A 55,268-nucleotide genomic window follows, 5' to 3' on the forward strand; every position below is an offset into this window, starting at 1 on the left:
AGGGCGTATCCGGTATTAGCACAAGTTTCCCTGTGTTATTCCGAACCAAAGGGTACGTTCCCACGTGTTACTCACCCGTCTGCCACTCCCGTCCGAAGACGAGCGTTCGACTTGCATGTGTTAAGCCTGCCGCCAGCGTTCGCTCTGAGCCAGGATCAAACTCTCAAGTTAAAGAGCTCGATCATAGCTGATCACGTTTGACAGAGGCTCACAACCAATCCAGACGTCGCCGCCCAGATCGTGTGAGCTCTCGAACCGTAAACAGCTTGTATCCACTCACGATCCAGCACAAAGCCAGATCCGCAAGGACACGCGCCGTCCACGCTTCTCTTCCTCAGATGAACTTGTCAAAGAGCGACACCCGCTTAAAGCCAGTGTCTTCATAGATCAAGACGGAAAAGCGCCTCAGCGAATGCTGGTGGGTTGCTTTCAACCGTCTCGGGAAGTCTGTCCGGGCGGCCCGCCTTTGCTCAGGCACCGCGTCGGGAGGCGTCGTATAGGGTGCCTCAAACCGGGTGTCAACTCGGTATTTCCGGGTCGCGACAGGGTCCCGGCTCCGGGCCGGATCATCCTCTCGCGAAGCGGGGAAGCGGCCGCGCCGATCCTGCCGTGAGGACCCGTCGCGTCGCTTCCTCTATCTGGTGGCACGCCCCGCGCGCCGCAAGAGGGAGAGCCGCTCGTCGGGTCGGCCCCCGTGACCGGACCTTCGACCGGAACCGGATGGGTGGCGCCGTGCCGCGGGGCGGCCGGTCGCATCGCTGCGGGCCCTGCCAGCGCCTACAGGCCGTGGATGCTCGATCCTGAAACCCTCTTCGTCGCCGCGACCGGTCTCCTCGGCGCGGCCGGCCTCATTCTCGGGGCCCTCCCCCGCCGGTCCTGGCACAAGCTGGCCGGTGCCCGCCCGCGGATCGTCACCGACGAGGATCGATCCGCGCCCGCCCCCCTCGCCCTCGCCTCCTCGACCTGAGCGAAGGCGATGAAGGGTTCGGCAGGTCGGGCTCGCCCTTCGGCAGGGCGGCCCCTGTTTCGGACGGCCTCCGTCTCCGCCTTCAAGAGGATGGTGCGATCCTGCACCGCCGAGGGGTGCCGGATCCAACCTCTGCTCCCAAGGGGCTTGGTGGCCGCGCGCGCCTGTGGCACACGGTCCCCATGACCGACATGACGACCAACACCCATCCCTACACGCTCGAGATCCTTCCGCCGAAGGCCGAGGGCGCTTCCTATCAATGGGCGATCCGCCGGAGCGGCAAGCTGATCCAGCGCTCGGACCGCGCGCTCGCGAGCGAAGCGAAGGCGCGCGAGAACGGAATGGCGCAGATCGAGAGGCTGCTCTCGGGCGCAGGCGACCGCTAGTCGTCGCGATCTCCGCATCCCCGCGCCGGGCGACATCCCGGCGCGGGAGAGTCGGCGGAAATCCGCCGGCCCCTCTTCCGCCGTGTCGCCTCGGGCCGCCGGCCCTCTGATGGCCCCTGCGCCGCTCGATGCGCGCGCGGCGGCATCCTCACGACATGATCGTCCTCGGACGAGGCGATCCGCAGCGCGGTCGCGATCCGGGTTACCTGCTTCGCCCGCCGGAGCGGGACGGAGCTCTTCGCGACGCGGTGCGCGCCGCCCGCCGCCCGAAATCCCGCCGATCAGAAATCCCCGGACCGACATCCGGATGAGCGGACGCGCGCGGCCCGTGCCGGACCCGTAGGCCGGCACGGGCCGCGCGGCTCCGCCGTGGCGGTGATCCCGCGCCAGGCGCGCCCTACTCGACCTTCAGGTTCGCCGCGCTCTCCTTACCGGAGCGCCGGTCGGCCTCGACCTCGTAGGAGACCTTCTGGCCTTCGGCGAGGGTGCGCAAACCGGCCCGCTCGACGGCCGAGATGTGGACGAACACGTCCTTGCCGCCGTTGTCGGGCTGGATGAAGCCGTACCCCTTCGTCTCGTTGAACCACTTCACAGTGCCAGTGCTCATGATGGATATCCTAGCCGTTCCAGGCGGCCTTATCTGGATCCCTTCGCCGCTCCGGCAAGTCGCGATGCGCGAACTCCGTCCGTGAGGGCACGCTCGGGACGCGGCGCCGGGATGCGGAAACGAGAAAGCCCTGCCAGATCCTGGCAGGGCTCCTCAATGCGCGGGCCCAGGTCTCGGGCGGGCCCAGGTCTCAAGCGGGCGCGGTCTCAGGCGGCGCGGCGACCCGCGGCGACCGAGGCGTTCTCGTTCCCGGGACGGACGGCGGTGCGGGTTCCGGCCGAGGCGCCGCCGGAGACGGCGGTGAGCTCGCCGGCGGAGGCGCCGTTGCTCGGGGTCAGGCGGTCGGCCACGAAGGCGACGAGGGCGACGTTGGCGGCGCCGGCGGCGACGACGGCGGTGAGGAGCAGGGTGATCATGGTGGACGTCCCGTGTTGTGTTTGCGTTGCAGCATTTATGGCACCGCACACAGCGTTTTGGCATGCCAGATGCCACACACCAGTCATTCACCCAGCGCATGAGAGGGGGCGTTTGCGGGCCGAGACCCGGCAAATTTGCAGTATGGTGCCGCCTCATCTGTCCGCCGCGCGATATTCTGCATGGACAGACGACGGGTATTCCGGGTAAGGCCTTCCCGCGGACCTGCTCGAATAGCTCAGCTTAAGCTTGAGCTCTCGGCCTCGTCTGCTTGCGCCGGCAAGATGTAGGGAATCGTTGCATGTATAGCGCCAGGAGCCGCGAAGTTGCCGAGCCATGGCTCGTGCTGCCGGAGCCCGCGCTCGATCGCTACCTGCTGCGCTCGCGCCGCCGCGCCGCCAACGACAACAGCCGCCTCCCCTACCGGATTCCCCGCACGGTGCTGTTCGGCACCTGCGCGGCGCTGATCAGCGTGCTCTCCCTCGCCGCCTCCCAGATCTGGTAGGTGCCGAGGCCCGTCGCCGGCCGGTTCGGTCGGGGTGGGCCGCCCGCAGGGCTCCACGACAGCGCGCCCTCCGCCGCAACGGAACCTTAGCATTCGTGGATGCGCGCGCGCCGTGGGCGTGCTCCATCGGTCGCCGGGCCCATCGATCCCACGGGGATGGCATGCAGACCTCCGCGCCTGCCTACAACGTCTTCCGTCGCAAGCGGCAGCCGGCTCTTCGCTGCGCCGTTCCCCTGGATCAGCCCGTGCCCTCGTTCGTGAGCGGCGAGACCTGGGATTTCGGCGGCACCGTCACGGGCGAGCAGCCGCCGCCCGGCTTCAAGCCGGAGGCTGCGGACGAGGCCGTGCGCCACACCGGCTATTACCTGGTCCACGCGGTCCAGGCGTAGCGGCGGGGCTTCGTCAGGGCGCGCGCTGCGTTGGCGGGGTGGATTGCGGGCATTCCGGAGGGCGCGGCCCCGTCGCCTGGCCCGGCGGATCGCAGGCCGCCACGGGCGGCTTCCCGGCCGCATCGTCCCGGGCGCTCCGCAGGAGGCCGAATCCCCAGAAGACGGCGACGCCGACGGCGACCGCCACGAACAGCGCGATCGCGATCCGGGGAAGCAGGCGGCTCATCACGGCGTCCTCGGCGTGGGAAAGGCTGGGCTCGGGCAATCGGGCAGAATGAGCTTGCCCACGGTGTTCTGCGGATCGCAGGCCGGGATCGCAGGCTTCCCGCCGTTCTCGGCCCGCCGCTTGTCCTGCGCGTCGGAGACCCAGAGGCCGATGCCGACCACGGCCACGATGGCGACGAGGGCGGTGGCCACGAGGGGAAGCCAGCGGGGCATGCGTTCAACCCTTCAGAATCGTGGCGATGACCTGCTTGGCCCGTTCGAGGTCGAGCTCGGCCTCCGCCACGGCAGCCTCGGCCTGCGCGAGGCGGTGGACGGCGTGGAGCAGGTGCGAGCCCTTCGTCATCCCGGCCAGCGCATCGACGGCCTCCTGGTCAACCTCGATCAGCGCGGACGGGTCCCCGAGGAGCAGGGCGACCCGGTGCTCGCAATGGCGGCCCTCGGTGCCGTCCGCGCAGGTGCAGGTGAACCGCACGCCGCGATGCGTCCGCGTCGCCTCCATTCGATGCACGGCGGTACCGTCGGCGGCGCGCACGGAGAACACCAGGGCTGACATCAAGGCTCCTACCTCTGCGCCGGTCGCCACGGGGCCCGGCCCTGGTCCGCCTCATGGCACGGCTGCGCGGGTCGGCGCCATCCCGCCTCGATCCGTGGCGCCCGCGCCGCGCGGCTCCGGGACACCTTCGGGAGTTGACTTGCTGCCGCACGGCTCCCCTGTCGGGAGCCAGCGTCGCGCAGCCGCCCCCGACCCAGAGTCCCGATGATCGTCCGTCCCCGCCCCGGTCTCCTCGCCATCCTCGTCACCCTGCACGGCTCGATCCTGCCGCAGGTGGCGCTGAAGATCCTGTTCGTCACCGGCATCGCGTGCCTCGTGGTCGCGGCCGAGCGCCACTGGCCGGACCTCCTGGCCCTCCATGCCGGCGTCGCGCCCTTCACCCTCGTGGGCTTGGCGCTCTCGATCTTCCTGAGCTTCCGCAACAACGCCTGCTACGAGCGCTGGTGGGAGGCCCGCAAGCAATGGGGCCTCCTGATCGTCGCCATGCGCGGCCTCGCGCGCACGATTCCGGCCCTCCTCCCCGGCGAGGCGCAGGAGGCGCGCCGCCGCCGCCTGCTGCGCCGCCTGTCGGGCTTCGCGCACGCCCTGCACGCCTCGCTGCGCGCGCAGGATCCCGGCGCGGCGGCGGCACCGTGGCTGCCCGCGGACGAGGCCCGCGCGGCGGCGGCGCATCCCGACCCGGCGGACGCCGCCCTCCGCCACCTCGCCGCCGATCTCGGCGAGGCCCTGCGGGCGGGCGAGATCAGCGACGTGCTCTACGGCGTCTTCGAGGCCAAGCTCGACGCACTCTCCCGGATCCAGGCCGCCTGCGAGCGGATCAAGGGCACCCCCCTGCCCTTCGCCTACACGCTCCTGATCTACCGGACCTCGTGGCTCTACTGCGCCCTCCTGCCCTTCGGCCTCGCGACCTCGCTCGGATGGGCGACGCCGCTGATCACCGCGCTCGTCGCCTACACGTTCTTCGGTCTCGACGCGCTGGGCGACGAGCTCGAGGAGCCGTTCGGCCTCGAGGCCAACGACCTGCCCCTGAACGCGCTCCTGCGGACCGTGGACGGGATCATCCTCGACGCCCTCGGCGAGCCCGCGCCGCCCGCCGTCCTGCCGGAGAGCTTCGTGCTGCAGTGATGCTGACGCTGACCCACCAATCTGGTCCGTGCTGAGCGCAAGTTTTTCGGGCTTCCTGAACCCTGAGTGTGACCGTTACGACCGACCACGGTGTCATCACGATCCTGGCCGGCAATGTCTCCGGGACGCTCGAGGTGCAGACCCTAGACGACCGGGTCCACGGCCCCGATCCGGACGTGACCGTGAAGCTGCTTGCCAGCAGCATCGGCACAGTCGATCCAGTCCGAGCGATCGGTCACGTCCTCGACGACGACCCCGCCCCGGCCCCGCAGAACCGCGCGTACTTCGGCAGCCTCAGCCACGACGTGCACAGCCCGGCTGGCGAGGTCTACGCCCTCTACGATGCAGTCCTGCAGCGCACTCCGGAAGCGGACGGCCAGCTGTCCTGGACGCAGGCGCGCGGTGAGGGCCTGCCTCTGCACGACCTTGCCGAGGCCCGACTCAAATCTGAGGAGGGTCAGAGCCACCTCGCGCAGGCAGATGACAGGAGCTTCGTCGAGGCGCGCTGGGACGGGAGGCGGAGCCGGCTGGGCTGCAGGCGTGGACCGACGCGCTCGCGCATAGCGTATCGCGCGCCGAGGTAGCGGTCGGGATCGTCCAGAGCCCGGAGGCGCACCAGCATCTCGCCAACCTGATCGAGCACGGCTGGCTACTGGCCACCTAGGAGGCGAAGTCTGACGCTGTGGCTCACGTCGGATGTCCGATGTGAGCCACGCTGAGGCCTTGGCAGAAGCCACATCGTATGCCCGCCTATCGGCAGATTAAGTTCTAAAGCCGACCAACTGCTTCCAGCCAAACCCGGCCGGCAGCTTTGCGCCCATTCCGGTCGTTTAGCCAGCCTCGGCCGCTTCTCTGAAGCGGCCCTTCGCGGACTAGGCATTAGCGAACCAAGCGGCCTCGGCTTTCACAAGCCACCACGCGGGTGAGACGCCAGCCACTGCAAAGCTTGGCAGAGCTCAAACGGGACCCTCGGCGGCCTTTCATGTCCTATGCTTAAGCCTAGTTCGGCGTCCGAACGACGACCACGTCTTGTTCCATCAAGGAGGGCGCGCAGGAACTGTTGGAATGGGAGGGTCGTTGCGTTTCTCAGCCGGCCCATCGCTGATCCAGCGCCGGTCGGCACCTTCGAGGTTCAAGCGCGCGGCGCCGGCAGGGCATGAGCGACAACGACGACCCCTTCACCAACGAGCAGTTGACCGAACTGGCTCTGATGCAGGCGGAGAATGCGGCGCAGACCGGAAAGGCGCTGGCCGCGACGGCGCATCAGGCCATCGCCGGATTGGTGATGAACGCGCTTCTCTTGCACGAGCTGGAGCGTCTCGGCCTCGTCGACCACGACGCCGTGATGGCGGAGGCAGTCCAGCGCGCCCGGTCGATCCAACCGCCGGATGTCGGGGCCAGCGTCGCCCAGGTCATCAAGACCCTCTTCGACGGTGAGGCGCCCACCGCCCCGCGCGCAGACCTTACCCTCATCAATGGCGGCCTGATGGATGCACAATCCTGACGCAGCAGCAACAAGGCGGATCGTCCGAGTGCAAGTGGCCTCGGCGCCCTGGTTGCAAGATGTCACGACGTACAATTGAGAAACGGGTCGCGCGCAAAGAATGAACTCCCCTGTTTCGTCCGATGTCCCATCCGATCAAGCACGAATTCATGCATCGGATCATCTGGCGCAGGGAGTACGTTGCCATGCTCGCCTCTGCCGGATCATGCACAAACGGCGGCCCGAACGAGTTGGCCGCGGACGAGAGTTCCGTCTGGGCTGAGAAGGCGCCGTCCGTCGGCTTCATCCATCCCGATGTCGTGCGGGCGATCCACGCCGTCCTGACCGAACTCGGCGCCGACCGCGACGGCCTCCTCGGTGAGGCGGGCCTCGATACTTGCCTCTTCGACAGGAGCAGCAAGCCCGTTCCGTTCACGGCCATCGGGCGCCTGATCGCGCTTGCGGCCGACCGCTCGCGCTGCCCCCATCTCGGATTGCTGGTCGGGCAGCGAACCACCCTGGCCTCGTTCGGCCTCCTCGGCGTGATGCTGCGCAACTGCGCCTCGGTGGGGGACGCCCTGCGGGCCCTGGAAGCTCATGCGTGCGTGCGAGACCGCGGGGCCATGGTCGGCCTCGGTGTCCACGACGATGTCGCCGTCCTCAGCTATGCCCCGCACGAGCCCGAGGCCGAGGGCGCGGCCCTGCATCTTGAGCGGGCGCTCGCCACGGTGACCAACATTCTGCGGGGGCTGTGCGGTCCCGATTGGGCGCCGCTGGAGGTTCTGCTGCCGCGCTCCGCGCCGCGCGACACGGCTCCTTACGGAGCCTTCTTCCGCGCGCCCGTCCGGTTCGACCAGGAAACGGCCGCCTTGGTGTTTGCGGCGGGACTTCTGGATCAGCGGATCGCAGGCGCGGACCCGGCAACGCGCCAAAGGGTTGAGGATCCCATCCGCCGGCTCGAGGCAGATCATCCCTCCACGCTGACGGACAAGCTTCGCGAATACCTCCAGACCGCCGTCACCCGGCAGCGCTGCAAAGCCGAGCGCGTGGCGCGCCTGAGACTGGTGAACCGCCGCACCTTGAGCCGCCGCCTGAGGGAAGAGGGCACGAGCTTCCGGCGACTGGCCAACGAGGCGCAGTTCCGCGTGGCCAAGCATCTTCTCGCCGACACCGGCATGGCCATCGGGCAGATCTCGGCGGCTCTCGACTTCTCCGAGCCTCCCGCGTTCACGCATGCTTTCCGCCGCTGGTCGGGTACGACGCCCAGCGCCTGGCGGCACGCGAACCGGCCGGAGATGAAGCGCGACGCGACCCACGAGGAAGCTCGCGTGCGCCGGAAGAGGGACACAGGATGCAGCAGCACGTTCCTGCCTGGGCCTGCGCCCTCCTGATGCTCTCTGGGGAGGCGAGCGCGCAGGGCGCCCGCACGCCTCTGCTGGACCGGGCGGATGCGCGCATGCAGATCGGCGCCGCCTCGCTGGTGCCGACGCTCCGCGGCCGCTGGCTCTATGCCGATCATAAGCTTGTCGTCGGTCGCGTGCAGGATGTGCGGGTCTCGGCCGACGGCACCACGCTCGTCGCCGTGGTGGCCCGCCGACGCTGGCTCGGCGGTGGGGAGATCGGCATGCCGGTTCCTCTTCTGCGGCAGGCGGACAACGACCTCACCGTGAGCGGCACACGCGAGACCATCCGGCAGATCCCGCTCCTCAGGCCGTGAGGCACCGGCATGAGACCGTTGTGGCTGAGAAGTCTAAAGCTTGGACAGCCACCCAGGAAAATTTGGCGCGTCGATGATCGGAGGTGACCGAATGAGTATCGCCAGTATCCTGGTCTCTCTGGACCTCGGAACGAAGGCTGCCGAACGCGTTCGCCTCGCCGCCGGTCTCGCAAGCCGTTTCGGAGCGACCCTCACGGGTATCGCCGCGCGTACAATTCCCACTCCCGGCCCAGGCGAGGACCTCAAGACGATACAGGCCGCCTACAAGGAGGAGCAGGCCAAGCTCGACGAGGATCTGAAACGGTGCCGGGAGGTCTTCGAGCGGAGTTGCGGCACGGAGATCCGGACGGCTTGGCATCAGGCAGAGGCCGACGCCACAAGCTTCCTGGTCCGCCGAGCGCTCGCCGCCGATCTCGTGATTGTCGGACGCGAGACGGACAACGATGCCGGATCCTTGGCCGCCCAGCCCGGCGCCCTGCTGATGGAAGTCGGCCGGCCGGTTCTGATTACGCCGGGCACCGATCACCTCAGGGCCGAACGGATCGTCGTCGCATGGAAGGACGCGCCCGAGGCGCGGCGCGCGGTTTCGGCCGCTCTGCCGCTAATCCGCCGCGCGAAGCAGGTCTTCGTCGTGAGCGCGGGTGAGGAGGCGCGCGGCACCGGTGCCGAGCAGGTCTGCGAGTTCCTCGGCCTTCACGGCGCGCAGGCGACCACGCATCTGCTGACCGCGACGAACCGTGAGGTCGCCGATGAGATCTTGCGGTTCACGACACGAGAAGATGCGGACCTTCTGGTCATGGGCGGGTACGGCCATTCTCGGTTGCGGGAATGGCTGTTCGGCGGCGTGACGCGGGACGTCCTGCAGACTTCGCCTATGTGCTGCCTGATGAGCCACTGATGGCGGAGGGCTCGGAAACCCTGGCCAACTGGCTGTCCATCCGCCGAAGACTGGGTAGAGCTCGTCCCGAGTCGATTGTCACATCGGCCGCATCTGATGTCCCCGTCGACCAAGTGTCCCCGATGATCAAGCGCACTATCGTCCTCGCTGTAGAGTGAGGCTCAGAACGGGGCGGATTTATCTTGTTGCGTAAGGGACAGCGGACGCTGCAGCATTCCTGAGCGGAGGAGGCACCTCGTCTTCGTGCGAAGCGCATTCTCTTCCCGCGGATCGGCGTCCACTTCGCTTCATGGCGCGCTCGCGCACCGGCCCGTGGCGCCTGCGCAGGGAGGCGTGAGCATGCGAATTGCGATGTTCAGCGCGAAGAACTACGAGCGCGCGCTTCTCAATGAACTCAATGCAGGTCACGGGCATGACCTCGTCTATTTCGATGCGCTGCTCGAACCCGAGACCGCCCCTCTCGCTGCCGGCTTTCCGGCGGTCAGTGTCTTCGTCAACGATACCGTCAATCGCGACGTCCTGAGAAGCCTCGCCCAGGGCGAGACGAAGCTCGTTGCGACGCGCTGCACCGGATTCAATCACATCGACCTGGAGGCCGCAGAGGAATTTGGCATTCGCGTCGTGCGAGTCGCCAACTACTCGCCGAACTCCGTGGCAGAGTTCGCGGTGGGCTTGCTCCTTGCGCTCAACCGCAAAATCCATCGGGCCTACAATCGAACGCGCGAGGGCAACTTCAAGCTCGACGGGCTCATGGGGTTCGATCTCGTCGGCCGTACGGTGGCGGTGATCGGCACCGGGCGGATCGGGACCATCTTCGCCCGCATCATGGCCGGCTTCGGCTGCACGGTGATCGGGTTCGACGTACATCGCTCGGCCGAGTTCGAGGCGATCGGAGGCCGCTACGTCGATGCGAAAGGCGTCGAAGAGGCGGACGTCATCTCCATGCATTGCCCGCTGACGCCCGAGACCTATCACATCGTCGACGCGCGGACGCTCGGGCGCGTGAAAACGGGCGCCATCCTGATCAATACGAGCCGCGGCGGATTGATCGACACCGACGCGGCGATCGATGCCTTGAAGTCCGGCCGGCTGGGCGGGATGGCCATCGACGTCTACGAGCAGGAAGCGGATCTGTTCTACAGAGATCTGTCGAGCGCCGTGATCCCGGACGACGTGATCCAGCGCCTCGTCTCGTTTCCGAACGTGATCGTGACGGGCCACCAAGCCTTCTTCACCCGCGAGGCCTTGGAGACGATCCTCGGCACGACGCTCGCGAGCATCTCGGAATTCGAATCGGGGCGTCCCCTCACCTATGAGATCGCCCCGCCTGGCCGCGCCCGAGAATGATCTATGCTGCGCCCGCGCTATATTCCGCCCGAAAACATCTTCCCGCCGAACCCCTGGGCGTTCGAGGCCGTCCGCTACGACGCGAGACTTGCGCGCGAACTGGCCGGACAGGCCGAGACGATGTTTGCCCTGTCGAACGGGTATCTGGGCATCCGCGGCGCGGTGGAGGAAGGCACACCGGTCCGGGAGGCGGGCACATATCTCAACGGCTTCTATGAACACCGGCCGATCTCCTACGGTGAGCATGCCTACGGCTTCCCGACCGTCGGCCAGAGCATCCTGAACTGCCCGAACGGCACGGCTCTGAAGCTCTTCGTCGAGGACGAGCCGTTCGTCGTGCCGCAGGCCGAAGTTCTGGATTACCGGCGCTCCCTCGATCTGAGAGCCGGCACCCTGAACCGGGAGGTCCGCTGGGTGTCCCCCACGGGCAAGCGCTTGCACATGCGGACGGTCCGGCTGGTCTCGCTCGCGCATCGGCATCTCGCCGCGATCGAGTTCGAGCTCATTGCGGAGGACGCGGATGTCGAGGTCGCGGTGTCGTCCGAGCTCAAGAACGATCAGCCGTTGAGCGCCGACACCACGGATCCTCGTCTCGCGGAGGGGTTTGTCGGCCGGGTTCTGCACCCCGCCGGGACGCGATCCGAGGGCCTGCGGGCGATACTGAGTTACCGAACCGGAAGCTCCGGCTTGAGCCTCGGCTGCGGCATGGACCACAGCGTCTTCACCGAATGCTCGATGCTCGCCGAGTTGAGCTGCGACGATGATTTTGCTGCCGCCGTCTTCCGTTGCAAACTTTCGCGGAACAAGCCCCTGCGCATCTGCAAGTACTTGAGCTATCACTATTCGGACGATCCAGACCCTGCGCAGATCCTGTTCCAGACCACCTCCACCCTCAACCGCGCGACGACGCATGGATTTCAGGCGATCCTTGAGCGCCAGAGGAGCGATGTCGAGCGCTTCTGGGCTCGGGCCGATGTCACGGTGGAGAGCGACAATCCGAGGACGCAGCAGACGATCCGGTGGAACCTCTTTCAGCTTCTGCAAGCCTCAGAGCGAGCGGAAGGGCATGGGATCGGCGCAAGGGGTCTGACCGGACGGACCTACGAGGGACACTACTTCTGGGACACGGAAATCTATGTCCTTCCGTTCCTGATCTATACGAATCCTCCGATCGCGCGCAGCGTCCTTAAATTTCGCTACGATATGCTGGACAAGGCGCGGGCGCGGGCGCGCGAACTGGGACACCGCGGAGCCACCTTCCCCTGGCGGACGATCAACGGTGAGGAGGCGTCAGCCTACTACGCGGCAGGAACCGCGCAGTACCACATCAATGCCGACATCGCCTACGCGCTGCGGAAATACGTCGAGGTCGCCGGCGATGAGGAGTTTCTCTGGAGCTACGGCGCAGAGATCCTGATCGAGACCGCGCGCCTCTGGTTCGATCTCGGCTTCTTCTCTGACGCCAAAGGTGGTCGCTTCTGCATCAACGGCGTCACCGGACCGGACGAATATACGGCGATCGTCAACAACAACTGCTTCACCAACCTGATGGCGCGGGAAAACCTGCGCTACGCCGTCCAGACGCTGCGCACTCTCGAACGACTGCACCCTGACCGGTTCGCTGCGCTGGTCGCTCGCACGGGTCTGGAACGTCCCGAACTCGGCCACTGGGAAGAGGCGGCCGAGCGGATGTATCTGCCCTACGATGAGCGCCTCGGAATCCATCCTCAGGATGACGACTTCCTCGACCTGGAACGTTGGGATTTCGCGTCGACATCGGAGGATGATTATCCCCTCCTGCTGCACTATCATCCTCTAAATCTCTACAGATCTCAGGTGATCAAGCAGGCAGACACCGTGATGGCCATGTTCCTGCTGAATGGCCATTTCACGCGGGACGAGAAGAGGCGGAATTTCGCGTATTACGATCCTCTGACGACGCACGACTCGTCCCTGTCGGTCTGCATTCAGAGCATCGTCGCGAACGAGATCGGACTCGAACAGAAAGCGATCGCGTATTTCGACTTCGCTGCGGCGATGGACATGTCCGATATCGGCGGCAACATGATGCACGGCGCTCACGTCGCCGCGATCGGCGGTACGTGGCTCGCCCTTGCTTACGGCTTCGCCGGACTGCGCGACAGCGAGGGCCGCATCTCGTTCAATCCCATCTTGCCGAAGGCGTGGTCGGCCCTGAAGCTCGTCCTGACCGTGAGAGGACAGACATTTCGGGTCGAGATCGACCACGCCTCGGCGACCTTTCGGCTTCTGAATGGCGAGCGTTTGGATTTCTCGCACGCGGGGGACGATTGCGTCCTGACCTCCGCCGAGCCGGTTCTGACCCGCCCGGTCGGGCCGGTGCGGTCGGACCCTCGCGGCTTCGGCGAGGCGAATTGACCTGCGGGCGGCCGGGCCCGGCGCAGGGAAGCGGAGCCTTCTTCCATGATGGCCTCAATCAGCGAACTCATCGGCACACAGCCGATTCTCGCGCTCTTCCTCGCCATCGGCCTCGGTTACGCGGTGGGACAGATCCGGTTCCTGGACTTCTCGCTCGGCGTGGGCGCGGTGCTCTTCGTCGGCCTGTTCATCGGTGCCATCGCACCCAAGGTGCAGATCGCGGGGCCGCTCGGGCTGGTCGGGCTGATCATGTTCCTCTACGCGATCGGCATTCTCTACGGCCGCCAGTTCTTCGAGGGCCTGTCGGGACCCGGGCGCATCTACAACCTGCTCGCGGCCATTGCTGTCATCGCCGGACTGCTGGTGGCGCTCGGCCTCGGCGCCGTCTTTCAGGTCAGTCTCGGCCACACGCTCGGCATTTTCGCCGGATCAATGGTCAGCACGGCGGCCTTGCAGGCCGCGATCGACACCATCGGAAACCGGGATCCCTCCATCGGCTACTCGGTCACCTATCCGTTCGGCGTGATCGGCCCCATCCTCTGCCTGTACTTCATGACGCGGCGCGTGAAGCCGGTCTTTCCGCCCCAGCCCATCCGCTTCCATATCGGCGAGGTTACGGTCGAGCGCCTGCCGGCCGCCGGCGCCACGCTCGGCGCGGTCATGGCCACTCTGCCCGAGGGCGTGCAGATCGCGGGCGTGCGACAGGAGCACCACAACCGGCTGCCCGATCCGGATCTCGAACTGCATCCCGGCGACGCTCTCCTGATCGCGGCCGATCGGGCGGTGGCCGTGGACGAGGTCGCCTCGGTTCTCGGCCACATCGACCGGGGCCGGCTCGCAAGGGATCGCGGCGACATCACCTATCAGCGCTTCTTCGTCTCGAAGCCGGCGCTGACCGGCGTGAAGCTCGCGGAGCTACCCCTCCCACCGGGCATCCCGATCCGCGTTCTGCACGTCCGCCGCTATGACATGGACGTGATGCCCACGCCGGACCTGATGCTGGAGCTGGGAGACCGGGTCGGAGTCCTCGTGGCACCCGACCACGTGGCCGAGGCGCGGGCGCATTTCGGCGATACGGTGAAGGCGGCCGCGGACTTCAGCTACGTCTCGGTCGGGCTCGGCATGGTGCTCGGCGTGCTTCTCGGCCTGATCCCGATCCCGGTACCGGGTGTGGGCACCGTCACCCTCGGCATCGGCGGCGGCCCGCTCATCGTCGCGCTGATCCTCGGCAGGCTTCGGCGCACCGGGCCGCTCAGCTGGGTCATGCCGTTGCCCGCCAACATCGTGCTGCGCAATCTCGGCCTGACGCTATTCCTGGCAACGGTCGGGATCAACTCGGGCCAGGCCTTCGTCACGACCGTCGCGCAGACCGGACCGTTGATGCTGCTGATCGGTGTGGCGATGTTGCTGACCACGGTGGCGATCGTTCTGCTCGCAGGCTTCTACCTGCTCAAAATCCCGTTCGACGATCTGCTCGGCGTCGCCTCTGGCGCCACGGGCAATCCCGCGATTCTGGCCTATTCCGCGCGCACGGCCCCAACCGACCGGCCGGACGTGTGCTACGCGATGATCTTTCCCTCGATGACCATCGTGAAGGTCTTCAGCGTGCAGGTGCTCGGCCTGCTCTCTCTCGCTGGCTGACCCTCGGAGATACGCCTCGAAACGGATGGTCAGCGCGTTCAGCTATGCATCGACATCCGCGAGGCCACGAGCGGCTTCCGACGACAGGTCGACACGCAGTGGCGACCGAGCTTCCAGGTTCCGCGTGAGGCCCGCGACGGTGACGTCCAACGCGTCGCCTTCAATCAGCGTCGCTTCCACTGCCTTGGCGGTCACGCTAAGCCCGACCGATCGGCCTCTCCACCGCACCTTGAAGGAGAGGCGTCTCCAAGAGGGCGGCAGCTTGGGGTCGAGCTCCAAGGTCTCGCCCACGAGGTTCAGGCCCGCAATGCCCAGGATCGCGGCCTGCCACAGCCCGCCAAGCCCGGCGATTCGGATGCCGCCGGCGCTGTTCGGATCGGGATCGAGGTCGAGGGAGGCCGTCTCCCGCATGTACCGGAGCGCCATGTCGGCGTCTCCGAGCCGAGCGGCCACGCGTGCATGCATCGCCGCGCTCAACGAGCTGCCATGGGCACAGCGCGGCTCGTAGTGGCGGAAGTTGATCATCGCCCGACGTTCGGGGACCGCCTCGGGCAATAAGGCTATCAGGGCCACCACGTCGGCCTGCTTGATGACCTGCGAGCCTTGCGTCTGCTCACGACCTATCACCACGTCGATCGGGAGCGCGTGATCGGCGTAATCCGCAACGTTCAGCTGCTTCAATGCGTGGAAGCCGGCGAACTGCTCGTAGAGTCCGGTCGTGGGGTCGAGGCCAGTGACGATCCGGGCGATCGCGTCCCGCCAGTCGTCGAGCTCGCGGTCGTCGAGGGCGAGCTTGTCCTGAAGCGCGCAGGCGTGATCGGGCCAGCGGTGCCGCAGCAGGTCCAGCGATTCCAGGGCACACGCGATGTTCCAGCGCGCCATCACGTTGGTGAAGGCATTGTCGTCCACATCCTCGTGGTACTCATCCGGCCCGATCACTTGGCGGATGTGGCGCCGGCCATCCGCCTCACCGACGGCTCGGGAGGCCCAGAAGCGGGCTGTTTCGAGGAGGATCTCGGCACCCGCATCGCGAAAGAACCCGTCGTCGCCGGTGGCGCGCCAGTACTGCCAGACCGCGTAGGCGACGTCGGCGCTGATGTGGTGCTCCATCTTGCCGGTCAGGATCTCGATCGGCTTCCCGTCGGGCCCCAGCACCGATTCCGGTGTGGTCTCGATGCCTGTGTCGGCCGATTCCCAGGGGTAGAGCGCACCTCGGTACCCGCAGAGCTCAGCTTTCGCGCGCGCCCCGGGCAGGGTGTGGTACCGGTACATCAGCAGCGCGCGCGCCGCGTCCGGCCAGACCGCCGTGTAGAACGGCAGGAGATAGGTCTCGGTGTCCCAGAAGACGTGGCCGAAATAGGCATCGCCGGTCAGGCCGCGCGCGCCGATCGACACCCGGTCGTCGTTCGGGTTCGCCGCGCTCGTCAGATGATACACGGCGAACCGCAGGGCACGCTGCAGGTCGTCGTCACCCTCGATGCAGATGCCGCTGGCGCTCCAATGCGCGTCCCAGGCGGCCTCGTGCCCCTCAAGGATGGCGCGCCAACCCGCGGAGGTGCTGCGCTCCAGCGCGGCCGCGGCTCGCGGCACCGGATCTTCCGCCGACCGGTCGGCCCGCGCGACGGCGACAAGGCGGGAGAATTCAGCAACTTCACCGGCCTTCGAGCGCCATCGGAAAATCCAACGCAGCGGGAACGGGCGCTCAGGCTCGAGCGAGGCATCGTCGATGCGCAGCGACGCGGCGCCGGCCATCGCGACGACCTTGCCGGTCCCCTCGGTTCGCCACGCGCCGAGGTCGTCCTCGAGACGCACCGGCTCCATGCCGAGGCCGGCAAGCCCGAAGCTCGCTTCGAAGCGCACTTCGACGCCGTCACGGTCCAGCACGATCCGCTGCAGCTGCAGCCCCATCGCTCGGTCAGCCAGCGACAGAAGGCGAAGCTCGTGGCCCGTCGCGGTGATGCCTGCCGGTGTCCGGTGCGTCCATTCGGAGAGCAGCACGCCGCGCCGCATATCGAGCCGACGCAGGCCGTGAAGCATCTCGCCCTCGCGTGCCACCAGCGGCTCTCCATCGAGGATGAGGCGGACCCGCGACCAGTCGGCGACAGGCACGAGCGCCGGCACGGGCGGCTCGGTGTTCGGGATGTCGAACAGCCCGGCCACGTAGCAGCGCGGCCACGAGGCCCATCGGATGTAGCTGAGCCAACTCGCCCAGGTCGGTCCTCGGCCCGTCGACCGCGACGCGCGCATGCCGAGGAACCCGTTGCCGAGAGCGAAGCGCGACTCGACGGCGCTTTCCGTGAGCACGCTGTAGCCTTCGTGGGCCAGAACCCAGCCGGGCTCCTCTGTCGGTTGAAGCGCCTCAAGCATTTGCGACAGGCTCCTCGACGGTCCGGGCGCGCAGAGTGCCCGTAGCCAGGGCGGCGATCTCGACGTGGTCGAGGCTTGTGACGACGAGGTCGGCACCGGCCTCGCGCAGCAGTGCCTCGTCGTTAAGCCGGGCGATTCCGAGTGCGGTCATCCCACCTGCGCGCGCCGCCCGGATCCCGGCAGGCGCGTCCTCCACCACGACGCACCGCGCCGGCGGCGTTTCCACGGCTTCGGCCGCCAGCAGGAAGAGCGCCGGATCCGGCTTGCCCTTCAGTACCTCCCGGCCGCTGAGGTCGGCGTCGAACAGCTGGAGGAGCGTCCGCCCGTCCGGAAGCTTCAGGCGGCTCAGCATCGCGGCGGCGTTCTTCGACGAAGAGGCCAGCGCCAGCCGCAGCCCAGCCGCCTTCAGCGCGGCGGAGAAGCGCAAGGCGTCCGGAAACACCTCGAAGCTGCCCTCCGCGATGAACCGGTCGATGAGGGCCTGCTTCCTGTCCGCGTATTCCGCGGCTCGGGCAGCGGCCTCCACCCCGCCGAGCCGCTCCAGAGCCGCCCGAGCACCCTCGAGGCGCCGCTTTCCGGCAACGTTGGCCTGATAGAAGGCGGTGGTGAAGCCTGCCGGATCGACGAATCCTGTCAGTGCCTCGCGCCACGCGCGCTCGTGCGGCGAATCCACGAGCACGCCGTCCACGTCGAAGATCGCCGCGAGGAGTGCCGGTCTCACCGCACCCGACGCCGGTCGTAGCGCCCCTCCTCACACATTGTCGCTCTCCGTCGAGTGGGGCGCGCGCGCCGGCGCCATCGGACTCCACGACCAGCCGGCCACCTCGGGCATGTCGTCGCCGTGTCGGCAGATGTACTCGCGGTGGTCGATCAGCTTGTCCCGGATCGCCTGCTTGGCGTAGGCCGCCCGAGCGGCCAGCCCCGGCACGCGGTCGATGACGTCGCTGACCAGATGGAACCGGTCGATGTCGTTCATCACGCACATGTCGAACGGCGTGCTCGTCGTGCCTTCCTCCTTGTAGCCGCGCACATGGAAGTTCTGGTGCCCGTGACGGCGGTAGATCAGCCGGTGGATGAGCCACGGGTACCCGTGGAACGCGAAGACGACCGGCTTGTCCGTCGTGAACAGGGCGTCGAAGTCTTGGTCCGACAGGCCGTGCGGGTGCTCCGTGCTCGGCTGCAGCTTCATCAGGTTCACGACGTTGATGACGCGCACCTTGAGATCCGGAGCGTGGCGGCGCAGGAGGTCGACGGCCGCGAGCGTCTCCAGGGTCGGCACATCCCCGCAGCAGGCCATCACGACGTCCGGCTCGCTGCCGAAATCGCTGCTCGCCCATTCCCAGATCCCGAGCCCGGCCGAGCAGTGCTTGACGGCCTGATCCATCGTGAGCCATTGGGGCGCCGGCTGCTTGCCCGCGACGATGACGTTGATGTAGTTCCGGCTCCGCAGGCAGTGGTCGGTCACCGAGAGCAGGCAGTTGGCATCGGGCGGCAAGTAGACGCGGACGATCTCAGCCTTCTTGTTCACGACATGATCGATAAATCCGGGGTCCTGATGGCTGAACCCGTTGTGGTCCTGGCGCCAGACGTGGCTCGACAGCAGGTAGTTCAGCGAACCGATCGGCCGACGCCACGGAATGTGGTTGCAGACCTTCAGCCACTTGGCGTGCTGATTGAACATCGAGTCGATGATGTGGATGAAGGCTTCGTAGCAGGAGAAGAAGCCGTGCCGGCCCGTCAGCAGGTAGCCCTCGAGCCAGCCCTGGCACTGATGTTCGCTCAGCATCTCCATCACGCGGCCGTCGGGCGCGAGATGATCGTCCCACGGCAGGGTCTCGGCCACCCAGGCGCGGTTCGTGACCTCGAGCGCGTCCTGCCAGCGGTTTGAGTTGTTCTCGTCCGGGCTGAACAGCCGGAAGTTTCTTGCCTCGGCGTTCAGCGCCATCACGTCGCGCAGAAAGCGTCCCATCACGCGCGTGGATTCCGCCACGGCCACGCCGGGAGTGGTCACGGTGACGGCGTAATCGCGGAAATCCGGCAGCCGGAGGTCGCGCAGCAGCGCGCCGCCGTTGGCGTGCGGGTTGGCGCTCATCCGGCGCTCGCCCTTCGGGGCGATCTCGGCGATCTCGGGACGCAGCCGGCCGGCCTCGTCGAAGAGTTCGCCGGGCCGGTAGGACTTCATCCAGTCTTCGAGCATCTGCACATGGGCCGGATTGTCGTGCATCTCGCCCATCGGCACCTGATGCGAGCGCCAGTAATCCTCGGTGCGTCTGCCGTCGATCTCGCTCGGGCAGGTCCAGCCCTTGGGCGTGCGTAGTACGATCATCGGCCAGAGCGGTCGGCGCGTGAAACCTCTGTCGCGCGCATCGGACTTGATCCGCCGGATCTGCCTCAGAACCGTATCCAGCGTGGAGGCCATGAGCGAGTGCATCTCCGCCGGCTCACGGCCTTCGACGAAGTAGGGCGTGTAGCCGTAGCCGCGGAAGAGATGTTCGAGCTCCGCGTGGCTGATCCGGGCCAGGACGGTCGGGTTCGCGATCTTGTACCCGTTCAGATGCAGGATCGGCAGAACCGTCCCGTCGGTCACCGGGCTGAGGAACTTGTTCGCGTGCCAGCTGGTCGCCAGCGGCCCAGTCTCGGCCTCGCCGTCGCCGACGACGCAGGCGACGATGAGATCGGGGTTGTCGAAGGCTGCCCCGTAGGCATGCGAGAGGGAGTAGCCGAGTTCGCCGCCCTCGTGCATCGAGCCCGGCGTTTCGGGGGCAACGTGGCTCGGGATCCCGCCGGGGAAGGAGAACTGCTTGAACAGCCGCCTCATGCCGTCCGCGTCTGCGGAGATGTGCGGGTAGACTTCGCTGTAGGTCCCCTCCAGGTATGCGTTCGCGATCAGACCTGGGCCGCCATGCCCAGGCCCGGTGATGTAGATCATATCAAGATCGTGCTTGCGGATCAGGCGGTTCAGATGAGCATAGACGAAGTTCAGGCCCGGGGTCGTACCCCAGTGGCCGAGCAGGCGAGGCTTGATGTGCTCCTTGGTCAGCCGTTCCTTCAACAGAGGATTGTCGTACAGGTAGATCTGGCCGACGGACAGGTAGTTCGCCGCCCGCCAGTAGGCGTCAATCAGGGCGAACTCTGGCGTGTGTGCCGCTCGCTTGGGCTGCCGCCGATTTTTGACGATCGCGTCCATCTGACTGCCTAGGCATGATGCTGAGGCTGTTCCGGCGCGAAGCGAATGCGCCATGTCGAGCGGACGGATTCGGCCTCGGCGAGCCGCATGCTTCCAGCCGCTGGAACTCTCGGCTGTACTGACGCCCGGCTGCCCGGCCTCTCAAAAGGAGACGTAGATTCCGGCGCAGGCGCGGTAGGTGGAGCAGGCTCCACAACCTCCGTAGCTCCCGTCGTCGCCGCACGCCCCGGCTGCGAGTCACGTCGCGCCCGGGCGTAGACCCGAACATCCATCCCCCGCGGGATCAAACCCTCCACGTCAGCCACGCTAACATCACGCCGAGCGCCCCGCTTGATCCGACAGGACAGGGGCACTCCGGACGCGTCGCTTCTTGAGCGCTCGCGCCTGCGGTCAGATGCTGAGCCGTGTGATCTCGACCAGAACATCCTCAAGATAGGTCCTGAGGCGACCTATGCCGGCCGCGCTCGGTCCCAAGATACTGAACCCGATCAACTCGCCGCGTGCGTGAACCCGGCGGATCAGGGTCTCCGCCTTCGTGGCCACCTCTCGCTCGGTCGGAGCCCGCAGGATGTTCTCGGTCTCGCCAGTCCTGACACGGATTTCGAAAATGCGCGGCTCACTTGTCATGACGACGATGCGGCGACCTCACTGCGTCAAAAGAATGCCTGTACGGAAATGGACAACCGCCTCGAGTTCATTGCTTCGAATTTACACAGCCGTACGAATGAAAAGACGTCAGTCCGCGAGAGTAACAGCCGCTGTTGCGTCAGGTCTACGTTTTTCTTGTACCTTCATCTCGGGGCTTCGCGTCGGTAGGCTTGCGCCAGCAGCACGCGCCCGGGTCCCTCGATGAGGCTCGCCTCGCTGGAGGAGGTCGCGATGGGAGTTGCGCGTTTCGTCGGGGCCGCCTTACTCGGGCTCGGCATTGCCAGCTCGGCCGGAGTGCCGGCCGCGCGGGCAGTCGATGCCGGCCTATCGGGCTACCAGGGCGCCTGGCTCTTGGAGGGCCGCGACTGTGCTGAGGTCTTCTCATCGAAAGGGAAGGCGACGGCGTTCAAGAAGCCCGTCGATATCTTCGCGCCCGCCTTCATGGTCTCCGGCAAGCGCCTGAGAACTCCGATGGCCTCCTGCCAGATCATGTCGGTTCGGCCGGCCAAGGACCGCCAGATCCTCCTCCTCGACTGCGCGAACAGCGTGGCCGGCAACGAGGTCAGGATCCTGATGGCACCTTCGAACGGAGCGCTGAGACGCTACTACAGCGACCAGGATCCGACCGGCGTCGCCTACCAGCGCTGCTCGTGAGAGGCGTACATCCCGTGTCGCCGAGGGGGCGGTGGTGCGGCCGCTGACGCATCGGTGCACGGCGCCTTCCTAGCCGGGGGCCGAGAGTGCCTGAAGCTTCCTGTAGCGCTCGATCGCCGTTCGGGCATTGAACAACAGGCGGTCGGGACCGAGTTCCCGATCGAGCCCTGCGCGCCGCACCATGTCGAGCACGCCGGGATTGCAGTCCACGAGCCAGAGGGTCACGCTGGTCCGCCGTGCACCCTCCTGCAGCATCTGCAGCGCCGAATACTCGATGTCGGGCACGCGGCTGAGGTCGAGGACGACGACGCGCGGCTTGTGCTCGGCGATCAGAGACCGGATCCGCTCGCCGACGTTCTGGGCGTTGGCGAAGTACAGCCGTCCCTCGGGCCGGAGGATCAGGAGACCCTCGAACGTCTCGTCGTCGGGGTGCTCGGGCGACAGGGGGCGCAGGACGTCGGCCCCGCGCTTGCGCGCGACGACGGAGACCGGCGGGTGAGCGGTCTGAAGGGCGAGGCCGACCAGGGAGAGAACGATGGCGACGACGATGCCCTGGAGCGTCCCGAAGACCAGGACCCCGACGGCTGCCACGGCCGCCCAGTGGAATTCCATGCGGCGCACCCGGTAGATGGCCTGGAATTCCGCCGGCCGGATGAGGCCCGCCGAGTAGACGATGACCACCGCCGCGAGGGTCGCCTGCGGCAGGAGGCTCAAGAGGGGGGCCAGGAGCAGCATCGTGGCAAGCGATGCCGCTGCCGTCACGAGCGAGGCTGCCTGCGTCCGGCCGCCGGCTGCCCGTACAACGCCGGTCTGCGATGTCCCGCCGCCCGCCGGCATGGCCCCGAGGAGGGCGCCGCCTAGGTTCGCCGCTCCGGTCGCGATCAACTCGCGGTTGGCGTCGACCGGTGGATCACCGGGTTTCACGAAAGCCCGTCCCGCGGCGATGCTCTCGGTAAAGCTCATCAGCGCGATGCCCATGGCGCCTGGCAGGAGCGCCTGGATCAGGGCGAGATCCGGCAGGGTCACGGAGGGAAGGCCCTGCGGGATCGTCCCGACGGTCGATACGCCGACGGCGCCAAGCCCCAGCAGCCACGAGGCGGCGATGGCGGCCGCCACCGTGACGAGAGGGGCCGGCGAGTGCGGCTTGAGCCACTCCATGCCGACGAGCAGGACCAGGGTGGTCCCCGCGACGGCCAGCGTCGACAGGGAAGTTTCGGGCAGGTGCTGCACGAGGCTCGCCAAGTCCGCGAAGAAGGATTGCTTCGTGACGTGCAAGCCGAGCAGCTTGGGAGCTTGGTCCAGCAGGATGACGACCCCGATCCCGGCCTTGAAGCCCGTCAATACGGGCACGGAGATGAAGCTCGCCACGAAGCCGAGCTTCATCAGCCTCGCCGCGAGGAGCAGAGCGCCGACGAGGGCCGTCAGGGTTGCCGTCGCGGCAGCGAGCTTCGCCGGGTCGCCGTCGGATGCCACGCTGCCGAGTTCAGCCCCCGTCAGGATGGCCAAGGTCGTCGTCGAGCTGACGCTGAGGACGCGCGACGAGCCCAGAAGCCCGTAGATGACCGCCGGAACGAAGGCGGTGTAGAGGCCGACCGCCACCGGCAATCCGGCTACGGTGGCGAAGGCCATCGCCTTGGGCAGGACGACGGCGGCGGCGGTGAGGCCCGCCACGACGTCGAAGCGTAGCTCTGACGGCGCGCCGTGCCGGAGGGCCTGCACCGTCGATCCGAGGCCCGTCATGTGCGTTACTCCGCAACCGGCCTGGGTAGAGGGGACGACCATACCACGGTGAGCGTGGAGAATGCCCACCGCGTCAGACCCTTGTCCCACCACGACGTCCGCTATAGTCCGGATTCACCCCTCGCGAACTTCCCTGATGGCCGCTTCCCCGCTGAGAAGAAGCGTGCGCAGGCGGCCTCGGCCGAGCACCCGGCCGAGTTCCCGGAACGCGAAATAGGGGATCAAGGCCACGGCCATGATGACGCTTGCCGACGCGAGCCCGCTGATCCCGCCCCCGCCGATAGCCGGCACGCTGTCGGCCAAGGTCTCGCCTCGCCAGAGCCCGAGCGCCACCTCTTCCACGGTGTAGGCGCCCACGAGAAGGGCTGCGAAGGCACAGGATCTGGCGAGGATCGGGTAGATGAGAGGGCGGCCCTGAAAATGCGGGCGAACGTCCAGGCTCTCGGCGACAAGCATGATCTTCGCGAGGATCCAGGCATTGATGAAGGCCAGACCGTAGAAGCTATATGTCACGCCATGGCGCGACAGAACGATGTGCTCGTGCAGAATCAGGAGTCCGAAGACGACCCAGAGATAGGCGAAGATGCCGAGGATGCGCTTGGCCTCCTCAAGGAGCCGATGTCCGATCCGCCGCATCCGGCTGTCGACTTCAGTCGTCGTTGCCGAAGTCGCGATGGACGAAGACGGGGGCGATTGCATTCGTGGATTGCTCATCGTCGCTATCCACTGCCGGTACACCCCGACGCAGCGCCGTCGCCCGACGTGACGATGCACATTGCTCTGGCGGGTGTCACTAGGGACAATCCAGTCTACCAGCTCACAAGGCTCAGAGCCTAGTGCACCGACGCGGACGAACGCGCCACGCGCCAGTCGGCTAACCTTCTGCGATTGCGGGAAGAATTTTTCTGCCCACTGTACGTTGTGTCGGCGTCAGTGCCCTAGGCACTGAACAGTCTGCACCATCGAGACCGAGGCACAGGGATGCTGCATGTGCCTTCATCTTGCGCCTCAGGCGTCTCAAGCCCAACGCGACCGGTAGACGCTTACTGCTGGACGTTTCTCCCAAGCTTCAACGAGCGTTCCGGGACCAATCCTAAGGCGGACCACGACGTGTGCTTCGCCTTGTAGCCCGCCCACAAGTCGCCATTCCGCTTTCGGCCATTTTTGGACGACCGCTTCGCGCCCATTGCCGCCAATCAGCCGCTCCAGACTACTTCTCCAAAGTGGCCGTTCGCCGGCTGGGCGTTAGGGAAGCCTCAGACCCGAAGGCCGACTCACCGCGCGTCTGGAAATTCCGCCGTGGAATGCCAAGGCACCGCAATGTCGCGGGGCTCGCCCACGCACCGGAGCAAATCCAGCGCAGGAAGCGCAATCACGGAGTAAGACCATCAAGCCCCTGCCCGCTGGCGACCGGGTTCTGCTTCAGCCATCCGACGAGCAGCCCATGGTCGATGGCCGGATGTACCGGTCCCGCGAACTGACCCAGAGTGACCAACTCTCTGAAATCGTCAAACGCACTGCTCGCGGTCGTGCACCTCTCCGCCGGCAAGGGGTCTTGGCGACCAGGCAAACATCGCCGGAGGTCTCCACTCGACGTTGATCCCTAATTTGGTGGCCGGAAGCCTGAAGAGCTCGGACCTCCGTAGAGCTGGCCATCCGGAGCGACGGCTCCCGCGAACGCTCTGCCGGCAGGCGCGTCGACGCAGGCAAGGCGTCCGTCCGCTGCCTCGCTCACGAGACAGGCGGACGTCGCGGCCGCAGCCCCCCGCACAAGGGTGAAGTCACCACGTTCGGGCGCTCGGAAGCCCGGATCGGCCATGCGCCCGTGGCGCTCGAAATCGGCAATCTGCGCGAATGCCTGCGGGAACCCGTTGTTGCTGACGTCATGATCGAACGCACTGCGAAGAGACGGAATATCCTGCCCGTTTTCGTCCATGGGCAGCCAGCGAAAGCAGTCGAAGAGTGGGATATTCCCCTCGGCGCCAAAGTACCGACCGAGATCGTCGGACCTGACGAACTCTCGGCCGCAACGCGCCGCGTTGAACACCTCCGGCGTGGCCTTGCAGAGGCTTGGCTGATAGCCCGGCGTATCCGGTTTGCAAAACAGGATGGCATTGTTCCAATGGCGCAGGTTGGCGGCGGCGCCGATGCCGGTCACCGGCGAGCGCAGGTACCAGCTGTTGTTGAAGACGTAGATCGGCGCATGCGTCGCGTAGCGGAACGTGTCCGGGGCCGCTCCTCTCGGCGGCAGGGCCAGCTTGATCACACGCCCTGCAATGCTCGCGTCGCAGGCTAGCTCCAGCGGGTCCATCCACACGACGCGCCCCGAGGCTTCCACCTGTTCGACACCGACCGGGAGCCAGCGAGCCTTGAGATAGTCGAAGCGCCGGTCGAGCCTGGGATCGAACCCTTCCTCGGTTCCATTCCGTGGCACCGGTCTCCGCAGACAGGGCGCGTCACCGGGCGCCGACGGCGAACGGGCGACGGCCGGGATGTCGTCGAACCAGCCGCGGTTGCCATAGACGAAAACTGGGCCGCCCCCCATGTTGTCGAACGAGAACCACGCATGGGCGTTGTGAATGCGGTTCCCGAAGATGTGCACCTTCGTCGACCAAATCTCCAGCTCCACGGGATTGTCGCGCACGTAGGAGAACAGGTTCTCGTAGATCCACAGATTCGCGTTGTATGGACAAGTGGTCGGAGAAAGCTCGGATGCCGGCAGAGCATCGCAGCTGGCCGCCTTCAGGCGGATGCCGTTGAAGGCCGCGAGGATCGTGTTGCGGCGGAAGATGATCCCGCCCTTGAGATCGGTGCCACCGAGAAGCGCTCCGTTGAAGTGCTCGTAAGCGCCATGGTGGCTGGCGCCCCAGGGTATGCTCCGCCACATCACGCCCGGGCAGCCACGCTCCGTTGCGCGGCCATCTCGGCACCGGAATGGTCCATCACGGGTCAGCTTCGCCCGATCGAAGCCACTCGCGTCCTGCACCCAGGTCACGTCCTCCACGATGACTTGATCGGAGGGATGGTCGGCCTGCCCCCGCGCCGCCAATCCGTAACTGCCGCCAATGATGAGCGAGCGGCGAAACGCGATGCGCCGGCTTCCGATGGCGCGAATTGCCGTCATCCAGCAATCCTCGAATGTCAGATCCTCGACCACGACGCTGTCGACCCGGTCGAGATCGAGGCAGGCTGCGTCCGCGAGGCGGCCCGCCCTTCCGATGGGGATCGCGAGACGTGATCGCGTCGATCGCGGTCCCTCTTCTATCTCGGAGTCGGGCGAGGCCACCAAGGCCGTGAGCAGGTCGGGCTTCCGCGGCGAAGACAGGAAGGCGTACAGGTCACCGCATGATCGCTCGGCGTCGTCCTCCGGCATCGGGCAGTCGCGGACCTGATCGACGCTCTTGCCGACGATCCGGGTCCGTGCTCCGAGCCCTCTGATCACAACAGGTGCTCGTTCGCCGCTCCGCTTCTGGGATAGGACCACGCGTTCGCGATAGAGCGTGGCGGCGGCATCCGGAGTGTCCAGCAGCAATTGCACGATGTCGCCGGGCAGGACGGCTCGCATCGTTGCTGACGAAAATGCCTCGGTCCGCGCGGCAGCCAGACTGCCGTCGGCGGCGTAGCCGGGCCCTCCTCCATTCGGCGTCACGAAGATCGTCTTCGCAGTCGCACTTTGCGCAGACAGGACGGCGAGGAGGAGGATGATCGGGAGACGGCGCATGATTCCGCCCGGAGGGGCGCTGCACCGCTTCGTCGGCACCGTCTTGAGCCGGACATGCAGTCGCGTATCCGCAGATGCGTTGCTCGCAGGTAGGCGCGTGTGCCTCAGCCCGAGCAATTCCTGACTCGGACAGCCAAGCCAAAGCGAATTCCACAGCATCGTCTTATTCGCGCTTACGCGCCCCCGTCGTATTTGCAAATGCCCGGCGCAGAGCTTCTCCATTCCGCGGTCGTGCCCGCAGATGTGGAGAGATCAGTGCCGCAAATGCAAAACCAATCTGATTGTATTCTTCCTCGCAGTCCTTGGCCCGGTCGGCCGGGAGGTATCCTTTGTCGACGATGTAGGCGTAGCGTTGCTTGTCCGAACCATAAGCTAGGCAAGCCAGATTATAGAAGCGCTGCCAGGACAGGCCGTGCGCTCCGGCGAAGCTCTCCTTGTCGGTCGGCTCCCGCTGTCCCAGCGCTGCAAAGAAGTAGCCGCTGCCATTCACCACAATGCGTGCATCGGCCGGGGCGAGGTGCAGCAACACCAGTGCGGCCACCTGATCGGCCGCGTCTTCCTCGCGACCGAGGATCGGGATGAGCAGGAGATGAAACAGAGCGTGGCTGCTCTCGTGGAAGAGGATCTGGAGGACGGGTCCGCGGATCGCATCCTGGCGAGAAACGCCGGCCGGCGAAGTCGTCGCCGGCGCCAGCCGCAAGATGCTGGCGACGAGTTCGTAGCAGACGGCGATGGTCCTCGTGCGCGGGTCATACCAAGCGTTCGGCTCGCCCGAACATTCCTTCAGGCGGTAGCTCAGGCGCTTTGGAAGGCGCACGAGATCGAGGGCGGCCGCAACCCGCTCCAGGACGCGCCGCGCCCGCATCGTATCGTAGATCTCTCGGTGAGCCTGTTCCTTCGGGACCTCATACCGGACGTCGGTGCGTCGTCTGCCCGAAAGTTCCATCTCGCGAGCGGCGGCTCTGTCCGGAGGCGAGAGCGCCAACAGCGATGCCGAGAGTCCAGCAAGTGCTCCGACGCATCGGACAGGATTTCCCATTGCAGCAGGCCCGATCGGAACCCGTTGGCGGCGTTGGTTCGGTACGCGGCGCCTTCTGGATCGAGCGCGCCACGTCGAACACTCTCCGCGGCACCAGGCTGATCTCGCCGGCAACCCTGCGCATCCATTCATCGGCGGCGCGCCGGCTGGCTCCGCGGCCGTGCTCACCGACCTCTCGAGCTACAGCCAGACGTTTCCAGCCTGGATCGTGCAGGCCGAGTTTCCGGCATACACGCGCACAGCACCAGCATCCCCGGATTTGGGCCATGCGTGTGCTCGGCTCCGAGAGCCATCAGGTGGCTTAGCGCAGCGAACGGTGCGAAATCCCTGCGCAACCTTCCGGTGGATGAAGCCGGAAGGCAATGGCTGCGCCGGCCTGGGATCTGGGGCTGTGTCAGATGGCATCGGGCGCTCCAGCACGAGCAATTCGCTAGACGAGGACATGCGCGAATCCTCCCCTGGTTCGGGCGGTCTGGCACCCCTAATCCAGATAAATCAAGCAGAGCAATGCCATGTCTAGACCGTACGGTGTCTTACTTTTTTGCATGAAGCACATTCGTACGACAAGGAGCGAGCGACGCAGGCGCCTGCGCTTCCACGAGATGCCTTCCTCCAAGTCGGTGGGAGGCGATCGTTACTTCCAGCTGTCGGCGTCACTTCGATTGAGATAAGCTTTTCCGCCCAACACCCATCGCAACGAGAGAAGTCACCCTGGCGGCATAGGCAATTCAAAGCGTGCTCAACATTTAGTGATTGGAGAAAGTCGAATGACCAGCTTCGACGATCCAGTGCGGATATTCGTCCGCAACAAGCTCCTCGGCAAATGGGCCGCTGATAAACTAGGAATCCAAGGTCGGGAAGCCGATGAGTATTCAGATGCCCTGGCTCGGACGGTTTTCAATCCTGAGGGGAGCGACGTATTGAGCAAAATCCGCAAGGACTTCGATGCTGCCGGTGTCGCCCAAAGCGACGAGCAGATCCTGGAGGTCATGACCGAGTTCCTGATTAAAGCCGGAAAGGCCATGTCAGAAGCGCAAGGAGATAGTCTCCGCGGCGCAGAGGTGATGCTCGCGCGCAAACTCATGCTGCGATAGCCGCTCTGAATTCATTCTGATCATTAAGCGCAGGTGTCATCACGACGCGGTCCCCGGCTCGCCGCGGCAACAGCGCGCGAGGCCCTCGTCCAGCCAACGCCGGAAGGCATGGCTGAACGTGCCAACCTCTTGGAAGCGGAGCAGTAACCCGCTACGTGGGATCGATGCACGCTGTCTTCGAGATCACCGAATGAGGTGCAGCATAGCGAACGCTCAGGCATGCTTGCGGCGCCGCTTCCGCGGCTTGATCTCCTGCACTCCTATTGCGGCCCGGCAGGCTGGGCTTAACCTCTGTCCCTGGCTTAAGAGGCAAGCTTTCACTCGGCCAGCGTCGGGGATGTAGTCACCGCACAAACTCATGGCGTCCGGCGTGCAAGCCTGTCGCTGCTCCGGCGTTCCCTGGCCAAACGCGGAGGTCGAGGCTGCGAGCGCGGAAAGCCCCAAGTAGGCAAAGAAGGTCCTCACGCCCATGGATCGTCTCTCCCTCGCGACGCCGAAACCAGCTTAGCAGTGAGCACAGAGAGTTGAAGCCAGAGTTCTGAAACATTTGCGAAGACTCGCGTGGGTATGAAGGAGGTAGCTCACCTCGCTGACGCCGATACCACGGACTACCTTTGCCACGCTGTGGCCCTGCGAGATCAGCACGTCGGCCTGCCGTGGCTTCGCAACTTTCTCCTAAGGCCTGGGCCACTTCGCCATCTCGTCCGTCCTTCTGGCTTAGATCCTACACGGCTACAGGTACGGCTAGGGGTACGCCCGACCGCCTATTCCAACTACGATTCCCCTATGGGTATTACGGCTGCGGCTGGTGAACCAGAATGCCCCGCTGTGCGGGGAACCGGCGCCCGATCGACGAGCCCCTGAGGCTGAGCTGCAACTCTTCAGACGGACGGTGTCCCTGCCGATCAAGCACCATAGTGAGGCGCCGTTAGGATGACGCTGCTGGCTTCCGGGCTGCGGAAGGGCGCCCATGAGTGACCACCGGTATTGCCACTGTAAGTGTGGCGATGGTGACCTCGTACCTCGCGAATACCGAAGGTCGGCCGAGGTCAGAAAACCGCGAGGCAGTTGAGCCGATCTTTCCTAAACTGACGGCTTAACTGAGCTCGCTCTCGCGTCGTGATCGGAGACCGGAACTGTTACCTCGCCGAACTCAGGCAGCGTCCATGGACATCCGCAAATGCTCCGCCGAGGCGATCGGCACCTTCTGGCTCACTTTCGCGGGCTGCGGCAGCGCCGTGGTCGCGGCCGCCTTCCCGCAGATCGGTATCGGCTTGCTCGGCGTCTCGCTCGCCTTCGGCCTCACCGTGGTCACCATGGCCTACGCGGTCGGTCACATCTCGGGCTGTCACCTCAACCCGGCCGTGACTTGCGGCCTCGCGGCCGGCGGGCGCTTCCCGACGAAGGATATCGCGCCCTACGTGATCTCGCAGGTCATCGGCGGCATCATCGCCGCGGCGCTGCTCTACGCGATCGCGAGCGGATCGCCGAACTTCGATCCCGCCAACGGCTTTGCGGCCAATGGCTACGGCGCGCACTCGCCGGGCCATTATGGCCTCGTCTCATGCCTCGTCGCCGAGGTGGTGCTCACAATGATGTTCCTGTTCGTCATCATGGGAGCAACGCACGGCAAGGCGCCGGCCGGGTTCGCACCGCTGGCGATCGGACTCTGCCTGACACTCGTGCACCTCGTCGGCATCCCGATCACGAACCTGTCGGTCAACCCGGCCCGCAGCACCGGGCCAGCCTTGTTCGCGGGCGGTTGGGCTCTGGCGCAGCTCTGGCTGTTCTGGATCGCGCCGCTGCTCGGCGGCGTGCTGGGCGGGATCCTGTACCACTGGATCAGCGCGGAGCCGTCGGCACAGGTCACCGGCATCGCGCCGGCCACTCCAGCCGAGTGAAGTTGCGCGGAGTTGCTTGGGGCGAGGAAAAGGAACGAGCTCGGTGTTTGCGAAGCCGGGCCGGCGACGGGGTGTTACATCCAGCGCGGGTCTTTGGGGCGGGATTTCCCTGAAGCGGCCCGCCTGAGCGGGCGCTTCTCAGGAGGCGGTCATGGAGGTCACCAGACGGATCTTCGCCGCAGCCACCGCCGCGATCCCGTTCATCGGCCCGGGTCGGCCCTCTGCTTGGGCGCAGAGCATGGCCCAGGGCACGCCGGTCGTCGGCAACCATGCGGCCGCGGTTCGCCCGGAGATGGCGGTGGACGCCAGCCTCTACGGCTGTCCGCTCGTCACTGTGGAGAGGTGCAGCCCATATCGACAGGCATATGGCTCCGGCGAATGCGGCCTCTGCGCGATTGTCGCCGTCGTGGACTCGGTCTGTCACTTCATCGATGAAGAGACCGCGGGTCCGTTCCTGTCGGCCCTTGCGCAGGCGCTTCCGGCTGAGACGGCGGCCGATTTGGCGCACACCTTGTACGAGCAAGGGACAGACCGGCGTGAGATCGAACTCATGCTCGTGGCGGCTCAGGCGTGGACGCGCGCACGCGGCTGGTGTGCTTGGACGTGGGAAGGCGCGCATCCACAAGCGGGCGAGACCGCGGAGCACTTTTGGGATCGTCTGAGCGACGTTCTTGAGCGCCGCCATACGGCTGCCATGGTCGGCCTGGGTGAGGACACGCAACCTGACAGCCGCTACGGCGGCCATTGGACCTGCCCTGAACACGTCACCGCGCACGAGGTCTATCTGCGCGACAGCGACGTGTATCGCCGTATCCCACGTGCTGACACAGGAATCCGGCCCGAGCCCCGCTGGGCCATTGAGGACTGCTACGTTCTCAGCCGCATGAGCTGATTGCGGCCTGCATTGAGCGGGGCTCAGTCCGCCCGGCGCAGCTCGGGCACGTCGCCGGACACTGGGTGCCGAACAGCGAAAGAAGGCTGGGGTTTCTTCTGCTCAGGACGCAGGCACGCTGTTGCCGATACCGGGCTTGGTTGGTGACGTAGCGGGCGTACAGGGAAAGCGGGACAGCGTGAGGTGAGGCCAGTTGCATCGTCTAGAGTCTACCCGCCACTGGTTGGAACGTGCGCTCCTCGGATGGGCGCACACGTCGATAGATCGTGCAGGAAGCAGCCTTCCAGCCTGAACAATGGTCAAGGTTGGAGCGTTGTCTTAGTGGGCCTATCCTGAGGTCTCAGCCATGCTCCGCCTTGTTCTGCTTCTCGCGCTCCTTGCTGTGCCAGGAGCGGTCGCTGCACGTCCTGCTCAGGCTCCGAAGGTGGCTACAGCAGCAACCAAGGTCGCGCCGGCACCTGTCTGTGAGCGCGTGCGGAAGAAATCCTTCCGTCAAACAGAGGGTTGGTCAGTCAAGACAGTCTCGCTCGCCTGCAAGACGGTCACAGCTGTCGTCAGCCGGCCTGGAGGCAAAAGCTTCACGAGCATGCGCGAGAAGGTCAGCAGAGAATTCAAACAGTGATTCTGTGCAAGTTAAAGCAACGGATACAGGCTAGATGCCGGCGGTCGAGATGCCGCGCCCGCTCAACTCTACTGATAGAAGCGCATTCGGACAGCGCTTCTGCAGATGAACGTCAGCGCTCGTGCGGGCTCCTCCGACTGCCCACGTCTCAATCATGGGGCAGGACCGACACGTAGTGAACTGCCGTTCGGAACTCACCGACTGTGAAGGAGACAGCACCCAGCGTACGGGCGAGCCCCAGCACTCCACGGGTGCTGGTCGGACGATCAAGCCACCGACAAGCTACATGGTCGTAGCGAGAGATTGCTTGGGGTCACCTCGAGGCGTTCGCCCAGCCCGCAACGAACGTCCACTTCCGCAATTCAGCTGCGGGAGGCGGACCGGCCGCTTAAGGCCAGACACGGAGAGAGGCGTGCCTGCCAAGAGCCATGAGGTGGATTTCGGGCGCTCGCCTGTGCGTCACTGACCTTTGCTCTTCACAAATTCGGGTGGCAGTTCGAGGAATCCTCAGGATCGGAAACGATGTCTTTCTTTTGTTTCCATTCTCACGCCATCTGCGTGGTGACAGAGTGCTCCCGCTCGGTGCGTCGCTTGCGAGGCAGGAAGCTCGCTCGCGATGGCCGCGACCGAAGTACAGGGAGGAACAGACATGAGCTGGCACAGCGCGGATGACCCGGTACCGGGCGACCGCTTCTCCTGCGACGCCATCCGGACCCTGATCGTCCCGCGCTCGCGCGATCTCGGCTCGTTCGCCGTGCGGCGGGCACTACCCTCGACCGAGTGCCGGATGGTCGGACCGTTCGTGTTCTTCGACCAGATGGGCCCGTCCGAGTTCCTGCTCGGCCAGGGCATGGATGTCCGCCCGCACCCGCATATCGGCCTGTCCACCGTCACCTACCTGTTCGACGGCGAGATCATGCACCGCGACAGCCTGGGCACAGAGCTACCGATTCGCCCGGGCGAGTTGAACTGGATGACGGCCGGCCGTGGCATCACGCATTCGGAGAGGACAGGCGCCGATCTCCGGCAGACCGGCTCGAAGCTGTTCGGGATCCAGAGCTGGGTCGCCCTCAGCGCGCGGGACGAGGAGACCCACCCGGCCTTCGAGCATTACGAGGCCTCTGCGCTGCCGCTCCTCACGGGCGAGGGCAAGTCCGTGCGCCTGATCGCTGGTGAAGCCTTCGGAGCACGCTCGCCCGTGCGCACCTCGAGCCCGATGGTCTACGCCGACGTGATGCTCAAGGTTGGCGCGGTCCTGCCCCTCGATCCGACCTACGACGAGCGCGCGATCTACACGGTCGCCGGCGCGATCGAGATCGCGGGCGACGGCTTCGGGCCTGGGCAGTTGCTGGTCTTCCGCCCGGGCGACCGCATCAGCGTGCGCGCGACGCGGGACGCGCGCTTCATGGTGCTGGGCGGCGAGCCCATGGACGGGCCGCGCCATCTCTGGTGGAATTTCGTCTCCTCGCGACCCGAGCGGATCGAGCAGGCGAAGGAGGATTGGCGTCAGGCCCGCTTCGACAGCGTGCCGGGTGATGCCGAGTTCATACCCCTGCCCGAAGCCCCGCCGTCCGTCCGCTATCCCTGAACGCGATCCGCGACGGTTGGCAGGCCGGACCGCGCCGTCGGCCAAGCCCCCTCCCCGCGCCTGATCGGCAGGGTCCCCCTCCAGCGAGGTTTCAGCATCACATGGCCGTCGAAGCGTCCGGAGCGGCGAGCGAACTCGTCCAAGTCGTCGCCCTCCTCGCCGCGGGCGTCGTGGCGGTGCCGTTGTTCAAGCGGCTCGGTCTCGGTTCGGTTCTCGGCTATCTCGTGGCCGGGCTCGCGATCGGACCGTTCGGCCTCGGCCTGTTCACGGATCCCCACGCGATCCTGCATGTCGCCGAACTCGGCGTCGTGATGTTCCTCTTCATCATCGGGCTGGAGATGGAGCCGTCCCGGCTCTGGGGACTGCGGCGCGAGATCTTCGGGCTCGGCCTCGCCCAGGTCGGTACCTGCATCGGTGCCCTGACGCTGGTGGGCATCGCGCTCGGCTCCTCCGCAACCGTCGCCTTCGTGGCCGGCACCGGCTTCGTGCTGACCTCGACCGCGATCGTCATGCAACTCCTGGACGAGCGCGGGTCGCTCTCGACCCCGAAGGGGCAGCGCATTGTCGCGATCCTGCTTTTGGAGGATCTCGCCATCGTCCCGCTCCTCGCCATCGTCGCGGTGCTGACGCCCGGCGGCCCGGAGACGAGCGGCAGCGAGCGCGCCGTCGCCATCGCCATCGCGATCGGATCCCTCGCGGCGCTGGTGGTGGCCGGCCGCTGGCTGCTCAATCCCCTGTTCCGGCTGCTCGCCACCGCGAAGGCGCGCGAGGTGATGACCGCAGCGGCGCTGCTGGTGGTGCTCGGCTCTGCGCTCGCCATGCAACTCGGCGGCCTGTCCATGGCCATGGGCGCCTTCCTGGCGGGCGTCCTGCTCTCGGAATCGAGCTTCCGCCATCAGCTAGAGGCCGACGTCGAGCCCTTCCGCGGCATCCTGCTCGGCCTGTTCTTCCTCGGCGTCGGGATGTCCCTCGATCTCGCGGTGATCGGCGCGAACTGGGCCCTGATCCTGGCGAGCGTCGCCGCCTGCATGGTCGCGAAGAGCCTCGTCATCTACGGTGTGGCCCGAGCCCTGAGGGCCTCGCATCCCGAGGCGATGGAGCGGGCGGCCCTGATGGCTCAGGGCGGCGAGTTCGCCTTCGTGCTCTACGCCGCCGCGACGAGCGCCGGGATCATCGACGGCACGACCAACGCGATCCTGACGGCGACCGTCATCCTGTCGATGGCCATGACGCCCCTGATGGTGATCGCCCTTGACCGGTTCGGGCCGAGACCGTCCGTCTCGACGGAGGGCCTCGAGGTCCCGGAGAACCTGGTCGGCAGCGCGCTGATCATCGGGTTTGGCCGCTTCGGGCAGATCGTCAGTCAGCCGCTGATCTCACGCGGGTGCTCGGTCTCGATCATCGACACCAACGCCGAGAACATCCGCCTCGCGGAGGGGTTCGGCTTCAAGGTCTATTACGGAGACGGCACCCGGCTCGACATCCTGCATGCGGCGGGCGCCGCTGTGGCACGCGCAGTCCTGATCTGCGTCGACGATCCTGAGACCGCCAAGTGCATCGCTAAAATCGCGAGATCGGAGTTCCCGCTCGTGCCGGTCCTTGCCCGTGCGCGGGACCGGGCGCATGCGGTAGAGCTCATCCAAGCGGGCGTCACCTATCAGATCCGCGAGACGGTCGAGTCGGCGCTCGCCTTTGGCGAACAGGCGCTCCTGACGATTGGGGATGAGCCGGAGGCGGCGAGCGAAGTGATGACCGAGGTTCGCCGGCGCGACGGTGAGCGCCTTGCGATGGAGACAGCCGGCGGCATCTACGCGGGGCGCGAACTGATCCGTGGCAACGCGGCGGCCGCGGCGCACGAGGTCGGTTAAGCGCTCATCTCGGTCATTTGGCCGAACCGATCGCCTTCCTCATAGCGGTCATTCGCCGGCTGGGCGTTTTGAAGTAATCGCTCGTCCGATGCCTCAAGATCGAGGGAAGGTGGCCAGGGTCTGCAGGATGAGCTTCCGGTGTTTCTTGCGCTTGGCAAGCGTGCGCTGCAGCGGCGCCAGCAGAGCGGCGCCGGCGCGAGTCGTCAAAGCGCGAGGCGTATTCCTCAATCGCCCGACGCACCTGGTCCCAACAACGTTTCGCCACCAGACAGCTTAAGCCACAGCTCGTCGAGGCGGCCGCAGGTCCTTGTGGGTGGTACTCAACCCGTACGGACGGGCCGCCCGCCGAGGTAGCATTTAATGTTTGCGATAGGCGAGGTACGCTCACTCGGCCGCGAGACTGATCGGGACAGGCTTAGACGATGCAGAGCCTCGATACCCTGAGCCCGCCGTTTGATCGCCTGACCCACGACGAGGCGGAGATACTCAAACAACGAATTGACATCGCCTATTTTCGCCCGGGTGCCGTGATCGTGCATCAGGGGCAGGCATCTGATTTCCTGCATGTCATCATCAAGGGTGCTGTCGAAGCTCGGCATGGCGCAGCGCTTCACGATGTCCTCGGCGCAGGCGACATTTTCGACGCGCGCGCCGTCGTGCATAACGAAGCGGGCGAAGATTTCGTCGCCGCGGAGGAGACGCTGTGTTTCCTACTTCCACGGAGCAACATTCTCGACCTCGTTCATCGCAACGACGGGTTCGCCGCCTTCTTCTACGCTGAACTCTCGCGCAAACTCGACGCGCTACCGACACAGCGCGACCTCAGAGGCATAGACTCGGTACTCGGGACCCGCATCCGCGATGCACGCCACAGTGAGGCCGTTTTCATCAGGGGCTGCGCCACTTTGGAGGCCGCAGCGCACGCCATGCTGGAGGCCGACACCGACGCCGTGTTCGTCGACGATGGCGAACGGACCGGAGTGGTTACCGGCCTGAAGCTCACCCGCGCCTGTATGATCCGGCGCCTACCCGCCGAGACTCCGGTAAGAGAGATTGCGCAGTTTGAAGTGGTATCAATCAACGCCGACCAGCTCCTCGTCGACGCCTTGCTGATCATGACGCGGTCCAATAAGCGGCGGATCGCGGTGACCGAGGATGGACGCTATGTTGGGCTATTACGCGACCTCGACATTCTCGGGCTTTTCGCCGGCAACTCCCAGCTGATTCCCGGTCGGATCGCGCGAGCGACCTCGGTCGCCGACCTGTCCGGTGCAGCCCACGATATCCAGGAGCAGGTCGAACGCCTTTGTCGCCAGGGCGTGCGCGTTGAAGCCATCAATAACATCACAGCCGATCTCAACAGCCGGCTGCATGGCAAGCTCTTTGAGATCGTCGCTCCGCCTGCGATCCGTGAAGCTGGTTGTCTTTTCCTGATGGGGTCCGAGGGGCGCGGTGAGCAAAGCGTGCGCACAGACCAAGACAATGGCCTACTTCTCGCGCGGCCAGTTCCTGAGGCCGATCTCGCGACATTCCAGGCCGACTTCACTCTGGCTCTGGAGAGCTTCGGCTTCCCACCCTGCCCCGGCAACATCATGGTGCGCAACCCGCTCTGGTCGCAGCCCATCGATAAGTTTCTGGCGCAACTGCGAACCTGGGTCCATGCGGCCGACAGCGAGGCCGCCATGAACCTGTCGATCTTCGCCGACGCCGTTGCAGTAGCGGGCGATACCCACGTGCTGGCGGGCGCCAAGGCGAGCCTGATTGAAATGGTCCGAGGAGAGACGCGGCTTCTCGCCGAGATCGCCAAGTTGATCGACTTGTTCTCGACAGACGATCTGGGCGTGCTCGGCACCGTATTCGCTACGATTGGCTTCCGGCGGAAAGACATTGACCTGAAGCGCGACGGTACCTTCCCTATCATCCACGGTGTGCGCGTTTTGTCTCTTGAGCATGATACCTTGGCCGGGTCGACGAGACAGCGCGCTGAGGCACTCGTTGCACGCGGGGCGCTGGATGCCCACTTCGCCGGAGAGATCCTCAGCGCGCTGACCATTTTCATGAATCTCAGGCTCTCAGCGCAGATTGATGCGAGGCATCGCGGCCGGACCGACGCCACGTCCGCCGTCAATGTCGGCGCTATGCCGACCGTGGAGCGGGACATGCTACGCGACGCGCTCCGCATCGTGCGTCGCTTTCGCGAGTTGATCCACGTGCGCTACAGCCTCACGGGACCCTGACATGCTCCGAAGCGTGCGGCGCGCGATCGACCGAGCACGGATCTCCGATCCCCGCTACGCCTTCCTGTTCGGCGAGGCTCCCCCCGACGAGGTCGTAGCCGTCGATTGCGAAACGACAGGGCTCAACCTGCGCAAGGACGAGATCATCACGATTGCCGCGATCCGCATCCGTGGCGATCGAATCTTGACGAGCGAGCGTTTCGAAGCATTGGCGAAAACCAATCGAAAGTCCGCCCCGGAGGCGATCAAGGTTCATCGCATCCTTGACCACGACCTGCAGCACGGGCGCCCAATGCGCGAGATCATGCCAGAATTATTGCATTTCGTAGGCAGTCGCCCCATCGTCGGCTACTACACGGACTTCGATGTGGGGATGATCGACCGCTATCTCTTGCGCCTTCTGAGAATTCATCTCCCTAACAAGCGAATTGATGTTTCATCGATGTATTATAAATGCAAGTACAGAGATGCTCCTGACCATTTGTTGATTGACCTAAGTTTTGATTCAATATTAAAAGACCTGAGTATTCCCGCTATTACTCAGCATGACGCGAGCAACGATGCGTTGATGACTGCAATGATCTATCTACAACTGCGTGACATGCTGAAGCGAGGCGTTCGGATCCCACGCATGCGCGCTGGCGCTATCGCCGATCTCGGGATTGGCGCCTAATCGCGAAAAGCCAGAGCTTGACGGCTGAAATACACCCTTAAATAATCGAGGAATTGCAAGCCAGTGGCTAAGGGGCCCGCCACCAAACTAAATGGGGCGATTTGGGAGTAGTAAAGCACCGACGAGATAGTAATTTTTTAAACCCGGTAAATCTGAGGACATATTGCTGGTAGAAGCCGCGACTCTCCTGTTAAATCCCTGCGCGGAGGGCGAATGCGTGCCTCTGCATGGGCGCGGTGATTGTGACAAGCGCGAGGAGAGCCTCGACAAAGTGGGTCATCGGCCGAGGCTCCGCGTGAGCTCGGCGGTCAGGGCGTCGTAGCGGCCGTTGGCGCGCACGACGTAGATGCCGGTGAGGATGAAGGCGAAGACGATGACGCCGACGCCGAGGAACAGGCCGAGCGACGCGGTGCCGCCGCCGACCTTGGTGGCGAGCAGCGCCTTGTCGAAGGCGATGAGGCCGATGAAGCCGAAATAGACCACCAGCATCAGCCCGGTCAGGATCCAGCCGAAGCGCGTGCGCTCGTGGACGAGGGTCTGGAATATGGGATTGCGAGTGAGGTCTTCTGGTGCTCGCGCGCCTTCCGAACTCGTGCGTGACCCTGAACCGAGCGTCTCGGGAGCACTGGCCCCATTGGCGATTTTTTCGTCCAGCAATCCACTCATGCGGCAATCCTCCACAAATGGGGATTTCGCTTTGCGCGCATGGCTTCAGTCTACTGGGTTTTCTCGGGGTCGGCCATACGGGCTGCGAAACACCCCAGAGCCCGTCCGCTCGGACCGCATCCACGACGAGTTCTTCGGACCTGCCGTCGCGTTGCTGGCTGCCTGAGGAAGGCTCGCAGCCGGAATTTCCTTTGCGCAGAGAACGGCCGCTTCAGGTCACCGCGAGATGGCTGCCAGAGCCGCAACAGACGTTCGCTTCTGCGCCTGCGAGCACTGGGCTGTTCAACGGTTCGGGGCAGACTGCAAGATGGCCGGTGGCCGCTTCACGTACATCACTGGCGACGCCAAGCGCTCCTATCGCTGCGAGCCCGCTCCCACCAATCCAAGTAACACTTCGCTCAACCAAGGGCTTGCGCCGACGCCGCGGCCGCTAGCAGGACGCTCTGCAGCAAGATGTCCGGCCCTCTGGATCCTCCGTCTTGCCACCGCTCGAGCAGAATTAGCAGACCACTTCAGCACGTTCCCCTCAGTGAGGGCCAATGGCCGCTTCTGCGGCCCAGAGGTGGAAGGGAGACGGGCAGCTCTCGGCCAGATGGCGCCTCAATGCCCGCCTGCCTGGTTCGGGTTGCTCGTGCGCGAACCGAACGTGCCGCTGATCGGCGACGAGCTGCACCTGACCATCGCGGGCGCCTTCGAGCGCCAAGACTGACCGGCATTACAGGAGGACAGTCGCGGCGACCAGAATATCCTCGCGGCGGTATTCCGCCGTGGCCATCCTGCTGCACGAGACGAGCGCGCTCTGCGTGCTCAACCTGATAGGCATGGGTCTGACCATGACCCATGCGGGGCTTTCGCCGCTGCGCCAGTTCCAGCTGTACCAGTGGCACAAGTCCGTCGGGATCACCGTGCTGGCGCTGACGGTGCTCAGTGTCGCCTTGCGGCTGACCCACCGGCCGCGCCGCACCCGGCCGGGATGCCGGCGCGGGAGGTGAGCTGACCGGCTGGTTTTGGACCGGGCTGATTGCGAGGATCAGCCAGGACCGAAGGAGCTGGAGATGAGGCGAGGACAGAGGCCGAGTGCCGAGCAGGTGGTGCTGACGCTGCGCTAGATCGAGGTGCAGACAGCCCAGGGCAAAAGCATCGCCGTCGCGTGCAGAGAGGCGGGCATCTGCGAGCAGAGCTGCGCGACGAGTGCCTGCGCCAGGAGATCTTCTCCTCGCTGAGGCAGGCGCAGACCGTGATCAGCCTCTGGCAAACCACCTACAACCGCGTCCGGCCGCACTTGTTCTTGACGTATTGGCCGCCCGCGCCTGTCAGCTTCCCGGATCTCGCCTTCCGCTAACCCATGGCCACGACCATGCAGTAGCCTCGCAAGTGGCCCGGTCCAAAATGCGGGTCAGGTCACGTCCGCTTTTCCATACCTTCCGCCCGAAAGCCGCCGTTCCGCTTCCGGCCAAAAGTTGCCGAAGTTGACCCGCCAGTCGGCCTAAAGGCAGACGTTCCGCTTGCCGCCACAGCCGGCTGGTCCGGCCCAAAACCTCGAGTTGCTCAGATGCTTCGGCGTTCAAAGTCCGGACGGTGCCACGAGCTGACCTGCCCATCTGGTCAGTAGAAGGGAACCTCGGCCGGTCGCACATTGAGCCTCAACCAGGAGGTCTCCATGTCCGCTGCTGCTACGCCCTCCCTTCTCGTCAGCCTCTCAGCCGAACTCTCGGATCTCGTCGGCCGTGTGGCACCGAGCCTCGTCGCGGTCCGTTCGTCCCGCTCTCGGGCGAGCGGCTTCGCGTGGCAGGCTGATCTGATCATCACTGCAGAGGAAGCGCTGGCCGACGATGGCGAGATCAGCGTCGACCTGCCGGGGGGCTCGACCGCAGCTGCAACGATCGTCGGGCGCGATCCCTCCACGGACGTCGCGCTTCTGCGCGTCGAGGCCGACCTTCGGCCGGTGACGCTGTCGGCGCCCGCGGTCGCGGCCGGCGGCCTGGTGGTTGCTGTTGGAAGTGTCCAGAGCCAGCCGCTGCCCGCGCTTGGCACGGTCGCACTGGCTGGACCAGCTTGGCGCTCGCTTCGCGGCGGCAGCATCGATGCGCGGATCGAGCTCGGCCTGACGCTGCGACGCGAAGCCGAAGGCGGCCTCGTCGTTGACGCACACGGCCATGCCTTTGGCATGGTGGTCTTCGGACCGCGTCGACGCGTGCTCGTCATACCGACCGGCACGATCGAGCGTGTCGCGGCCAAGCTAAGGATCGATGGGCGGATCGTACGCGGCTATCTCGGTCTGGGCCTGCAGCCGATTCGATTGCCCGATGGTGGGGCCGGCGTGATGATCATGAGCGTCGCAGCGGACGGTCCAGGCGCGGCGGCCGGCCTGCTGCAAGGCGACGTCATCACGGGCTGGAACGGGAAGTCGGTCGAGAGCCTCAGAGCTGTGCAGCAAGATCTCGGCCCCGACAGCATCGGCAGAACGGTCGCGCTGTCGCTGCGGCGTGCCGGCGCTGATCTACAGGTCCAGCTCACGGTCGCGGAGCGACCGACACCGTGACCGGAAAGGATCATCCAGGACAAATCGTTGTCGCGCTCGCCGTGCCGGATCCAGCGCTGGCTGACCGCCTCGCTGCCCTGCTGGCGGATCTGCCCGGGCTGCGCCTTGCGAGCCCCGGAGAACAGGCCGACGTCTCCGTGGTCCCAGCCGAGCCAGAGGCCGGACCACACCCGGATGCGGAACTCACGCCGCGCGAGTTGGAGGTGTTGGCCCTCCTAGCCGAGGGCGCCTCGAACAAGGGCATCGCCCGTCAGCTCGGCATCTCGGTGCACACAGCCAAGTTTCACGTCGGCGCTCTGCTCGACAAGCTCGACGCAGACGGGCGGACCGAAGCGGTCGCGCATGCGGCCCGGCTCGGCGTCATCCACCTTTAGGAACGGAACATGCGTGCGGAGACGGACCATCTCGCGGACGACCGCCGATGCGAGCTGCCGCTCGATGCCTACTCGCGCGCCGTTGCGGAGGCCGCGGACCGCGTCGGCCCCTCCGTGGTTCGGGTCGAGAACCGCGTCGGCCCGCGAGGCAGCTTCGGCTCGGGCACGATCCTGGCTGGCGATGGGCTGATCCTCACCAACAGCCACGTCGTAGCAGCGGCCCGGCGGGTCCGTATTGCTCTCGCAGATGGCGCCGAAGCCGAGGCCGAGGTCATCGGGAACGATCCCGACACGGACCTTGCCCTGCTGCGGGCTGGGCTGCCACCGGGCACCAAGGCAGCCTCCCTCGGCGATTCCAAGTCATTGCGCCGCGGCCACCTCGTTGTCGCGATCGGCAATCCGCTCGGCTTCGAGTCCACCGTCACGGCTGGGGTCGTCTCAGCGCTCGGCCGTTCGCTTCGCGGACGCAATGGGCGCCTGATCGATGACGTGATCCAGACGGATGCGGCGCTCAACCCCGGCAGTTCCGGCGGTCCGCTCGTGTCCGCAACTGGCGAGGTGGTCGGCGTTAACACGGCCATGATTGGGGGCGCGCAGGGTCTGTGCTTCGCCATCTCCAGCAACACGGCGCGGTTCGCGCTCGGTGCGTTTCTGCGCCACGGTCGGGTGCGCCGAGCGCATCTGGGCATCGTGGCTCAGACCGTACCGCTGCCGCGCGGCATCGCCATCGCGATTGGGGCGGGTCCCCGGGCTGTGCGGATCGGCGCGGTCGAAGCTGGTGGTCCGGCTTCTGCCGGCGGGTTGCGGGCGGGTGATGTCATCATCGGCCTGGATGGCCATGCCATCGGCGGGGCTGACGATTTGATCCGCTTGCTCGATGCTGACTGCCTCGACCGCTCGGTCGTTCTGTCCGTTCTGCGCGAAGGGCGTATCGCGGAGCGGGCGGTCAGGCCGTGTGAGCGGAACCCTTAGATCCTTCTTGGATGTTGGCTTCTGCCGCTAGCCTATCTCGGGCGAGTGCGACATTGCGCCAAGATTTTCAGGTCCGTTTTGCGCCCAAATTTGCCATTCAACCGATCCGTGTGGGCCCTCGAAAGCGGCCATTCGTTGCTTGAGCATCATGGGACCGAGGAGCAGTCGTCCAGAGGAACCGAAGGCTGCCAAGGTGGTCGTCTTGTCAGCGAATGAGAGGTGCATCCGAAGAGCGAGAAGACCTTGGCACCAGCTGTCGCGTTCACGGTGGAGATGAGCCAAGCCGGTAAGCCTCAGCTGAATGTGAGGGTCAACGAACGAGACATACCCATCGATGTCACCCCTGCCAAAGCCGCAGCTTTGGGCCACGCACTCTTAGTAATCAGCGTCCTCTGCAGCCCCAACAATCCACCTCCCCTGAACGGGGCCCAGATCGAGACCTGTCAGCTGCCGCTCATCGCCCGGCGGGTCGGTACCATGGACCATCGAAGCTGGCCGGTTCTCGGCCTGAAGCTGCGTGGCAGAGGCGAGCTGGCCATTCGCCTGATGCCGAGGCATGCCTGGGAGTGTGGGCAGCAGCTCCAGCGCGTTGCTGGTCTCTTTACGCGCCCTCCTGGCACGCCGTTCTCGTAGATCAGGCCGGCCGTACGTCGTCAGGCTATCAGACCAGGGTCGATCACCGTGTAGGCGCGCATCATCTCGTTGTCCTCGTGCGAGAGGATGTGGCGGTGCCGGACATAAGTGTCCGGCAGGTCGAAATGCAGGATCCCGCTCAGCATCTCGCCCGGCCGGGCCGTCACGGTATCCTGCACCCCCATCTCCCCTGGCCGGAGCGGAACAGGATCGCCGACCTGGATGCCGGCGGAGCCCGGCGCGTCGCCGACAGGCTCGATCGCGCTCTTCCCGTCGCCGTTGAGGTCGTCCGGCAGCCCCTCGGGCATGGCGGTGCTCGGGTCGGCGTTGTGGAGCGCGTCCGTGAAGCTGGTCTTCGACTTGCCGATCACTGGGAATTCGACGAGGTGCACGCGCACCGGTGCGGGGAAAGTTCGAAGAAATGATCAGCCAAGTTGGGCTCTCAGCTCTGGGGGCTCATCAGTGAGAAATCCCAAAAAATGATCGTGTTCTGTGTCGTTCATCAGCCAGTGTTTTTACCGTTTTCCTGAAATCGCCTTGGCTCGGTTGTAGATCTCCTCCTGATGGTGTAGAAAGCAGCTATCGAGTTTCGGCCAGATAGCCGGCTATGCCGCCCGATCGGGCGCGCGTTCTGCATTTCTATTCTATTTCGACGACGAGCGACCGAGCGCGTGCTTGCGTGCGCTTGTCACATCTTATTGTCTGCCAAGATACGGAAATCCCTATGAGCATCGGCACCGTGAAGTGGTTCAACGGAACCAAGGGTTTTGGTTTCATCCAGCCTGAGGACGGCAGCAAGGACGTGTTCGTCCACATCTCGGCCGTCGAGCGCGCCGGCATGCAGACCCTCGACGAAGGCCAGAAGGTTTCTTACGAGATGGAAACGGACCGCCGCTCGGGCAAGCAATCAGCCGGAAGCCTGCAGGCTGCGTGAGGTCTCCTCCCCGTTGACCATCATGGAAGCCGCTCCGTCCGGAGCGGCTTTTCTATTCTCTCAGTACTCGCGCTCAGCCGCGGTGCGCATAAGGAATGTGCGTGGGTCAATTCAAAACCAATCCGATCGTCGATCGGCTTGAGGCCGCTGCGAAGGCGCGGCAGGCCACGCTAGCTCGGTTCCGGGCACGCCCTTCAGCCGATGACTCCATTGTCCTCGCCAGGCAGGCTGCGCGCCGAACTGTCGTCCAGGCGCGTGAGGTTCGGGTCAACGAGCGGGAGATGGCTCGTCTTGCTGCCGAGGCTCAGCGCGAGACTGAGGCGCTTGCTGCGCGGGAGTGCGAGGCGGCAGAAGCTGCCCGTCAGGCTGCCGAGAAGGTGGAGCGACAAGCCTCGCTGGTCGCTGAGCAGAAGGCGGCCCGTGATGCGCGCTTTGTTGCCCGCAAGGCCAGAGCGCGGCGGTGAGGTGACCACGGACTGCGAAGTTGTAAGGTCCAGGAGAATTGCAGATGTCACACAAGTTCAAGATCGGCCAGCAGGTGCGGCAGGCCCAGCGGCACGGATCAGCTGATCGCGGCAGTGCTGTTAGCAGCATCTACGAGATCGTTCGGCTCATGCCAGAGGAGCGCTCGGGCGAGCCAGCGTACCGAGTAAGATCGGCTTTGGGCGAGCGCGCTGTGCTGGAAGGCGAACTTACCCTCGTCTCCTAAACGGGGACATCCCAGCTAGGAATGTCACGGAGGATCCCCCGATGACGTCCGACAGGAGAGAACTGTACGCCAGCCCCAACGGGCATCGCTGGTTCCTGGCCCGGAGTGCCACGACAGTACGCCCCGTGGTCTTGCACGTGCCAAACCAGCCGCCCGGTGGTCTACCGACCGAGATTGAGCTTGGCTCCTTCCTCGTCGCAGGTGGTGGTCCAGAGCAGCAGGAGCTTCTCCGCCTGATTGAGACGCTTATCGAGAGCGCATCCTTCTAGGACGCGCCTGCGGAACCATCACTCTAGGCTCCGACATGATGCTTGCTGCGCAGCCGCAGCAGGTATCTTGAGGGCGCTCTGCCTGCCATGATCCCATTCAGCCGCCGGTGATGCGGTCCACGGGCCGGGAGACAGGGCATGTCGGAATGGCAGTCAATCGAGACGGCCCCGCGTGATGATACGTGGATCCTGCTCAGTGGCGGCACAGTGGATTGGGCCGAATACGCCTTCGGGATCGCCTGTCCACCCGTCGTTGTGGCCTGTCGCAGGAGCGAGGAATGGATCGTCTCTCTGGCAGACAGTGGGTACATGCTGACGCGGTACAAGGACCCGACCCATTGGATGCCGCTCCCGGCACCTCCCTTCTCAGATGATGCGCCGACGCAGATCAGTGAGGAGGCGCTCACCGTGCCGGAGAGATCGAGGCCCTACGCGAAGCCCCGTCACCTTCGTCGGGGGCAGTAGCGTTCAGGCGGCTGTGAAGTGGACTGTTTCCCGCTTCCAGGCTGCAACCATCTCATCGAGCGCAGTCTTACCGGCTAAGCGAGCCTCCTCGAAGGTGGCGTAGGCAATGAGCGACTGCTTTCTCCCCATCCCCCCCCGCTGCCGGACGGTCCACGAGAAGGTGCTGCGGAGAGGCTTGTCCGCCGCGACGGTTATCGTGAACGGGTGCGCGAGAGGTTTTTGCATGCTGGCGCTATAACACAGATCCGACCGGCCTTCAGCGCGACGCAACGATATTGTGCGCAGCGCTTAAGGCTGGGCCACAGAGGAGTCGGACCGGCCACAGGAACCCGCTATGCGCGTACCGGATCGCGGCGAGGCGACGCCCGATGGTCGAGGCTGCCCTCCCCTGCTCCCCCTCCTGAACGAGGAAGGCCGCTGCCTCGAACGTCGCGGCGTCTGACTCATAAGCTCGCACGGTCGCCTCAGCCTTGCTCACGCGCTGGTACGCCTGGACGTGGGCCACCGTTTCAGCAGGCAGCTCAGCGGCGCTCGCCTCGATCAGGGACAATGCTTCAGACATCGTTCTCAGGGGCGAACAGCTCGCCCTTCCCCGCCTAACGCGCGTTGTCTTCGTTGGCCCGCTGTTCCTGCAAAGCGCGGTGTTCGGCGAGTAGCCGCCGCATGGTTCTGTCGGCGTCTGAGCAGTCAGCCGGCTCCGGGCTGTCGGCCGTGCACGCCTCGATCGTCTCGTTGGTCTGTCGATCAACCGCTGCGCGATCCTCACGGCTGAGCTCACCGAGATCCCCGAGCCCGAGTTCCTGCGCGACGTGAGCGGCGATCTCCTCCCGCTTCGCTCGCAGAGCCACGATATGCGCCGCTGCCCGAGCTTCCGTTTCGCGACCAACCTGCCGCGCGAGCGTGCGCCGCCAGCCAACCGGCAGCAACTCACCGCGCAGCCGCACCCGATCCGTAACGCTGGCTAGCACAAGCTGCCAGTGCTCTGGGCTTAGGGCAGCGAGGCTCTTGCCCAGGCCGAGGTTGTGAGCGGCAAGCTCTGCAGCTTCTATCCACTCCAACGGAAGGTCAGGCGTCTCGCTGGGAACAGGAACGATAGGCGCACCAGGCATGCTGAACCCCTTCGGCCAAACTCAGACGAGACAAACGCTACAGGTCGTAGAATCGGATCGTCGGCATTGCCGAACGAGCCAAAAGCCGGTTACTCGGCTCTCCGCTCGAAAAATAGCTCGGGCTTCATGTCTTCACGTGCCTTTCAACCTCCCCCTCTCGAAAATTCCGAGAAGAGCGAGCTGCGCCTCCAGCTTGCCGAGGCGCAGGAGCAGTGCATCGAGATGGCGGTCGATGCTGGGGATCTGCAGGCCGAGATCAAGGCGTTGCGGGCCCAGCTCGCTGATGTCGAGCAGGAAAGTGATGAGTAGCGCCGTGCTGCAGGGCGGGCGGCCGCGTGAGCGCGTTTACGGCCTCGATGATGAACTTCCTGATCCAGAACTTGCGCCGCCTGTAACTGGCAGCGAACGGGCTTTATCGAGCAGCGTGATGGCGGCGTCGATGCAGTCCTTTAACGTTTCCCGGGGACCGCACCGGACATGGATCTTCGCGTCCCCGATCTTCATGTGAAATGACGAGCCACGCCGCGGAGCGCCGTCTGAATAATCTCGCCTGTAACCGTAATCTCGATCTTCATCGCGGCGATATCTGCCGTCATCTTTCTTGTTATAGCTCCGATCGTATGATCCGCCTCTGTCATCATCCCTGGATGAGCTTTCAGCGAGTGCGGAGAGTGGCGAGAGAAAAAGACAAGTTGCAGTAACAATGCCGATTGCAAACGAACGCATGATGCTGCTTCCCTCTGATTGCAAACCTTCGGTCACGTTGGGGTGCCCAGCAGTAGCTTGCGCGGTTGGCCGCTTTGAGAGCCGCCCGAACAGCCTCGTTCCTCTCAGAGGACCAGCGCGAGCAACAGGTCGGCCGCGACAGCGCCCACGACCGCAAGGCCGAGCAGGACGACGCTGCTGAGCTGATCGACCGTATCCACATCCTGGCCCTGGCGGTGGATCGGCTCGTTGGCCGGCTGGTTGCTGGCTGCGGTGGTGTTCACGTCGGGATAAACGCGCGCGGTCATGTCGCCTCCATGTTGAGAAGGGGAAACGCTTCTCCGCGCCAAATGGTGTCAGGTTGATGCCAACCGGCCCCGTAGAGTGATGCAGTTCGCCGACCGGGCGTTTTGGGGCGTCGCCTGCCACGCCTTGCGCTGGGAAGGCGGCCAGCTTGCGTCTGATCCAGTCCTATGCCTCATCGAGATCCGCGAACTTGGGTGGGTCTGGATCGTTCACAGGGCCGAAACCGACTTCCAGAAGCCACATGCCAGCCTCGGCCCCATGCTCGTCCGAGAGGTGCACGAGAACCGCGACGAGGTAGCGGTCCGCGAAGACGAGCGGGCTCTCAGTGTCGTCGCTGTCCGTTGCAACCTGCACTGGCTGGAGCCGAAGGTTCATGCCGCGGCCCGCTTCTCCAGATGCAGGTACGTGGCATCAAACTCCCCAGCGCGAGTTAGTTCGTCCCAAGCCTCGATCACGAGCGTGTTGCTGCGCAGCGTGATCAGGCCCTGACCGCGCATGTCCTTCAGCTCACGGTTGACGTGCACGTTCGACAGCCCCAGCGCGTCGCCGAGATCGATCTGCGTGATCGGCAAGGGACAGCGATAGCTCCCAGCCAGTCCCACGGCTTGAAGCTCGAGGTACATCTCGCAGAAGAGGTGCGCGATCCGCCCGGAGGCTGACTTCCGGCCTATGCCGACCATCCACTCGCGGAAGATCGCCGCATCGACCAGCGTGTCGCGCCAGAAAGCGGTGACGACACCGGGGAAACGCGCGATCAGTTCGCACAGGCTCTCGTGCGGGATGCGGCGTCTTACGCCCGGATCAAAGCGGTCGTGGACTACTTTAATCCCCTGGCGGAGGGCTTGGCTGCACGTCAGGCCCGGCTGCCGCCAACCCTGATCTTGCACGGCGCCTCGGATCCGATTGTTCCTCTCGCGCACCCAGGCCAACCGCAGTCGGCCAACGTGCAGAAGTGCTGGAACTGGTTCAACGCGTCCGATCAGCAGCGCGATACCGGCGAGCCCTCTCTGATCGCGGGCATCGCCTGTGAGGTCATCCGCGAGTTCTCAGCCGATCCGACGCGGGTCTATGCCGCGGGGCTTTCAGCTGGCGGCGCGGCAGCGGCGATCTTGGCGGCGACCTACCCCGATCTGTTCGCGGCGGTCGGCGTGCACTCGGAGCTTCCGGCCGGCGCGGCCAAGGATATGCCTACCGCCTTTGCGGTCATGAACGGGTGAGGCACGGGCCAGCCGAGAGGCACGCGACGCACGGTCCCGACCATTCTCTTTCACGGCGACGCTGACCGCACGGTCAACCCGGTCAACGGTGACCAGGTCATCGTGCAAGCAGCCTCCGGTGGGACGGTGGATACAACGGTCACTCGGGACACGTCCGAGGGCGGGATGAACTACACCTGCATGGTTCAGCGCGAGGGCGGCGAGCTGGTGCTATTGGAGCAGTGGATCCTAGATGGTGCCGGGCATGCCTGGTCAGGGGGCAGTGCGAGCGGGACTTACACCGACCCGCGCGGCCTCGACGCGAGCCGGGAGATGATGCGCTTCTTCCTGGCTCACGCGAGCACGCCTGCCCGGGCACGGCATTAAAGTCCGCAGGGCGCACGTGAGATCAGCAGGAAAGCAGATCTCGCGTCCTGCTTGGAGCACATCACAGGCGTGCTGAGCGGACGTCGAAAAAGGTCAGCTTAGACTCGGCAGGCGAAATCGGCTCACAATCGTTAGCACTCGTCCGCGACGAGTGCTAAGTTTTCCGCAGGAGGGGAGTTTGCCCCTCTCTCACGGCAGCGCTGACAAGCTGCTCGCCGTTCAGGCAGGAATTCGGAGGCCCCATGAAGTTCCGTCCGTTGCACGACCGCGTCGTCGTCCGCCGCATCGAGGGCGAAGAGAAGACCAAGGGCGGCATCATCATCCCGGATACCGCCAAGGAGAAGCCGCAGGAGGGCGAGATCATTGCTGTTGGCCCTGGCGCCCGCGATGAGCAGGGTCGCGTCAACGCGCTCGACGTGAAGGCGGGCGACCGGGTGCTCTTCGGCAAGTGGTCCGGCACCGAGGTCAAGATCGACGGTCAGGACCTCCTGATCATGAAGGAATCCGACATCATGGGCGTCGTCGCCTGAGGCGCGGACTTTCCACAGCTTCGCGAATTTCGCCCTTTGAAGCCGCCCATCCGGGGCGCCTTGGGGCTGAAACCCAACAAAGAGGATCTACCCTATGGCTGCCAAGGACGTACGTTTTTCGTCGGACGCTCGCGAAAAGATGCTGCATGGTGTCGAGCTTCTCGCCAATGCCGTGAAGGTGACGCTCGGCCCCAAGGGCCGCAACGTCGTGATCGAGAAGAGCTTCGGCGCCCCCCGGATCACCAAGGACGGCGTCACCGTCGCCAAGGAGATCGAGCTCGCCGACAAGTTCGAGAACATGGGCGCCCAGATGGTGCGCGAGGTGGCCTCGAAATCGAGTGATCTGGCCGGTGACGGCACAACTACAGCCACCGTTCTGGCTGCTTCGATCGTCCGCGAGGGCGCCAAATACGTCGCCGCCGGCATGAACCCGATGGACCTGAAGCGCGGCATCGACCTCGCCACCCAGGCGGCCGTGAAGGACATCACGAGCCGCGCCAAGAAGGTCGCCTCGTCGGAAGAGATCGCCCAGGTCGGTACCATCTCTGCCAATGGTGACACCGAGATCGGCGAGATGATCGCCCACGCCATGCAGAAGGTGGGCAACGAGGGCGTCATCACGGCGGAAGAAGCCAAGACCGCCGAGACCGAGCTCGACGTCGTCGAGGGCATGCAGTTCGACCGCGGCTATCTCTCCCCGTACTTCATCACGAACGCGGAGAAGATGATCGCGGATCTGGACGACCCCTACATCCTGATCCACGAGAAGAAGCTCTCCTCACTCCAAGCACTCCTCCCCATCCTCGAGGCCGTGGTTCAGACGGGCAAGCCGCTCCTCATCATCGCCGAGGACATTGAGGGCGAGGCGCTCGCCACCCTCGTCGTGAACAAGCTGCGCGGCGGCCTCAAGGTCGCGGCCGTCAAGGCTCCGGGCTTCGGTGACCGCCGCAAGGCCATGCTCGAGGACATCGCGGTCCTGACCAAGGGACAGACCATCTCGGAAGACCTCGGCATCAAGCTCGAGAACGTCACGCTCGACATGCTCGGCCGGGCCAAGCGCGTGCGCATCGAGAAGGAGAACACCACGATCATCGACGGCGCCGGCGAGAAGGCCGACATCGAGGCCCGCGTCGGGCAGATCAAGGCGCAGATCGAGGAGACCACCTCGGACTACGACCGCGAGAAGCTGCAGGAGCGCCTGGCCAAGCTTGCCGGTGGTGTTGCGATCATTCGCGTTGGCGGCTCGACCGAGGTCGAGGTCAAGGAGAAGAAGGACCGGGTGGAGGATGCCCTGCATGCCACCCGCGCGGCGGTCGAGGAAGGAATCGTGCCGGGCGGCGGCACTGCGCTGTTGCGCGCCAAGAAGGCGGTCGCCGTCCTCAAGAGCGACAACGCGGACGTCTCGGCCGGCATCAAGATCGTCCTGAAGGCACTTGAGGCCCCGCTGCGCCAGATCGCCCAGAACGCGGGCGTCGAGGGCTCGATCGTCGTCGGCAAGATCACCGACAACACGGGCTCCGAGACCTACGGCTTCAACGCCCAGACCGAAGAGTACGTGGACATGCTGCAGGCGGGCATCGTCGACCCGGCCAAGGTCGTGCGCACGGCGCTGCAGGGGGCGGCCTCGGTCGCCGGCCTCCTCGTCACCACCGAGGCGATGGTCGCGGACGCCCCGAAGAAGGAGAGCGCGGCGCCCGCGATGCCGGGCGGCGGCATGGGTGGCATGGACTTCTGAAACCGACCAGCATCAAAGCAACCAGACCGGCCGCCGCGAGGCGGCCTGTCTACTTCCGACATCGACCCAGGCCGGTTTCCTCCCAGTGGCCGTCCGCTCCATTGGAGTCGACAGGCGCAACGAGCCAGACCGACAAGCCGCGCTCGCCGATCTCCACAAGGCTGACGAAGCTGCAATCCCACCGAGCCGTTCTGATTCGGCCGGCACGGTGGGATCATTCCCATGAGCCGCCCAGATCCGCCAGGATGATCCGTCCGATCAACTTCGCCGCGCAGGCACTGCTCGGGCGTGCCCGCAGGCTGTAGTTGGCCTCTGGCAGAACCCCTACAACCGCGTGAGGCCGCACTCGTCCTTGGGCTATCGACCCCCTCCGGGTCATTCCTCCCGGATCTCGACCTCTGCCCAGAGGCACGGATTCGACGCAGAGGGCTTTCATGGAGTCCTCCAGCTTTCTCACAGGCTGGCAACCGGCCCGAAGGCAGCAGCTTGCCGCTGGAGCGAAGCCCCTGCGGGCGGAGATCTACGGAACCGATGCTGCGGCCCAAGGTTTCCTGAAATCTACTCCCGAACGTCGTGAAAGAGCGCAGATGGGCTCCCCTGCTACGACTCTCTTTGCCGCGGGGGCTGCGTTCGCTGGCGGTGTTATAGCGACCGTCGCCTTCGTCGCCGTGAACACCGGCGATGCTCCTAGCGCACCACCGGTGCAGCCAGTGTCGAGAGTTGCCTCGTCGTCACCTGCCGATCAGCCCTGGGCCGATCCGGTGAAGACAGAAGGCGCATCGTCGCCAAGCCGTCAGGAACCGCGTTCACCGCTCACCTTTCACGTGGACGGAGCGCAGAAACAGCGACCAGCTGACCATTCCACGAAGGCTGAAGCCGCAGCATCGAACGACGATCAGGCACGCCCGGATCGTCTCGACGGAGGAAAGGCGGACATAGCTCGGCAGGCGGTCAGATCTGGCCGAGATGGAGCAGTCGCGACTCGATCCGAGCCGGCGAAGACGGATGGAGCGCGGGCTCCCCAGATTCAGGCTGAGATGCTGAAGGCCGATCGGAAGCGGGCAGACCCGGCGGTGCTGGGGCAGGTAAGAAAGACGGAGTTCAGGGGTGTGCCCGAACGATCGCGAGCGAACGAGGCACGAGACAGGGTCGCTCGATCGCAGGTGCCGGACACAGTTGAGCAGCGTTTCAGCCGAGCTGCGTCGAGCATACATGGTGTCGCCGCATCCGAGAGCAGACGCGAGAGCATGGCAGCTTCCAAGCAGGCCCGTCGCATCGTAAGCCCGCCGGTTTCTCTTCATGCAGAAGCACCGCTTGATGACGAGGCATTTAAGTCCAGTACTGGTTTGCGCCGCCGAGTCCCGGAACGAGTAGTGCGAGAGCCGAGCCGGCGGATCACATCGGCAGATGCCGGTGGAGTGATGCGATGGCTCATGGAGCCCTGAGGGCACGACTAGAGATTTAGACCGCCCGGGTGAGCTGGAGGCAGATCTGCGCTCGCCTGGTTGCTTGATAATGTAAGTGAGGAGCGTGTTGAATGAAACTGCCCTTCCTTCTGCTTCCGGGCGCGCTCGTGACAGCTGCAACTTCGGCTCAGGCGGTTGGGCTCACGGAAATGAAGCGGCGCACCGCGTTCATCGCCGAGCGGTATCTTCAGATCTGGTCGTCGAGCAACGTCAGCCCTGTTGCTGGGGTGCCGTACATGTACGGCCCGACCGTCACCTTCTACGGGCAGCGCTACAGCCAGGAGCAGCTCATGGCTGAGAAGCGCAGAGCGATTCAGCAATGGCCCTCGCGGCGGTACGTTCATCGGCCAGGCACGATGCAGATCACCTGCAACGTGCCTGCCCAGAAGTGTGCAGCTCGCTCGACCATCGACTTTGAAGTCAGCAACTCGCGTCACGGTACGGCGAAGCAAGGTTCTGCCAAGTTCGACCTTGGCATAAGCTTCGCCGATCGCCAGCCCCGCATCCTCTACGAGGGCGGTAGCTTGAACAACAGACGAGCTGATCGGGACTTCTGATTCGAATGTCTCGAACGTGACAGAGGCATATGTGAATGGAGGCCTCTTCCATCACGGCCGGTCTTTGCACAAGCTTGCCGGCAAGATCAACCCTAAACAAACGCGGATCTGGTTGTCCAGCTTTGCCTCGTGAGAGCTTCATCCACCGCGATCTCGGCGCAATCCCTACAGGCGACGGGTTGTAATTTCAGGAATAGGGCTCGCTATTCTAAGAAGTGAACCGGCACTCCTCTCCGAATCATGGCACCAAACTTAGAGCATCCCAGTTCGTCAGGCGGGCGCATCCGTGCGAGGCGGCTTGGCTCACCCCTTCCGCCTCCGGAGTGCCATGTATGCCGCAACTGCGGCGGTTCAGGGCAACCTAGACGAGACCCACGGGGTTGTTTGGCCCTGCTCCAATCTTGAACTTTCCTCGTGACTGCACCCCTTCGAACTTAAACCCCAGGCTGTACGCATAGCCAGGATTGGTGACTGTCTGGGCGACCCGCAGCGTGCCGCTTGGCGTGGGAGATTTCGGGCCGCCGACCGAGGCTGGGAAGAACGCGGCCAGCCTTCCATTTCGATCAAGAGTCTGTAGTCAAATCCCTTCTGATAGACACCGATGGAGGAATAAGCGCCAGATTGATCGCCTAGTGTGCCGAGCTTGACTGCTGTTTGCGCTGTCGCAGGGCCGGAAATGAAGATGCCGATCACGATTTTAGAAAAAAGCCGCTGCAACATGGCGTCCTCGCGCATCTATTTCGGGACTGCCTGCTCCGCCTGTCCTACACTGTCTAGACCATCACGGTCGAACCGACCGACAGCGAACACATCTCATCGCGTGCTGGT

53 protein-coding genes, 1 rRNA gene and 4 pseudogenes are annotated in these 55,268 nt (G+C 65.2%); 38 read left to right on the plus strand and 20 right to left on the minus strand.

The window, feature by feature from the left end; all coding sequences use genetic code 11:
* Positions 1-171: ribosomal RNA gene (locus tag E1J50_RS04530) — 16S ribosomal RNA — on the minus strand; the annotation flags it as partial.
* Positions 172-790: 619 nt separating this feature from the next.
* Between E1J50_RS04530 and E1J50_RS27120 the strand changes: the two genes are divergently transcribed.
* Positions 791-967 (plus strand): hypothetical protein, encoded by a 177-nt coding sequence (locus E1J50_RS27120; protein ID WP_165937777.1) that lies wholly within the window; start codon positions 791-793, stop codon positions 965-967.
* 182 nt (positions 968-1,149) lie between these two features.
* Complete coding sequence (locus E1J50_RS04535; RefSeq protein ID WP_132250864.1) at positions 1,150-1,353, plus strand: hypothetical protein; 204 nt, start codon at positions 1,150-1,152, stop codon at positions 1,351-1,353.
* A 397-nt stretch (positions 1,354-1,750) separates the two neighbouring features.
* On the opposite strand, the gene E1J50_RS04540 is transcribed toward E1J50_RS04535, so the two are convergent.
* Both E1J50_RS04540 and E1J50_RS04545 read right to left on the minus strand, forming a co-directional pair.
* On the minus strand, positions 1,751-1,960 hold the full coding sequence (locus E1J50_RS04540) for a cold-shock protein (protein ID WP_132250866.1): 210 nt from the start codon (positions 1,958-1,960) through the stop codon (positions 1,751-1,753).
* Between the two features lie 206 nt (positions 1,961-2,166).
* Positions 2,167-2,376 carry a hypothetical protein gene (locus tag E1J50_RS04545; RefSeq protein WP_132250868.1) on the minus strand — a complete coding sequence of 70 codons (210 nt, stop codon included), beginning with the start codon at positions 2,374-2,376 and terminating at the stop codon, positions 2,167-2,169.
* 299 nt (positions 2,377-2,675) lie between these two features.
* Here E1J50_RS04545 and E1J50_RS04550 point away from each other — a divergent pair, with 299 nt between their 5' ends.
* Together E1J50_RS04550 and E1J50_RS28405 are read left to right on the plus strand one after the other, a co-directional pair.
* Entirely contained in the window at positions 2,676-2,879 is a 204-nt protein-coding gene (locus E1J50_RS04550) for a hypothetical protein (protein ID WP_132250870.1), read from the plus strand.
* A 245-nt stretch (positions 2,880-3,124) separates the two neighbouring features.
* Positions 3,125-3,268, plus strand: a complete 144-nt coding sequence (locus tag E1J50_RS28405) for a hypothetical protein (RefSeq protein WP_342635885.1) — start codon at positions 3,125-3,127, stop codon at positions 3,266-3,268.
* 13 nt (positions 3,269-3,281) lie between these two features.
* Here the strand turns inward: E1J50_RS28405 and E1J50_RS04560 are convergent, their stop codons facing one another.
* Genes E1J50_RS04560 through E1J50_RS04570 form a run of 3 tightly spaced genes read right to left on the minus strand, consistent with a single transcriptional unit; the run spans position 3,282 to position 4,046 of the window.
* Positions 3,282-3,494, minus strand: a complete 213-nt coding sequence (locus E1J50_RS04560) for a molecular chaperone-like protein (protein WP_132250873.1) — start codon at positions 3,492-3,494, stop codon at positions 3,282-3,284.
* Complete coding sequence (locus tag E1J50_RS04565; protein ID WP_132250875.1) at positions 3,494-3,706, minus strand: hypothetical protein; 213 nt, start codon at positions 3,704-3,706, stop codon at positions 3,494-3,496. Before E1J50_RS04565 ends, E1J50_RS04560 begins: the two co-directional genes overlap by 1 nt.
* Before the next feature lie 4 nt (positions 3,707-3,710).
* Complete coding sequence (locus E1J50_RS04570) at positions 3,711-4,046, minus strand: hypothetical protein (protein ID WP_132250877.1); 336 nt, start codon at positions 4,044-4,046, stop codon at positions 3,711-3,713.
* A gap of 204 nt (positions 4,047-4,250) precedes the next feature.
* Here E1J50_RS04570 and E1J50_RS04575 point away from each other — a divergent pair, with 204 nt between their 5' ends.
* From E1J50_RS04575 to E1J50_RS04620, 10 genes are all read left to right on the plus strand, one after another.
* Positions 4,251-5,171 (plus strand): bestrophin family protein, encoded by a 921-nt coding sequence (locus tag E1J50_RS04575; protein ID WP_132250879.1) that lies wholly within the window; start codon positions 4,251-4,253, stop codon positions 5,169-5,171.
* Between the two features lie 68 nt (positions 5,172-5,239).
* The gene (locus tag E1J50_RS04580) at positions 5,240-5,755 is read left to right on the plus strand and encodes a hypothetical protein (protein WP_132250881.1); all 516 of its coding nucleotides are present in this window, start codon (positions 5,240-5,242) and stop codon (positions 5,753-5,755) included.
* Positions 5,704-5,835: a hypothetical protein gene (locus E1J50_RS28475; protein ID WP_405029835.1), complete on the plus strand. Its 132-nt coding sequence runs from the start codon at positions 5,704-5,706 to the stop codon at positions 5,833-5,835. Before E1J50_RS04580 ends, E1J50_RS28475 begins: the two co-directional genes overlap by 52 nt.
* Positions 5,836-6,327: 492 nt before the next feature.
* On the plus strand, positions 6,328-6,675 hold the full coding sequence (locus tag E1J50_RS04590; protein WP_132250883.1) for a hypothetical protein: 348 nt from the start codon (positions 6,328-6,330) through the stop codon (positions 6,673-6,675).
* A 185-nt stretch (positions 6,676-6,860) separates the two neighbouring features.
* Complete coding sequence (locus E1J50_RS04595) at positions 6,861-8,045, plus strand: AraC family transcriptional regulator (protein ID WP_132250977.1); 1,185 nt, start codon at positions 6,861-6,863, stop codon at positions 8,043-8,045.
* On the plus strand, positions 8,006-8,371 hold the full coding sequence (locus E1J50_RS04600) for a PRC-barrel domain containing protein (RefSeq protein ID WP_132250885.1): 366 nt from the start codon (positions 8,006-8,008) through the stop codon (positions 8,369-8,371). The genes E1J50_RS04595 and E1J50_RS04600 overlap by 40 nt, the downstream gene beginning before the upstream one ends.
* A 91-nt stretch (positions 8,372-8,462) precedes the next feature.
* Positions 8,463-9,269 carry a universal stress protein gene (locus tag E1J50_RS04605; protein ID WP_132250887.1) on the plus strand — a complete coding sequence of 269 codons (807 nt, stop codon included), beginning with the start codon at positions 8,463-8,465 and terminating at the stop codon, positions 9,267-9,269.
* Positions 9,270-9,608: 339 nt separating this feature from the next.
* On the plus strand, positions 9,609-10,616 hold the full coding sequence (locus E1J50_RS04610; protein WP_132250980.1) for a 2-hydroxyacid dehydrogenase: 1,008 nt from the start codon (positions 9,609-9,611) through the stop codon (positions 10,614-10,616).
* A gap of 3 nt (positions 10,617-10,619) precedes the next feature.
* Positions 10,620-13,013: a glycoside hydrolase family 65 protein gene (locus tag E1J50_RS04615; RefSeq protein ID WP_132250889.1), complete on the plus strand. Its 2,394-nt coding sequence runs from the start codon at positions 10,620-10,622 to the stop codon at positions 13,011-13,013.
* A 45-nt stretch (positions 13,014-13,058) separates the two neighbouring features.
* Positions 13,059-14,654, plus strand: coding sequence for an aspartate:alanine exchanger family transporter (locus E1J50_RS04620; protein ID WP_132250891.1), 1,596 nt, complete (start codon positions 13,059-13,061; stop codon positions 14,652-14,654).
* Positions 14,655-14,696: 42 nt separating this feature from the next.
* Here E1J50_RS04620 and E1J50_RS04625 read toward each other — a convergent pair whose 3' ends face one another.
* The 3 genes from E1J50_RS04625 to E1J50_RS04635 are packed head-to-tail and all read right to left on the minus strand — an operon-like array spanning position 14,697 to position 20,208.
* The gene (locus tag E1J50_RS04625; protein ID WP_132250893.1) at positions 14,697-17,021 is read right to left on the minus strand and encodes a glycoside hydrolase family 65 protein; all 2,325 of its coding nucleotides are present in this window, start codon (positions 17,019-17,021) and stop codon (positions 14,697-14,699) included.
* Positions 17,014-17,742, minus strand: coding sequence for an HAD family hydrolase (locus E1J50_RS04630; protein ID WP_132250895.1), 729 nt, complete (start codon positions 17,740-17,742; stop codon positions 17,014-17,016). The genes E1J50_RS04625 and E1J50_RS04630 overlap by 8 nt, the downstream gene beginning before the upstream one ends.
* Positions 17,743-17,772: 30 nt before the next feature.
* On the minus strand, positions 17,773-20,208 hold the full coding sequence (locus E1J50_RS04635; protein WP_132250898.1) for a phosphoketolase family protein: 2,436 nt from the start codon (positions 20,206-20,208) through the stop codon (positions 17,773-17,775).
* An 879-nt stretch (positions 20,209-21,087) separates the two neighbouring features.
* Here E1J50_RS04635 and E1J50_RS04645 point away from each other — a divergent pair.
* Entirely contained in the window at positions 21,088-21,510 is a 423-nt protein-coding gene (locus E1J50_RS04645) for a hypothetical protein (protein ID WP_132250903.1), read from the plus strand.
* 69 nt (positions 21,511-21,579) lie between these two features.
* On the opposite strand, the gene E1J50_RS04650 is transcribed toward E1J50_RS04645, so the two are convergent.
* From E1J50_RS04650 to E1J50_RS04665, 4 genes are all read right to left on the minus strand, one after another.
* A complete protein-coding gene (locus E1J50_RS04650) occupies positions 21,580-23,250 on the minus strand; it encodes a SulP family inorganic anion transporter (RefSeq protein WP_132250905.1) in 1,671 nt (556 codons plus the stop codon).
* A gap of 114 nt (positions 23,251-23,364) precedes the next feature.
* Entirely contained in the window at positions 23,365-23,886 is a 522-nt protein-coding gene (locus E1J50_RS04655; protein WP_132250982.1) for a hypothetical protein, read from the minus strand.
* Between the two features lie 967 nt (positions 23,887-24,853).
* Positions 24,854-26,971: a hypothetical protein gene (locus E1J50_RS04660; protein ID WP_132250908.1), complete on the minus strand. Its 2,118-nt coding sequence runs from the start codon at positions 26,969-26,971 to the stop codon at positions 24,854-24,856.
* Positions 26,972-27,134: 163 nt separating this feature from the next.
* Complete coding sequence (locus tag E1J50_RS04665) at positions 27,135-27,917, minus strand: DUF4344 domain-containing metallopeptidase (protein WP_245516431.1); 783 nt, start codon at positions 27,915-27,917, stop codon at positions 27,135-27,137.
* Between the two features lie 860 nt (positions 27,918-28,777).
* Between E1J50_RS04665 and E1J50_RS04670 the strand changes: the two genes are divergently transcribed.
* The 7 genes from E1J50_RS04670 (at position 28,778) to E1J50_RS04710 (ending at position 38,885) form a co-directional block, all read left to right on the plus strand.
* The gene (locus E1J50_RS04670) at positions 28,778-29,104 is read left to right on the plus strand and encodes an ATPase inhibitor subunit zeta (RefSeq protein ID WP_132250913.1); all 327 of its coding nucleotides are present in this window, start codon (positions 28,778-28,780) and stop codon (positions 29,102-29,104) included.
* 1,166 nt (positions 29,105-30,270) lie between these two features.
* Positions 30,271-31,005: an aquaporin Z gene (gene aqpZ / locus E1J50_RS04680; protein ID WP_132250917.1), complete on the plus strand. Its 735-nt coding sequence runs from the start codon at positions 30,271-30,273 to the stop codon at positions 31,003-31,005.
* A gap of 151 nt (positions 31,006-31,156) precedes the next feature.
* Positions 31,157-31,897: a hypothetical protein gene (locus E1J50_RS04685; RefSeq protein WP_245516432.1), complete on the plus strand. Its 741-nt coding sequence runs from the start codon at positions 31,157-31,159 to the stop codon at positions 31,895-31,897.
* Positions 31,898-33,168: 1,271 nt separating this feature from the next.
* Positions 33,169-34,107, plus strand: a complete 939-nt coding sequence (locus E1J50_RS04690; RefSeq protein WP_132250919.1) for a pirin family protein — start codon at positions 33,169-33,171, stop codon at positions 34,105-34,107.
* Between the two features lie 101 nt (positions 34,108-34,208).
* Positions 34,209-35,975: a monovalent cation:proton antiporter-2 (CPA2) family protein gene (locus E1J50_RS04695; protein WP_132250921.1), complete on the plus strand. Its 1,767-nt coding sequence runs from the start codon at positions 34,209-34,211 to the stop codon at positions 35,973-35,975.
* A gap of 422 nt (positions 35,976-36,397) precedes the next feature.
* Positions 36,398-38,212 (plus strand): DUF294 nucleotidyltransferase-like domain-containing protein, encoded by a 1,815-nt coding sequence (locus E1J50_RS04705; protein ID WP_132250925.1) that lies wholly within the window; start codon positions 36,398-36,400, stop codon positions 38,210-38,212.
* Between the two features lies 1 nt (position 38,213).
* On the plus strand, positions 38,214-38,885 hold the full coding sequence (locus tag E1J50_RS04710) for a 3'-5' exonuclease (protein ID WP_132250927.1): 672 nt from the start codon (positions 38,214-38,216) through the stop codon (positions 38,883-38,885).
* 276 nt (positions 38,886-39,161) lie between these two features.
* On the opposite strand, the gene E1J50_RS04715 is transcribed toward E1J50_RS04710, so the two are convergent.
* On the minus strand, positions 39,162-39,551 hold the full coding sequence (locus E1J50_RS04715; protein WP_132250929.1) for a DUF485 domain-containing protein: 390 nt from the start codon (positions 39,549-39,551) through the stop codon (positions 39,162-39,164).
* Positions 39,552-40,318: 767 nt separating this feature from the next.
* Between E1J50_RS04715 and E1J50_RS04720 the strand changes: the two genes are divergently transcribed.
* The 5 genes and pseudogenes from E1J50_RS04720 (at position 40,319) to E1J50_RS04740 (ending at position 43,439) form a co-directional block, all read left to right on the plus strand.
* Complete coding sequence (locus E1J50_RS04720) at positions 40,319-40,543, plus strand: cytochrome b (protein ID WP_245516433.1); 225 nt, start codon at positions 40,319-40,321, stop codon at positions 40,541-40,543.
* A gap of 185 nt (positions 40,544-40,728) precedes the next feature.
* A pseudogene (locus E1J50_RS04725) lies at positions 40,729-40,893 on the plus strand (integrase core domain-containing protein); the annotation flags it as partial.
* A gap of 318 nt (positions 40,894-41,211) precedes the next feature.
* Positions 41,212-42,093 carry a S1C family serine protease gene (locus E1J50_RS04730; RefSeq protein ID WP_132250931.1) on the plus strand — a complete coding sequence of 294 codons (882 nt, stop codon included), beginning with the start codon at positions 41,212-41,214 and terminating at the stop codon, positions 42,091-42,093.
* Positions 42,090-42,467, plus strand: coding sequence for a helix-turn-helix domain-containing protein (locus E1J50_RS04735; RefSeq protein ID WP_132250933.1), 378 nt, complete (start codon positions 42,090-42,092; stop codon positions 42,465-42,467). The genes E1J50_RS04730 and E1J50_RS04735 overlap by 4 nt, the downstream gene beginning before the upstream one ends.
* A 9-nt stretch (positions 42,468-42,476) precedes the next feature.
* Entirely contained in the window at positions 42,477-43,439 is a 963-nt protein-coding gene (locus tag E1J50_RS04740; protein WP_132250935.1) for a S1C family serine protease, read from the plus strand.
* Positions 43,440-44,092: 653 nt separating this feature from the next.
* Here E1J50_RS04740 and E1J50_RS04745 read toward each other — a convergent pair.
* A complete protein-coding gene (locus E1J50_RS04745) occupies positions 44,093-44,470 on the minus strand; it encodes a multicopper oxidase domain-containing protein (RefSeq protein WP_132250937.1) in 378 nt (125 codons plus the stop codon).
* Positions 44,471-44,796: 326 nt separating this feature from the next.
* On the opposite strand from E1J50_RS04745, the gene E1J50_RS04750 reads away from it, so the two are divergent.
* The 4 genes from E1J50_RS04750 (at position 44,797) to E1J50_RS28480 (ending at position 46,449) form a co-directional block, all read left to right on the plus strand.
* The gene (locus E1J50_RS04750) at positions 44,797-45,006 is read left to right on the plus strand and encodes a cold-shock protein (protein WP_132250939.1); all 210 of its coding nucleotides are present in this window, start codon (positions 44,797-44,799) and stop codon (positions 45,004-45,006) included.
* Between the two features lie 95 nt (positions 45,007-45,101).
* On the plus strand, positions 45,102-45,470 hold the full coding sequence (locus tag E1J50_RS04755; RefSeq protein WP_132250941.1) for a DUF6481 family protein: 369 nt from the start codon (positions 45,102-45,104) through the stop codon (positions 45,468-45,470).
* 44 nt (positions 45,471-45,514) lie between these two features.
* Complete coding sequence (locus tag E1J50_RS04760; protein ID WP_132250943.1) at positions 45,515-45,715, plus strand: hypothetical protein; 201 nt, start codon at positions 45,515-45,517, stop codon at positions 45,713-45,715.
* 407 nt (positions 45,716-46,122) lie between these two features.
* Positions 46,123-46,449, plus strand: coding sequence for a DUF551 domain-containing protein (locus E1J50_RS28480; protein ID WP_132250947.1), 327 nt, complete (start codon positions 46,123-46,125; stop codon positions 46,447-46,449).
* 596 nt (positions 46,450-47,045) lie between these two features.
* Here the strand turns inward: E1J50_RS28480 and E1J50_RS27970 are convergent.
* Complete coding sequence (locus tag E1J50_RS27970) at positions 47,046-47,507, minus strand: hypothetical protein (RefSeq protein ID WP_245516434.1); 462 nt, start codon at positions 47,505-47,507, stop codon at positions 47,046-47,048.
* 117 nt (positions 47,508-47,624) lie between these two features.
* Between E1J50_RS27970 and E1J50_RS04790 the strand changes: the two genes are divergently transcribed.
* Both E1J50_RS04790 and E1J50_RS04795 read left to right on the plus strand, forming a co-directional pair.
* Complete coding sequence (locus tag E1J50_RS04790; RefSeq protein ID WP_245516435.1) at positions 47,625-47,867, plus strand: hypothetical protein; 243 nt, start codon at positions 47,625-47,627, stop codon at positions 47,865-47,867.
* Positions 47,860-48,066 (plus strand): hypothetical protein, encoded by a 207-nt coding sequence (locus E1J50_RS04795; protein ID WP_132250949.1) that lies wholly within the window; start codon positions 47,860-47,862, stop codon positions 48,064-48,066. Before E1J50_RS04790 ends, E1J50_RS04795 begins: the two co-directional genes overlap by 8 nt.
* Positions 48,067-48,388: 322 nt before the next feature.
* On the opposite strand, the gene E1J50_RS04800 is transcribed toward E1J50_RS04795, so the two are convergent.
* From E1J50_RS04800 to E1J50_RS04810, 3 genes are all read right to left on the minus strand, one after another.
* On the minus strand, positions 48,389-48,571 hold the full coding sequence (locus E1J50_RS04800) for a hypothetical protein (RefSeq protein WP_132250951.1): 183 nt from the start codon (positions 48,569-48,571) through the stop codon (positions 48,389-48,391).
* A gap of 163 nt (positions 48,572-48,734) precedes the next feature.
* Entirely contained in the window at positions 48,735-48,944 is a 210-nt protein-coding gene (locus E1J50_RS04805) for a hypothetical protein (RefSeq protein ID WP_132250953.1), read from the minus strand.
* On the minus strand, positions 48,941-49,456 hold the full coding sequence (locus E1J50_RS04810; RefSeq protein WP_245516436.1) for a Crp/Fnr family transcriptional regulator: 516 nt from the start codon (positions 49,454-49,456) through the stop codon (positions 48,941-48,943). The genes E1J50_RS04805 and E1J50_RS04810 overlap by 4 nt, the downstream gene beginning before the upstream one ends.
* 24 nt (positions 49,457-49,480) lie before the next feature.
* Here E1J50_RS04810 and E1J50_RS27975 point away from each other — a divergent pair.
* The 5 genes and pseudogenes from E1J50_RS27975 to E1J50_RS04835 form a co-directional block, all read left to right on the plus strand.
* Positions 49,481-50,152: pseudogene (locus E1J50_RS27975) on the plus strand (extracellular catalytic domain type 1 short-chain-length polyhydroxyalkanoate depolymerase); the annotation flags it as partial.
* A 242-nt stretch (positions 50,153-50,394) separates the two neighbouring features.
* On the plus strand, positions 50,395-50,682 hold the full coding sequence (gene groES, locus E1J50_RS04820) for a co-chaperone GroES (protein ID WP_132250957.1): 288 nt from the start codon (positions 50,395-50,397) through the stop codon (positions 50,680-50,682).
* A 94-nt stretch (positions 50,683-50,776) separates the two neighbouring features.
* Entirely contained in the window at positions 50,777-52,417 is a 1,641-nt protein-coding gene (gene groL / locus E1J50_RS04825; protein ID WP_132250959.1) for a chaperonin GroEL, read from the plus strand.
* A gap of 295 nt (positions 52,418-52,712) precedes the next feature.
* A pseudogene (locus E1J50_RS04830) lies at positions 52,713-52,787 on the plus strand (integrase core domain-containing protein); the annotation flags it as partial.
* Between the two features lie 1,167 nt (positions 52,788-53,954).
* Positions 53,955-54,440, plus strand: coding sequence for a hypothetical protein (locus tag E1J50_RS04835; protein ID WP_132250961.1), 486 nt, complete (start codon positions 53,955-53,957; stop codon positions 54,438-54,440).
* Between the two features lie 238 nt (positions 54,441-54,678).
* Here the strand turns inward: E1J50_RS04835 and E1J50_RS28485 are convergent.
* Positions 54,679-54,996 (minus strand): annotated as a pseudogene (locus E1J50_RS28485) (L,D-transpeptidase); the annotation flags it as partial.
* Between the last annotated feature and the right edge of the window lie 272 nt (positions 54,997-55,268).

This window comes from Methylobacterium segetis (assembly GCF_004348265.1).
Classification (GTDB): domain Bacteria; phylum Pseudomonadota; class Alphaproteobacteria; order Rhizobiales; family Beijerinckiaceae; genus Methylobacterium; species Methylobacterium segetis.

Excerpts from the sequence above, each read along its gene's own strand:
- E1J50_RS27120 (WP_165937777.1), top strand. The coding sequence starts at position 791 with ATGCTCGATCCTGAAACCCTCTTCGTCGCCGCGACCGGTCTCCTCGGC.
- E1J50_RS04535 (WP_132250864.1), top strand. The coding sequence starts at position 1,150 with ATGACCGACATGACGACCAACACCCATCCCTACACGCTCGAGATCCTT.
- E1J50_RS04540 (WP_132250866.1), bottom strand. The coding sequence starts at position 1,960 with ATGAGCACTGGCACTGTGAAGTGGTTCAACGAGACGAAGGGGTACGGC.
- E1J50_RS04545 (WP_132250868.1), bottom strand. The coding sequence starts at position 2,376 with ATGATCACCCTGCTCCTCACCGCCGTCGTCGCCGCCGGCGCCGCCAAC.
- E1J50_RS04550 (WP_132250870.1), top strand. The coding sequence starts at position 2,676 with ATGTATAGCGCCAGGAGCCGCGAAGTTGCCGAGCCATGGCTCGTGCTG.
- E1J50_RS04560 (WP_132250873.1), bottom strand. The coding sequence starts at position 3,494 with ATGAGCCGCCTGCTTCCCCGGATCGCGATCGCGCTGTTCGTGGCGGTC.
- E1J50_RS04565 (WP_132250875.1), bottom strand. The coding sequence starts at position 3,706 with ATGCCCCGCTGGCTTCCCCTCGTGGCCACCGCCCTCGTCGCCATCGTG.
- E1J50_RS04570 (WP_132250877.1), bottom strand. The coding sequence starts at position 4,046 with ATGTCAGCCCTGGTGTTCTCCGTGCGCGCCGCCGACGGTACCGCCGTG.
- E1J50_RS04575 (WP_132250879.1), top strand. The coding sequence starts at position 4,251 with ATGATCGTCCGTCCCCGCCCCGGTCTCCTCGCCATCCTCGTCACCCTG.
- E1J50_RS04590 (WP_132250883.1), top strand. The coding sequence starts at position 6,328 with ATGAGCGACAACGACGACCCCTTCACCAACGAGCAGTTGACCGAACTG.
- E1J50_RS04595 (WP_132250977.1), top strand. The coding sequence starts at position 6,861 with ATGCTCGCCTCTGCCGGATCATGCACAAACGGCGGCCCGAACGAGTTG.
- E1J50_RS04600 (WP_132250885.1), top strand. The coding sequence starts at position 8,006 with ATGCAGCAGCACGTTCCTGCCTGGGCCTGCGCCCTCCTGATGCTCTCT.
- E1J50_RS04605 (WP_132250887.1), top strand. The coding sequence starts at position 8,463 with ATGAGTATCGCCAGTATCCTGGTCTCTCTGGACCTCGGAACGAAGGCT.
- E1J50_RS04610 (WP_132250980.1), top strand. The coding sequence starts at position 9,609 with ATGCGAATTGCGATGTTCAGCGCGAAGAACTACGAGCGCGCGCTTCTC.
- E1J50_RS04615 (WP_132250889.1), top strand. The coding sequence starts at position 10,620 with ATGCTGCGCCCGCGCTATATTCCGCCCGAAAACATCTTCCCGCCGAAC.
- E1J50_RS04620 (WP_132250891.1), top strand. The coding sequence starts at position 13,059 with ATGATGGCCTCAATCAGCGAACTCATCGGCACACAGCCGATTCTCGCG.
- E1J50_RS04625 (WP_132250893.1), bottom strand. The coding sequence starts at position 17,021 with ATGCTTGAGGCGCTTCAACCGACAGAGGAGCCCGGCTGGGTTCTGGCC.
- E1J50_RS04635 (WP_132250898.1), bottom strand. The coding sequence starts at position 20,208 with ATGGACGCGATCGTCAAAAATCGGCGGCAGCCCAAGCGAGCGGCACAC.
- E1J50_RS04645 (WP_132250903.1), top strand. The coding sequence starts at position 21,088 with ATGGGAGTTGCGCGTTTCGTCGGGGCCGCCTTACTCGGGCTCGGCATT.
- E1J50_RS04650 (WP_132250905.1), bottom strand. The coding sequence starts at position 23,250 with ATGACGGGCCTCGGATCGACGGTGCAGGCCCTCCGGCACGGCGCGCCG.
- E1J50_RS04655 (WP_132250982.1), bottom strand. The coding sequence starts at position 23,886 with ATGCGGCGGATCGGACATCGGCTCCTTGAGGAGGCCAAGCGCATCCTC.
- E1J50_RS04660 (WP_132250908.1), bottom strand. The coding sequence starts at position 26,971 with ATGCGCCGTCTCCCGATCATCCTCCTCCTCGCCGTCCTGTCTGCGCAA.
- E1J50_RS04665 (WP_245516431.1), bottom strand. The coding sequence starts at position 27,917 with ATGGAACTTTCGGGCAGACGACGCACCGACGTCCGGTATGAGGTCCCG.
- E1J50_RS04670 (WP_132250913.1), top strand. The coding sequence starts at position 28,778 with ATGACCAGCTTCGACGATCCAGTGCGGATATTCGTCCGCAACAAGCTC.
- aqpZ (WP_132250917.1), top strand. The coding sequence starts at position 30,271 with ATGGACATCCGCAAATGCTCCGCCGAGGCGATCGGCACCTTCTGGCTC.
- E1J50_RS04685 (WP_245516432.1), top strand. The coding sequence starts at position 31,157 with ATGGAGGTCACCAGACGGATCTTCGCCGCAGCCACCGCCGCGATCCCG.
- E1J50_RS04690 (WP_132250919.1), top strand. The coding sequence starts at position 33,169 with ATGAGCTGGCACAGCGCGGATGACCCGGTACCGGGCGACCGCTTCTCC.
- E1J50_RS04695 (WP_132250921.1), top strand. The coding sequence starts at position 34,209 with ATGGCCGTCGAAGCGTCCGGAGCGGCGAGCGAACTCGTCCAAGTCGTC.
- E1J50_RS04705 (WP_132250925.1), top strand. The coding sequence starts at position 36,398 with ATGCAGAGCCTCGATACCCTGAGCCCGCCGTTTGATCGCCTGACCCAC.
- E1J50_RS04710 (WP_132250927.1), top strand. The coding sequence starts at position 38,214 with ATGCTCCGAAGCGTGCGGCGCGCGATCGACCGAGCACGGATCTCCGAT.
- E1J50_RS04715 (WP_132250929.1), bottom strand. The coding sequence starts at position 39,551 with ATGAGTGGATTGCTGGACGAAAAAATCGCCAATGGGGCCAGTGCTCCC.
- E1J50_RS04730 (WP_132250931.1), top strand. The coding sequence starts at position 41,212 with ATGTCCGCTGCTGCTACGCCCTCCCTTCTCGTCAGCCTCTCAGCCGAA.
- E1J50_RS04740 (WP_132250935.1), top strand. The coding sequence starts at position 42,477 with ATGCGTGCGGAGACGGACCATCTCGCGGACGACCGCCGATGCGAGCTG.
- E1J50_RS04750 (WP_132250939.1), top strand. The coding sequence starts at position 44,797 with ATGAGCATCGGCACCGTGAAGTGGTTCAACGGAACCAAGGGTTTTGGT.
- E1J50_RS04755 (WP_132250941.1), top strand. The coding sequence starts at position 45,102 with ATGTGCGTGGGTCAATTCAAAACCAATCCGATCGTCGATCGGCTTGAG.
- E1J50_RS04760 (WP_132250943.1), top strand. The coding sequence starts at position 45,515 with ATGTCACACAAGTTCAAGATCGGCCAGCAGGTGCGGCAGGCCCAGCGG.
- E1J50_RS28480 (WP_132250947.1), top strand. The coding sequence starts at position 46,123 with ATGTCGGAATGGCAGTCAATCGAGACGGCCCCGCGTGATGATACGTGG.
- E1J50_RS04795 (WP_132250949.1), top strand. The coding sequence starts at position 47,860 with ATGAGTAGCGCCGTGCTGCAGGGCGGGCGGCCGCGTGAGCGCGTTTAC.
- E1J50_RS04800 (WP_132250951.1), bottom strand. The coding sequence starts at position 48,571 with ATGACCGCGCGCGTTTATCCCGACGTGAACACCACCGCAGCCAGCAAC.
- E1J50_RS04805 (WP_132250953.1), bottom strand. The coding sequence starts at position 48,944 with ATGAACCTTCGGCTCCAGCCAGTGCAGGTTGCAACGGACAGCGACGAC.
- groES (WP_132250957.1), top strand. The coding sequence starts at position 50,395 with ATGAAGTTCCGTCCGTTGCACGACCGCGTCGTCGTCCGCCGCATCGAG.
- groL (WP_132250959.1), top strand. The coding sequence starts at position 50,777 with ATGGCTGCCAAGGACGTACGTTTTTCGTCGGACGCTCGCGAAAAGATG.
- E1J50_RS04835 (WP_132250961.1), top strand. The coding sequence starts at position 53,955 with ATGAAACTGCCCTTCCTTCTGCTTCCGGGCGCGCTCGTGACAGCTGCA.